The sequence below is a fragment of the Methyloceanibacter sp. genome (assembly GCF_050728395.1).
Lineage (GTDB): Bacteria > Pseudomonadota > Alphaproteobacteria > Rhizobiales > Methyloligellaceae > Methyloceanibacter.
Genome location: NZ_JBOHJB010000009.1, coordinates 1 through 53,035, shown reverse-complemented (window position 1 = coordinate 53,035; position 53,035 = coordinate 1). Strand labels below are relative to the sequence as shown.

General features: G+C 63.4%; 53 protein-coding genes, 2 tRNA genes and 1 pseudogene. 35 read left to right on the top strand and 21 right to left on the bottom strand.

The window, feature by feature from the left end; translation table 11 throughout:
• Nucleotides 1-1,462 (bottom strand): sodium:solute symporter family transporter (locus ACREC7_RS03175; RefSeq protein ID WP_431554242.1); only part of this gene is annotated, 1,462 nt, incomplete at its 3' end.
• A 7-nt stretch (nucleotides 1,463-1,469) separates the two neighbouring features.
• Nucleotides 1,470-1,730 carry a sodium/substrate symporter small subunit gene (locus tag ACREC7_RS03170; RefSeq protein ID WP_431554241.1) on the bottom strand — a complete coding sequence of 87 codons (261 nt, stop codon included), beginning with the start codon at nucleotides 1,728-1,730 and terminating at the stop codon, nucleotides 1,470-1,472.
• A gap of 172 nt (nucleotides 1,731-1,902) precedes the next feature.
• On the opposite strand from ACREC7_RS03170, the gene mscL reads away from it, so the two are divergent.
• From mscL to ACREC7_RS03120, 10 genes are all read left to right on the top strand, one after another.
• Complete coding sequence (gene mscL, locus ACREC7_RS03165) at nucleotides 1,903-2,322, top strand: large conductance mechanosensitive channel protein MscL (RefSeq protein WP_431554240.1); 420 nt, start codon at nucleotides 1,903-1,905, stop codon at nucleotides 2,320-2,322.
• A gap of 230 nt (nucleotides 2,323-2,552) precedes the next feature.
• Complete coding sequence (locus ACREC7_RS03160) at nucleotides 2,553-3,584, top strand: NAD(P)/FAD-dependent oxidoreductase (protein ID WP_431554239.1); 1,032 nt, start codon at nucleotides 2,553-2,555, stop codon at nucleotides 3,582-3,584.
• A 1-nt stretch (nucleotide 3,585) separates the two neighbouring features.
• The gene (locus ACREC7_RS03155) at nucleotides 3,586-3,936 is read left to right on the top strand and encodes a 2Fe-2S iron-sulfur cluster-binding protein (protein ID WP_431554238.1); all 351 of its coding nucleotides are present in this window, start codon (nucleotides 3,586-3,588) and stop codon (nucleotides 3,934-3,936) included.
• Between the two features lie 6 nt (nucleotides 3,937-3,942).
• Nucleotides 3,943-5,373: a siroheme synthase CysG gene (cysG, locus tag ACREC7_RS03150; RefSeq protein WP_431554237.1), complete on the top strand. Its 1,431-nt coding sequence runs from the start codon at nucleotides 3,943-3,945 to the stop codon at nucleotides 5,371-5,373.
• The gene (locus ACREC7_RS03145) at nucleotides 5,366-5,659 is read left to right on the top strand and encodes a DUF2849 domain-containing protein (RefSeq protein ID WP_431554236.1); all 294 of its coding nucleotides are present in this window, start codon (nucleotides 5,366-5,368) and stop codon (nucleotides 5,657-5,659) included. The genes cysG and ACREC7_RS03145 overlap by 8 nt, the downstream gene beginning before the upstream one ends.
• On the top strand, nucleotides 5,646-7,301 hold the full coding sequence (locus ACREC7_RS03140) for a nitrite/sulfite reductase (protein ID WP_431554235.1): 1,656 nt from the start codon (nucleotides 5,646-5,648) through the stop codon (nucleotides 7,299-7,301). The genes ACREC7_RS03145 and ACREC7_RS03140 overlap by 14 nt, the downstream gene beginning before the upstream one ends.
• On the top strand, nucleotides 7,288-8,400 hold the full coding sequence (locus ACREC7_RS03135; protein WP_431554234.1) for a phosphoadenylyl-sulfate reductase: 1,113 nt from the start codon (nucleotides 7,288-7,290) through the stop codon (nucleotides 8,398-8,400). Before ACREC7_RS03140 ends, ACREC7_RS03135 begins: the two co-directional genes overlap by 14 nt.
• Complete coding sequence (gene cysD / locus ACREC7_RS03130) at nucleotides 8,397-9,302, top strand: sulfate adenylyltransferase subunit CysD (protein ID WP_431554233.1); 906 nt, start codon at nucleotides 8,397-8,399, stop codon at nucleotides 9,300-9,302. Before ACREC7_RS03135 ends, cysD begins: the two co-directional genes overlap by 4 nt.
• Nucleotides 9,302-10,792 (top strand): GTP-binding protein, encoded by a 1,491-nt coding sequence (locus ACREC7_RS03125; protein ID WP_431554232.1) that lies wholly within the window; start codon nucleotides 9,302-9,304, stop codon nucleotides 10,790-10,792. Before cysD ends, ACREC7_RS03125 begins: the two co-directional genes overlap by 1 nt.
• Before the next feature lie 72 nt (nucleotides 10,793-10,864).
• Nucleotides 10,865-11,659, top strand: a complete 795-nt coding sequence (locus ACREC7_RS03120) for a sulfite exporter TauE/SafE family protein (RefSeq protein ID WP_431554231.1) — start codon at nucleotides 10,865-10,867, stop codon at nucleotides 11,657-11,659.
• On the opposite strand, the gene ACREC7_RS03115 is transcribed toward ACREC7_RS03120, so the two are convergent.
• From ACREC7_RS03115 to ACREC7_RS03105, 3 genes and pseudogenes are all read right to left on the bottom strand, one after another.
• Nucleotides 11,649-12,065: a thermonuclease family protein gene (locus ACREC7_RS03115; protein WP_431554230.1), complete on the bottom strand. Its 417-nt coding sequence runs from the start codon at nucleotides 12,063-12,065 to the stop codon at nucleotides 11,649-11,651. The genes ACREC7_RS03120 and ACREC7_RS03115 overlap by 11 nt on opposite strands.
• Nucleotides 12,066-12,180: 115 nt before the next feature.
• A pseudogene (locus tag ACREC7_RS03110) lies at nucleotides 12,181-13,231 on the bottom strand (AI-2E family transporter).
• Between the two features lie 159 nt (nucleotides 13,232-13,390).
• Entirely contained in the window at nucleotides 13,391-13,513 is a 123-nt protein-coding gene (locus ACREC7_RS03105; RefSeq protein WP_431554229.1) for a hypothetical protein, read from the bottom strand.
• A 262-nt stretch (nucleotides 13,514-13,775) separates the two neighbouring features.
• On the opposite strand from ACREC7_RS03105, the gene ACREC7_RS03100 reads away from it, so the two are divergent.
• The 4 genes from ACREC7_RS03100 to ACREC7_RS03085 all read left to right on the top strand — a co-directional run bounded on the left by ACREC7_RS03100 (nucleotide 13,776) and on the right by ACREC7_RS03085 (nucleotide 15,798).
• Nucleotides 13,776-14,258 carry a hypothetical protein gene (locus tag ACREC7_RS03100; RefSeq protein ID WP_431554228.1) on the top strand — a complete coding sequence of 161 codons (483 nt, stop codon included), beginning with the start codon at nucleotides 13,776-13,778 and terminating at the stop codon, nucleotides 14,256-14,258.
• Between the two features lie 212 nt (nucleotides 14,259-14,470).
• The gene (locus tag ACREC7_RS03095; RefSeq protein ID WP_431554227.1) at nucleotides 14,471-14,860 is read left to right on the top strand and encodes a hypothetical protein; all 390 of its coding nucleotides are present in this window, start codon (nucleotides 14,471-14,473) and stop codon (nucleotides 14,858-14,860) included.
• Nucleotides 14,861-15,373, top strand: coding sequence for a hypothetical protein (locus ACREC7_RS03090; protein WP_431554226.1), 513 nt, complete (start codon nucleotides 14,861-14,863; stop codon nucleotides 15,371-15,373).
• A gap of 23 nt (nucleotides 15,374-15,396) precedes the next feature.
• Nucleotides 15,397-15,798, top strand: coding sequence for a DUF6941 family protein (locus ACREC7_RS03085; protein ID WP_431554225.1), 402 nt, complete (start codon nucleotides 15,397-15,399; stop codon nucleotides 15,796-15,798).
• 124 nt (nucleotides 15,799-15,922) lie between these two features.
• On the opposite strand, the gene ACREC7_RS03080 is transcribed toward ACREC7_RS03085, so the two are convergent.
• Nucleotides 15,923-15,997: transfer RNA gene (locus ACREC7_RS03080), tRNA-Thr, on the bottom strand.
• Between the two features lie 138 nt (nucleotides 15,998-16,135).
• Between ACREC7_RS03080 and ACREC7_RS03075 the strand changes: the two genes are divergently transcribed.
• The 6 genes from ACREC7_RS03075 to ACREC7_RS03050 all read left to right on the top strand — a co-directional run bounded on the left by ACREC7_RS03075 (nucleotide 16,136) and on the right by ACREC7_RS03050 (nucleotide 20,657).
• Nucleotides 16,136-16,315, top strand: a complete 180-nt coding sequence (locus ACREC7_RS03075) for a hypothetical protein (protein WP_431554224.1) — start codon at nucleotides 16,136-16,138, stop codon at nucleotides 16,313-16,315.
• 178 nt (nucleotides 16,316-16,493) lie between these two features.
• Entirely contained in the window at nucleotides 16,494-17,783 is a 1,290-nt protein-coding gene (gene murA / locus ACREC7_RS03070) for a UDP-N-acetylglucosamine 1-carboxyvinyltransferase (RefSeq protein ID WP_431554223.1), read from the top strand.
• 127 nt (nucleotides 17,784-17,910) lie between these two features.
• The gene (locus ACREC7_RS03065) at nucleotides 17,911-18,372 is read left to right on the top strand and encodes a DUF2948 family protein (protein ID WP_431554222.1); all 462 of its coding nucleotides are present in this window, start codon (nucleotides 17,911-17,913) and stop codon (nucleotides 18,370-18,372) included.
• Nucleotides 18,373-18,393: 21 nt separating this feature from the next.
• Nucleotides 18,394-19,692 carry a histidinol dehydrogenase gene (hisD, locus tag ACREC7_RS03060; protein ID WP_431554221.1) on the top strand — a complete coding sequence of 433 codons (1,299 nt, stop codon included), beginning with the start codon at nucleotides 18,394-18,396 and terminating at the stop codon, nucleotides 19,690-19,692.
• Between the two features lie 4 nt (nucleotides 19,693-19,696).
• Entirely contained in the window at nucleotides 19,697-20,197 is a 501-nt protein-coding gene (locus ACREC7_RS03055) for a UPF0262 family protein (RefSeq protein ID WP_431554220.1), read from the top strand.
• 4 nt (nucleotides 20,198-20,201) lie between these two features.
• Nucleotides 20,202-20,657, top strand: coding sequence for a low molecular weight phosphatase family protein (locus ACREC7_RS03050; RefSeq protein WP_431554219.1), 456 nt, complete (start codon nucleotides 20,202-20,204; stop codon nucleotides 20,655-20,657).
• A 3-nt stretch (nucleotides 20,658-20,660) separates the two neighbouring features.
• Here the strand turns inward: ACREC7_RS03050 and ACREC7_RS03045 are convergent, their stop codons facing one another.
• Nucleotides 20,661-21,314, bottom strand: a complete 654-nt coding sequence (locus tag ACREC7_RS03045; protein WP_431554218.1) for an OmpA family protein — start codon at nucleotides 21,312-21,314, stop codon at nucleotides 20,661-20,663.
• A gap of 338 nt (nucleotides 21,315-21,652) precedes the next feature.
• Between ACREC7_RS03045 and ACREC7_RS03040 the strand changes: the two genes are divergently transcribed.
• Nucleotides 21,653-22,039, top strand: a complete 387-nt coding sequence (locus ACREC7_RS03040; protein ID WP_431554217.1) for a DUF4189 domain-containing protein — start codon at nucleotides 21,653-21,655, stop codon at nucleotides 22,037-22,039.
• A 154-nt stretch (nucleotides 22,040-22,193) separates the two neighbouring features.
• A complete protein-coding gene (locus ACREC7_RS03035) occupies nucleotides 22,194-23,909 on the top strand; it encodes a caspase family protein (RefSeq protein WP_431554216.1) in 1,716 nt (571 codons plus the stop codon).
• 21 nt (nucleotides 23,910-23,930) lie between these two features.
• Here the strand turns inward: ACREC7_RS03035 and ACREC7_RS03030 are convergent, their stop codons facing one another.
• The gene (locus tag ACREC7_RS03030; RefSeq protein WP_431554215.1) at nucleotides 23,931-25,592 is read right to left on the bottom strand and encodes a glycoside hydrolase family 3 protein; all 1,662 of its coding nucleotides are present in this window, start codon (nucleotides 25,590-25,592) and stop codon (nucleotides 23,931-23,933) included.
• A 254-nt stretch (nucleotides 25,593-25,846) separates the two neighbouring features.
• Here ACREC7_RS03030 and ACREC7_RS03025 point away from each other — a divergent pair, with 254 nt between their 5' ends.
• The 5 genes from ACREC7_RS03025 to ACREC7_RS03005 all read left to right on the top strand — a co-directional run bounded on the left by ACREC7_RS03025 (nucleotide 25,847) and on the right by ACREC7_RS03005 (nucleotide 29,055).
• Nucleotides 25,847-27,625 carry a sodium:solute symporter family protein gene (locus tag ACREC7_RS03025; RefSeq protein WP_431554214.1) on the top strand — a complete coding sequence of 593 codons (1,779 nt, stop codon included), beginning with the start codon at nucleotides 25,847-25,849 and terminating at the stop codon, nucleotides 27,623-27,625.
• Nucleotides 27,626-27,710: 85 nt separating this feature from the next.
• A complete protein-coding gene (gene infA, locus ACREC7_RS03020; RefSeq protein WP_045365920.1) occupies nucleotides 27,711-27,929 on the top strand; it encodes a translation initiation factor IF-1 in 219 nt (72 codons plus the stop codon).
• Between the two features lie 4 nt (nucleotides 27,930-27,933).
• A complete protein-coding gene (locus ACREC7_RS03015; RefSeq protein WP_431554213.1) occupies nucleotides 27,934-28,653 on the top strand; it encodes a Maf family nucleotide pyrophosphatase in 720 nt (239 codons plus the stop codon).
• A complete protein-coding gene (locus ACREC7_RS03010; protein WP_431554212.1) occupies nucleotides 28,650-28,868 on the top strand; it encodes a DNA gyrase inhibitor YacG in 219 nt (72 codons plus the stop codon). The genes ACREC7_RS03015 and ACREC7_RS03010 overlap by 4 nt, the downstream gene beginning before the upstream one ends.
• Nucleotides 28,869-28,979: 111 nt before the next feature.
• Nucleotides 28,980-29,055 (top strand) — tRNA-Phe (locus tag ACREC7_RS03005).
• 119 nt (nucleotides 29,056-29,174) lie between these two features.
• On the opposite strand, the gene ACREC7_RS03000 is transcribed toward ACREC7_RS03005, so the two are convergent.
• The gene (locus ACREC7_RS03000; RefSeq protein WP_431554211.1) at nucleotides 29,175-29,528 is read right to left on the bottom strand and encodes an Hpt domain-containing protein; all 354 of its coding nucleotides are present in this window, start codon (nucleotides 29,526-29,528) and stop codon (nucleotides 29,175-29,177) included.
• A gap of 9 nt (nucleotides 29,529-29,537) precedes the next feature.
• The gene (locus ACREC7_RS02995; RefSeq protein ID WP_431554210.1) at nucleotides 29,538-31,796 is read right to left on the bottom strand and encodes a response regulator; all 2,259 of its coding nucleotides are present in this window, start codon (nucleotides 31,794-31,796) and stop codon (nucleotides 29,538-29,540) included.
• Between the two features lie 583 nt (nucleotides 31,797-32,379).
• Here ACREC7_RS02995 and ACREC7_RS02990 point away from each other — a divergent pair.
• From ACREC7_RS02990 to xth, 5 genes are all read left to right on the top strand, one after another.
• Nucleotides 32,380-33,015 (top strand): hypothetical protein, encoded by a 636-nt coding sequence (locus ACREC7_RS02990; RefSeq protein WP_431554209.1) that lies wholly within the window; start codon nucleotides 32,380-32,382, stop codon nucleotides 33,013-33,015.
• 9 nt (nucleotides 33,016-33,024) lie between these two features.
• A complete protein-coding gene (locus ACREC7_RS02985) occupies nucleotides 33,025-35,697 on the top strand; it encodes an OmpA family protein (RefSeq protein ID WP_431554208.1) in 2,673 nt (890 codons plus the stop codon).
• Complete coding sequence (locus tag ACREC7_RS02980) at nucleotides 35,694-36,197, top strand: Rab family GTPase (RefSeq protein ID WP_431554207.1); 504 nt, start codon at nucleotides 35,694-35,696, stop codon at nucleotides 36,195-36,197. Before ACREC7_RS02985 ends, ACREC7_RS02980 begins: the two co-directional genes overlap by 4 nt.
• 3 nt (nucleotides 36,198-36,200) lie before the next feature.
• Complete coding sequence (locus ACREC7_RS02975) at nucleotides 36,201-37,535, top strand: adenylate/guanylate cyclase domain-containing protein (protein WP_431554206.1); 1,335 nt, start codon at nucleotides 36,201-36,203, stop codon at nucleotides 37,533-37,535.
• Between the two features lie 150 nt (nucleotides 37,536-37,685).
• Nucleotides 37,686-38,519 carry an exodeoxyribonuclease III gene (gene xth, locus ACREC7_RS02970; protein ID WP_431554205.1) on the top strand — a complete coding sequence of 278 codons (834 nt, stop codon included), beginning with the start codon at nucleotides 37,686-37,688 and terminating at the stop codon, nucleotides 38,517-38,519.
• Here the strand turns inward: xth and ACREC7_RS02965 are convergent.
• From ACREC7_RS02965 to hyfB, 6 genes are read right to left on the bottom strand one after another with little or no spacing between them, the layout of a single operon-like run.
• Nucleotides 38,503-39,015, bottom strand: coding sequence for an NADH-quinone oxidoreductase subunit B family protein (locus ACREC7_RS02965; RefSeq protein ID WP_431554204.1), 513 nt, complete (start codon nucleotides 39,013-39,015; stop codon nucleotides 38,503-38,505). The two genes, xth and ACREC7_RS02965, sit on opposite strands and share 17 nt — an antisense overlap.
• A gap of 9 nt (nucleotides 39,016-39,024) precedes the next feature.
• Complete coding sequence (locus ACREC7_RS02960; protein ID WP_431554203.1) at nucleotides 39,025-40,536, bottom strand: hydrogenase expression protein HypE; 1,512 nt, start codon at nucleotides 40,534-40,536, stop codon at nucleotides 39,025-39,027.
• Between the two features lie 9 nt (nucleotides 40,537-40,545).
• Nucleotides 40,546-41,988: a hydrogenase 4 subunit F gene (locus ACREC7_RS02955; RefSeq protein WP_431554202.1), complete on the bottom strand. Its 1,443-nt coding sequence runs from the start codon at nucleotides 41,986-41,988 to the stop codon at nucleotides 40,546-40,548.
• A complete protein-coding gene (locus tag ACREC7_RS02950) occupies nucleotides 41,985-42,647 on the bottom strand; it encodes a hydrogenase-4 component E (protein WP_431554201.1) in 663 nt (220 codons plus the stop codon). The genes ACREC7_RS02955 and ACREC7_RS02950 overlap by 4 nt, the downstream gene beginning before the upstream one ends.
• Nucleotides 42,648-43,604 carry a respiratory chain complex I subunit 1 family protein gene (locus ACREC7_RS02945; RefSeq protein WP_431554200.1) on the bottom strand — a complete coding sequence of 319 codons (957 nt, stop codon included), beginning with the start codon at nucleotides 43,602-43,604 and terminating at the stop codon, nucleotides 42,648-42,650.
• Nucleotides 43,595-45,604, bottom strand: coding sequence for a hydrogenase 4 subunit B (hyfB, locus tag ACREC7_RS02940; protein ID WP_431554199.1), 2,010 nt, complete (start codon nucleotides 45,602-45,604; stop codon nucleotides 43,595-43,597). Before hyfB ends, ACREC7_RS02945 begins: the two co-directional genes overlap by 10 nt.
• Before the next feature lie 533 nt (nucleotides 45,605-46,137).
• On the opposite strand from hyfB, the gene ACREC7_RS02935 reads away from it, so the two are divergent.
• The 3 genes from ACREC7_RS02935 (at nucleotide 46,138) to ACREC7_RS02925 (ending at nucleotide 47,649) form a co-directional block, all read left to right on the top strand.
• Nucleotides 46,138-46,617, top strand: coding sequence for a cupin domain-containing protein (locus ACREC7_RS02935; protein ID WP_431554198.1), 480 nt, complete (start codon nucleotides 46,138-46,140; stop codon nucleotides 46,615-46,617).
• A gap of 170 nt (nucleotides 46,618-46,787) precedes the next feature.
• Nucleotides 46,788-47,231, top strand: a complete 444-nt coding sequence (locus ACREC7_RS02930; protein WP_431554197.1) for a hypothetical protein — start codon at nucleotides 46,788-46,790, stop codon at nucleotides 47,229-47,231.
• 10 nt (nucleotides 47,232-47,241) lie between these two features.
• Entirely contained in the window at nucleotides 47,242-47,649 is a 408-nt protein-coding gene (locus ACREC7_RS02925) for a hypothetical protein (RefSeq protein WP_431554196.1), read from the top strand.
• Between the two features lie 114 nt (nucleotides 47,650-47,763).
• Here the strand turns inward: ACREC7_RS02925 and ACREC7_RS02920 are convergent, their stop codons facing one another.
• The 5 genes from ACREC7_RS02920 to ACREC7_RS02900 form a co-directional block, all read right to left on the bottom strand.
• Entirely contained in the window at nucleotides 47,764-48,786 is a 1,023-nt protein-coding gene (locus ACREC7_RS02920) for an HAD family hydrolase (RefSeq protein ID WP_431554195.1), read from the bottom strand.
• 26 nt (nucleotides 48,787-48,812) lie between these two features.
• Nucleotides 48,813-49,682: an alpha/beta fold hydrolase gene (locus ACREC7_RS02915; RefSeq protein ID WP_431554194.1), complete on the bottom strand. Its 870-nt coding sequence runs from the start codon at nucleotides 49,680-49,682 to the stop codon at nucleotides 48,813-48,815.
• A 123-nt stretch (nucleotides 49,683-49,805) separates the two neighbouring features.
• On the bottom strand, nucleotides 49,806-51,428 hold the full coding sequence (locus ACREC7_RS02910) for an arylsulfatase (protein WP_431554193.1): 1,623 nt from the start codon (nucleotides 51,426-51,428) through the stop codon (nucleotides 49,806-49,808).
• A gap of 143 nt (nucleotides 51,429-51,571) precedes the next feature.
• Nucleotides 51,572-52,285, bottom strand: a complete 714-nt coding sequence (locus ACREC7_RS02905) for an ion channel (protein WP_431554192.1) — start codon at nucleotides 52,283-52,285, stop codon at nucleotides 51,572-51,574.
• Nucleotides 52,286-52,309: 24 nt separating this feature from the next.
• A partial coding sequence (locus ACREC7_RS02900) for a hypothetical protein (RefSeq protein ID WP_431554191.1) occupies nucleotides 52,310-53,035 on the bottom strand: 726 nt, incomplete at its 5' end.

The following is a 53,035-nucleotide window of genomic DNA, read 5'->3' as shown; positions in this document are numbered from 1 at the left end:
CGGCAAGGGCGAGAAACACGCCGGCGGTGAGCGCCGTGGCGGCGATCGCCACCCACGCCACCATCAGGCGGGGGAGAACTTCACTGCGCGGGTCCACCAGCCTGATGACGTCGTCGGCGAGGCTGCCGGCGAGGGTGAAGAGGTGCGATGCGGCGGCGGCAAGCGCGATCGCCAAGCCCGCCGCTGCCATGAGCGCGGTGCAGACAAAGGGCAGCCGCGCCGCCATGGGCAGAGCGAGCACGATGCCGTCGCGCGCGACGAAGAGCTCCGACGCCTCAATGGCGCCGTCGGTGTTGGCGTCCTTGGCGAAGAGTAGCCGGTACGCGCTCAAGTCATTGAGCCAGGAGGGAAGCGCGCTTGCCGGAGCCTGGGCAATGTCCTGGAACATCAGCAGCCTGACGAAGGCGGCGAGAGCCGGCGCGCTGATGGCGAACAGTGCCACGAAGAACACGCCCCAGGCGACCGAGCGCCGCTGATCGGCGACCGAGCTCGTGACGCCGCTGCGGGCAAGCAGGCTCGGCAACGCCGCCGCGCCAAGGGTCAGGCACAGGAACAGCGTCAAGAAATCCGTTTTGCTGACGGCGCCGAAGGCCTGCAGGAAGGGCTTTGCGCCCTGCCTCGGTTGCTCGCGGGGAAGCGCCGTCGCGAGTTCGCCCGGCATGGAGGGTGAAACGCCGGCGATGGTCTCCGAGCGCGTCAGCGGCTCGAACATCTCGCCATAGGTGAGTTGCGGTGCCGGCAGATTGGTGAGCAGCACCGCGACGATGACCAAGGGGACGGCGAAGCCCACGGCGCTGACGATGAATTGCGCGCTCGCGCTCCAGGTGAGCGAGCGCATGCCGCCGACGATGGTGACGCAGGCGATGATGATGGCCACGCAGGCGACGGCGAGCTGATGGGAGAGCGCCAGGAACATGGCGAGGATCAGGGCCGCGACCTTGATCTCGGCGGCAAGCAGAAACGCCGTGGGCGGAAGCTGCAGCACGCTTGCCAGGGCACGCACGATGCGCGAGCGGAAGCGCTGGCCGAGAAAGGCGGGCATGGTGTAGGCGCCGGCCTTACGCAAATAGGGCACGAACAAGATGCCCGACACGATCAGCCCAGCGGTCCAGGCAAGCCCGATGGCGAGCGCGTCGAAGCCGAGAAAGAACAACGTGCCGGTATAGGCGAAAAATCCGGTGCCGCCGATCAGCACCGCGGCAAGCACGGCGCCGTTATAGACGGGAGGCACGCGGCGCCCCGAAGCAAAAAAATCCTCGACGTTGAGGGTGCGGGCGCCGAGCGCAAGGGCGAGATAGAGCGCGAGCGGCACGAGGATCATGGCCCTCGCCACCCACATCTCCCGCCAGCCGAGCTGCTCGAACATGGCAAGCAAGATGACGAGCGACACGAAGACGCTGGTGAGAATGCCGTAATAGGCGCCAAGATGGGGGTTCGCTTGACGGCGGCGCGAGGTGCTCATAGCGCGCTCACAGCTCCTCGCCTTCGCTGAAGCTCCGGTCGATGCGCTCCTGCACGCGGGTCGACCAGAAGGCAAGCGCCACCATGCCGATCAACAGGCCCTGCGCCAGCAGGTAGAAGCCGAGCGGAAAGCGCAAGAAGCCAATTTGATCGAGCCTCCCGGCAAAGGCCACGACGGTGACCACGGCGGCAAAGACGATGATCAGCGTGGCGATGGCAAGCAGAAGCGTCTTCCAGCGGTGACGATCGCGTCCGGGCTGTTCCGACACCGAAGCTCTCCCTCAAGAAGCGCGTGCCAGCCAACCAGTTACCAGCGAGGCGCCGGTTGCAAAAGGGGGCGCCGGAAATTCAAGCCTTGTGACCGGCCCGGGTTTGGCTTGGCGCCCAAACATGGCAAGCTGGAGGCTCGAGCCAACCGGAACTTTTCGAGGACACCTGGCGATGTTGAACGAATTCAAGGAATTTGCGCTTCGCGGCAACGTCATGGACATGGCGGTCGGCATCATCATCGGCGCGGCCTTCTCCACCATTGTAAGGTCGCTGGTCGACGACATCATCATGCCGCCGATCGGCGTCGTCACCGGGGGCGTCGATTTTTCCAGCATCTTCGTCGCGCTCAACGGCCAGCATTACGATTCGCTCGCGGCGGCGCGACAGGCCGGAGCGCCGACCATGAATATCGGGCTGTTCATCAACAATGTGATCAGCTTCCTGATCGTGGCTTTGGTCCTGTTCATGGCGATCAAGGCCATGAACCAGCTCCGCCGCAAGCAAGAGGAAGAGCCGGCAAGCGAGCCGCCGCCGTCGCGCGAGGTGCAGCTTCTCGAGGAAATCCGCGATGCCTTGGTAAAACGGGGCTAGCTCGCGCCTGACGCGGAAACCTTGGGTGGAAACGATTTTGCACGATTGCCGCCCTGAGCGGCATAGCCATTGCGCATCGGGCTCCTATTGAAAAATAATTCTATCATTTTCAGTTCATGAGAATGATTTTGCGTTCTTTTACGCTCGATCACTTCCTGGCGGAATGATTTTTCACTAAACTGCCCTACATAGCGCGTTAGGCAAACCTTTTTGGCGGGAACAAGCAGGCGATGGCGGCAACTGGCGCGTCTACCGATGTCATTATTATTGGGGCCGGTCCGGTCGGGCTGTTTGCTGTTTTCCAGCTCGGGCTTGCGCGGCTGAAAGCCCATGCGGTCGATATTCTTGACCGGCCTGGCGGCCAATGTGCCGAGCTTTATCCCGAAAAGCCGATCTACGACATTCCCGGCCTTCCGGTCTGCACCGGCCAGGAGCTGACCGACCGGCTGCTCGAGCAGATCAGACCTTTCGAGCCCGTATTTCATTTCGGCGAGATGGCCGCCGCCCTCGGCAAGACCAAGCAGGGACAGTGGCAGCTCACCACGGACACCGGGATCACCATCACTGCGCCGGTGCTGGTGATCGCCGCCGGCGGCGGCAGCTTCGTGCCGAAGCGCCCGCCGATTCCCGGCATCGAGGCCTATGAAGGCAGAAGCGTGTTCTACGCCGTGCGCCGCATCGAAGAGTTTCGCGGCCGTCACATCGTCATCGCCGGCGGCGGCGATTCCGCCCTCGACTGGACGGTCAATCTCGCCCCGATCGCAAGCTCGCTTACGCTGCTGCACCGCAGGCCAGAGTTCCGCGCCGCTCCAGACACGGTGCGCAAGATGCGCGAGCTCGAGTCCCAGGGGCTCGTGCGTTTCGAGCTCGGTCAGCCTGTCGGGCTGAAAGGCGCCAACGGCACGCTTGAGGCCGTCGCCATCAAGCGCATGGACGGCTCTGCCGGCGAGATTGCCGCCGACACGCTGCTCCCCTTCTTCGGCCTCACCATGAAGCTCGGGCCGATCGCGCATTTCGGCCTCAATCTCAACGAGAACCTGATCCCGGTCGACACCGAGAAGTTCGAGACGGGCACCGAGGGTATTTTCGCCATCGGCGACATCAACACCTATCCCGGCAAGCTGAAGCTCATCCTCTCCGGGTTTCATGAGGCTGCGCTCATGGCGCAAGCCGCGCATCGTTACGTGCATCCTGATAAGCCTTTGCGCTTCCAGTACACGACCTCCTCGTCCGAGCTGCAGCGTCTGTTGAAGGTGGCCTGACATGTTTGTCATCGTACGCATGCCGGACGGAAGCTCCCATCGCCTCGAGGCGCTGGAGGGTTGGCGGGTCATGGAGGTGATCCGCGACTGGGGCCTGCCCATCAAGGCCGAATGCGGCGGCGCCTGCGCCTGCGCCACCTGCCATGTGTGGGTGGACGCAAAGTGGCTGCCGACGCTCACCGCTCCCACCCATGAGGAACTCGAAATGCTCGACGGCGCGTTTCACGTCGATGAGCGCTCGCGCCTGTGCTGCCAGATCATCATGTCGCCTGAGCTTGACGGGCTTGAACTCGAGCTTGCGCCCGAAAGCCTTGCCGATGCGCCCGTGGCGCGCCTAGCGGTTGGAGGCTGAGGACCGATGCGGACTTTCCCGATCTTCGTCAGCGTCGACCGCAAGCCGCCTTTGGTAACGGGCGGCGGCGAGCTTGCCGCCATCAAGGCGCGGCTCTTGCTGAAGCGCGCCGAGATCGTCGATGTCGCCGCCGGAGAGCTCGGGTCCGAGCTTGCCGAGCTTGAGCGCGCCGGCCGTGTCGTGCTCATCGCGGCGCGTCCGGGCGTGGATCAGATCCGCGGCAGGCCACTGGTCATTGCCGCGACCGGCGACCATGCCGAAGACGCCCGTGTTGCGGCGATTGCGCGGGCGCTTGGCGTGCCGGTCAATGTTCCCGACAAGCCGGCGCTATGCAGCTTCGTCATGCCGGCCATCGTCGATCGCGGCGAGGTCACCGTCGCCATCGGCACTGAAGGCACATCCCCGGTGCTTGCCCAGCGCCTGCGCGCCTGGCTTGAGCGCGAGCTTCATCCGCGCCTCGATGCTCTCGCCCGTCTTGCCGGAGACTTCCGCTATGCGGTCGCCGAGAAGCTCCCGGCGGGGCGCGCGCGGCGCAAATTCTGGGAGGGCGTGTTCGACGGCGCCGCGAGCGAGGCAGCCCTGGCCGGCGAAGAAAGCGAAGCGCGCCGCCTGGTTGGCGAAGCGATCGAAGAAGCGGCAAAGGCGGAGACCGTGCAGGGCCGCGTGCTCCTGGTCGGCGCCGGTCCCGGCAATCCTGAGCTGCTGACGCTGAAAGCCGTGCGCGCGCTGAAGGAGGCCGACGTCATTCTCTACGACCGCCTCGCCGGCACCGGTGTGCTCGAGCACGCCCGCCGCGAAGTCGAGCTGATCCCGGTCGGCAAGACGAAGGGCGAGCACAGCGTCCCGCAAGACAAGATCCAGGCGCTGATGATCGAGCGGGCGCGCGCAGGCCAAACCGTGGTGCGGCTCAAAGGCGGCGATCCCCTGGTGTTCGGCCGCGCCGGCGAGGAGATCGCCGCCTTGGGCGCAGCCGGCATCGAGGTCGAGATCATCTCAGGCATCACCGCCGGGCTCGCCGCAGCCGCGTCCTTGCAGATCCCTCTCACCCATCGCGACATTTCGCACAGCGTGACCTTCGTCTCTGGCCACGAAGCCGGCGGCGACGAGCCGAGCTTCGAGCATCTCGACCTCGCTGCACTTGGCAACGGCGAGAGCACGCTGCTCGTCTATATGGGCGTCTCCACCGCAGGGCTGATCGCACGCAGACTGCTCGATGCCGGTTGGAAGCCCGCCTGCCCCGTCATCGCCGTTGAGAACGCGAGCCGCGACAATGAGCGCCGCGTTGCCACCACCGTTGCCGAACTTGCCGCAGCACCTGAGCGCCTGGAACTGAAGAGCCCTGCCGTCCTCATCTTCGGCGAGGTCGCCGGCCTTCCTGCCGCAGGCCTTGTCGAAGATGTTCTGTCGTCACCTGAGTTGAGCCGCGCCTATGCCTAACGTCGTCACCGCCAACCGCCTGATCGACGGCATCGTCGTCTACCTCGCCCCCAATGGCGGCTGGGTTGAGGGGCTTGCCCTCGCCAAGCTCGCCGACGGCGAGGAGGAGACCAAGGTACTGGAAAGCGAAGCCGCCAAGGCCGTCGCCGAACGCCGCGTCGTCGCCGTCTATCCCATGGAGGTCGCGCTCAACGACGGCGTGCCGGTCGCACTCTCGGTGCGTGAGCGCATCCGCGCCGCCCACCGAACCACTCTGACCAAGGATTGGTACGATGTACCGCTATGACGAGTTCGACCACGCCTTCGTGCGTGAGCGTGTGTCGCAGTTCCGCGAGCAGGTTGAACGCCGGCTCGCCGGCAAGCTCACCGAGGACGAGTTCCGCCCCTTGCGCTTGCGCAACGGTCTGTATCTCCAGCTGCACGCTTATATGCTGCGCATCGCCATTCCCTATGGCGTGCTCTCGCCCCGTCAGTTGCGCCAGCTCGCCACGATCGGCCGTCGCTTCGATCGCGGCTACGGCCACTTCACCACCCGGCAGAATCTGCAGTTCAACTGGGTGAAGCTGGTCGACGTGCCGGAGATCCTCTCCGCGCTCGCCGACGTCGAGATGCATTGCATTCAGACGAGCGGCAATTGCGTGCGCAACGTCACCGCCGATCCGTTCGCCGGCGCCGCCAATGACGAGCTGGAAGATCCGCGTCCCTGGTGCGAGGTGTTGCGCCAATGGTCGACGCTGCATCCCGAGTTCAGCTGGCTACCGCGCAAGTTCAAGATCGCGGTGTCGGGTGCCGCCGAGGATCGCGCCGCCACCGGCTTCCACGATATCGGCTTGCGTATCGTGCGCGGGCCTGAGGGCCGGAACGGCTTCCGAGTCCTGGTCGGCGGCGGCATGGGCCGTACGCCCTATGTCGGGCAGGAGATCAGGCCGTTCCTCGAGAAGCGGCATTTGCTCTCCTACATCGAGTCGATCCTGCGCGTGTACAATCTGCATGGCCGCCGCGACAACCTCAACAAGGCGCGCATCAAGATATTGGTCAACCAGCTCGGCATCGACAAATTCCGCGAGGACGTCGAGGCCGATTGGGAGGCGACCCGCAAGGACGCCATCGATCTGCCGGCCGCGGAATATGCGCGCATCAACTCCTATTTCGCCCCGCCCGATCTCGTGCCCGGCCCGATCAAGGACGAGGGCGTCGAGCAGCGCCGCATCACCGATCCGACCTTCGCCAACTGGCTCAAGCACAATGTCAGGCCGCACCGCGTGCCTGGCTATGTGAGCGTGGTCGTCTCTCTGAAAGAGCCCGGCCGCACGCCTGGCGATGCAAGCTCGGACCAGATGGATTTCGTCGCCGATCTCGCCGAGCGCTACAGCCGGAACGAGGCGCGGGTGAACTACACGCAGAATCTCATCCTACCGCACGTCGCGCGCTCAGACCTGCTCGCCGTCTACGACGAGCTCAGATCGAAGGGGCTCGCCACCGGCAATTACGATCTTCTGGGCGACATGATCTGCTGCCCCGGTCTCGATTATTGCAACCTTGCCAATGCCCGCTCGATCCCGATCGCCAAGGAAATCGCCAAGCGCTTCGAAGATCCCGCGCGCCAGGAGCTGATCGGGCCGCTTCGCCTCAATATGTCCGGCTGCATCAATGCCTGCGGACATCATCACTCAGGCAATATCGGCATTCTCGGCGTCGACAAGAAGGGCACCGAGCTCTACCAGATTTCGCTCGGCGGCAGCCCGAAGGACGACACCGCGGTCGGCACCATCATCGGCCCCGGCTTCAGGGCTGAAGCCGTGCCTGATGCGATCGACACCATCGTCTCCACCTATCTTGCCAAGCGCCACGACGGCGAAGACTTCCTCGCCACCTGGCGTAGGATCGGCGCGGTGCCATTCAAGGAGGCCCTCTATGGCAATGCTTGATCTTGTGTCCGGAGCCTTGCTGGCAGACAGGAGCGACCCGGCGGTGGTGCTCGAGCCTACCGCCGACAGCGCCGCGCTTTCTGCCGCATCCGGTGATGGCAGGGTGGTGGCCATTCGCTTTCCCGCCTTCGGCGACGGCCGCGGCCATTCGCTCGCCGTGCTGCTGCGCGGCCGTCACGGCTTCAAGGGCGAGATCAGGGCCGTCGGCTATCTGATCCCGGACCTCGCCCCCTTCCTGCTGCGCTCTGGCTTCGATACCGCCGAGATCACCGATGCCAACGACGTGGAGACCTGGAAGGGGGCTCTCACCCGCATCCGCCATCTCTATCAGCCAGGCTTGCGCAACCCGCAGCCGCTCCGCCGCGATGCCTCAAGGCGCGCCGCCGAGGAGCTGAATGCACGGCTCGCCGGAATTGAGAGTCTTTCTGAGCGCATCGCCGAAGTGAGGCGGTCGGTTGAAGGACGCATCGTCTTCTCCACGAGCCTCGGTCTCGACGACCAGGCCATCCTCAATGCCGTCGCCGAGTCTGGCGCCGACATCGACATCTCCACTCTCGATACCGGCCGCCTGTTTCAGGAGGTGCTTGAGACCGTCGAGCTCTCCGAAATTCGCTATGGCCTGCGTATCCGCCTGGTGACCCCGGAAGCCTCGGAGGTCGAGGCGCTCGTCGCGCGTGACGGCGTGTTCGGTTTCCGCCATTCGGTCGACAACCGCAAGGGCTGCTGCGAGGTGCGCAAGGTCCGGCCGCTGAACCGGGAGCTTGCCGGCGCGCAAGGCTGGATCACCGGCATCCGCCGCGAGCATTCCGAGGCGCGCGCCGACGTCGCGCTTGCCGCCTGGGACGAGGAGCGCGGGCTCTTGAAGGTCAACCCCATCGCCGACTGGTCGACGCGAGCGCTCACCGCCTATATCGCCGAGAACAACGTGCCGGTGAATCCGCTGCACGCGCGCGGGTTCATCTCCATCGGCTGCCAGCCTTGCACCCGCGCGGTGCAGCCAGGCGAGCATCCGCGCGCCGGCCGCTGGTGGTGGGAGCATGAGGAGAAGAAGGAGTGCGGGCTGCACATGAACCCGCGCCGTGAGGGGAAGGCCGCATGACCGCGCTCGTTTCGCATCTGAAGCTGCTCGAGGCCGAGAGCGTCCAAATCTTCCGCGAGGCCGCGGCGCAGTTCCGCGCGCCTGTGCTGCTCTATTCCATCGGCAAGGACTCGACGGTGCTCTTGCATCTCGCGCGCAAGGCCTTCTGGCCGGCGAAGCCGCCGTTTCCGCTTCTGCACATCGACACCACCTGGAAATTCCGCGACATGATCGCCTTTCGCGACAAGACGGCGAAAGAGTTCGGGCTCGATCTGATCGTGCATACCAACCATGACGGCTTGGCGCGCGGCATCAATCCCTTCGACCATCCGCCCTCGGTCTATACCGACATCATGAAGACGCAAGCCTTGCGCGCGGCGCTCGACGCCGCCGGCTTCGATGCCGCCTTTGGCGGCGCCCGGCGCGACGAGGAAGCCTCGCGCGCCAAAGAGCGGGTGTTTTCCTTCCGCGCCGCCGGCCATCGCTGGGAGCCGCGCCGCCAGCGCCCTGAGATGTGGACGCTGCTCAACGGCCGGCTCGGCAAGGGCGAGACGGTACGCGTCTTTCCGCTGTCGAATTGGACCGAAGGCGATGTGTGGCGCTACATCGCGCTCGAGAAGCTCGACGTGGTTCCCCTCTATTACGCCGCGCCGCGGCCCGTGGTGACCCGCAACGGCCAGCTCATCATGGTCGACGACGAGCGCATGCGGCTCGAACCTGGCGAGGAGCCTGAGCTGCGCAACATCCGCTTCCGCACGCTTGGCTGCTGGCCGCTCACCGCGGCGGTCGAGTCGGAGGCAAGCGACATCGATGCGGTGGTGGATGAGGTGTTGCGCGCCAAATATTCCGAGCGGGCAGGGCGGCTGATCGACCACGATCAGGCAGGCGCCATGGAAATGAAAAAGCGTGAGGGTTATTTCTGATGCATGTGGCTGCGCTGAGAGAACAGGTCGTCGTCGAGTCAACGGTCGCGCCCGCGCTCATGCCTGTGGCCGAGACCTCAGGCATGGTTCGGCTGCTCACCTGCGGCTCGGTCGATGACGGCAAGTCGACGTTGATCGGCAGGATGTTGTGGGATTCAGCCGCGGTTGCCGAGGACCAGCGCGCGGCCATTACCCACGCCTCGCAGAATCGCGCGCTCAACGGCGAGAAGGTCGATTTCAGCCTGCTGCTCGACGGCCTCCAGGCCGAACGCGAGCAGGGCATCACCATCGACATCGCCTGGCGCTATTTCGAGACCGCCCACCGCCGCTTCGTCATCATCGATGCGCCTGGGCATGAGCAATATACCCGCAACATGGCGACCGGCGCTTCGCATGCCGATGTGGCGATCCTGCTGGTCGATGCGCGCCATGGGGTGAAACGCCAGACGCGCCGGCACGCCGCCATCTGCGATCTCGTCGGCATCAAGAATGTCGTGCTCGCGGTCAACAAGATGGATTTGATCGGTTGGTCGGAGGCGACCTTCCGCGCCATCGAGGCCGAGTTCCGCGCGCTCGCGAAGGGTTTCGGCTTCGTTCAGATCCTGGCCATCCCGGTGGCGGCGCTCCCCGGCGACAATGTGGTGCGCCGGTCGGCCGCCATGCCGTGGTACGGCGGCCCGACGCTGCTCGATCATCTGGAAGCGCTCGACGTCAGCACCGCGCGGCGCGACGCTCCCTTCCGCTTCCCCGTCCAGCTCGTGCTCCGCCACGGCGATTTCCGCGGCTATGCCGGCACCGTGGTCTCGGGCCGCATCAGGCCCGGCGATCGCCTGGTGGATGCGAGAACCGGGCTTGGCGCCTCGGTCCGCAGCATCACCACCATGGATGGCGACCTCGCTTTCGCCGCCAAGGGCGATGCGGTGGCCATCGAGCTCGATAGCGACCTCGATATTTCGCGCGGTGCGGTGCTGTCGGAGGTCGGGCGGCGCCCGATCAACGCCGATGTGCTTGAGGCCCGCCTGGTTTGGCTCGCCGAAGCGCCCTTCGATCCCGAGGCCGGTTATCTCTTGCGCACCGCCACCGACCTCACGCCGGTCACGAGCATGAGCATCTCTGCGCTCGTCGATTTCGAGACGCTCGCGTCGGCGCCGGCCCATGCTTGCGCCGTCAACGATATTGCCGATTGCCGTATCCTGCTCGGCCGCCCGACCTCGCTCGACCTCTTTTCCGAGCTGCCGGCCACCGGGAATTTCGTCCTAGTCAGCGCCGTGGACGGCACCACCGTCGCCGGCGGGGTCATCACCTGGGCGCAATCGGGCGCCTCTGCCGTGGGCGACAATGTCTTCGTGCTCGACCGGGAATTGCTGGCCCGCGGCCTTTGCTCCGATCTCGGCAATTCTCCCGCCGACCTCGCCGAATTTCATCGGCGCGCGCAAGAGGCCGCAATTCTGCTGCGTTCCGTGGGGATTCCCGTCCTCATTGAAATCTGAACAAGAAAATTTCCCAAAGCCGGCTGACACGGGGAGTAGTCCCGGCAAGCCAGGGGGGGAGACTTCAGGGCAATGATTGACCTGAACTGGGCGGTAAATTTCCTGCCGCTGACCGGGGCTGGTTTCGGCGTGGGCTTCCTAGTCGGATTGACCGGCGTCGGAGGCGGCGCGCTGATGACGCCGCTGCTGATCTCGAGTTTCGGCGTGTCTCCACAGATCGCGGTCGGCACCGACCTGCTTTATGCGTCCATCACCAAGGCCGCCGGAAGCTGGCGCCATCATGTGTCCGACCACGTTGAATGGCCGATCGTGCTTCGGCTTGCCGCGGGCAGCGTTCCGGCGTCGATCGTCCTCCTCGTGGCCATGGCCCTCATGCCGCTCAACACGGTGGCGCTCGCCCATTGGATTCGCTTGGGCCTTGTCGTCGCGCTGCCGTTGAGCGGGCTCGCCATCGTCTTGTACCCGTTGCTCGCGCAAACGCCCGAGCGGACCGCCGACGGCAAGACGCCTCCGCGCACGCTTGCCACGGTGCTGTTCGGCGTTGCCTTGGGACTACTCGTGACCTTGACCTCGGTCGGCGCCGGCGCCATCGGCGTATCGGTGCTCGCAGCACTTTATCCGCACCTGCCTGCCAAGCGCATCGTCGGCAGCGACGTCGCTCATGCCGTGCCGCTGACGCTTATCGGCGGCCTGGGCCATTTGGGGCTCGGCCATGTCGATATGGGGCTGCTTGTCGCTCTCTTGACCGGATCGATCCCCGGCATCCTGCTCGGCGCCCGTCTCGCCGGTGTCGCGCCGGAATGGATCCTGCGGCCCGTCCTCGGCATCATGCTCTGCTACGCGGCCTGGATCCTGTTCAATAAGTGACGGCGCAGGAAAGCGTCGCGTCCGAGGGCTTGCGTTCATCCAGCGATGTGCACCAATCCTCGCGACGCCCGGTCCACGGCCGCGCATAGCCTTCCTTGATCAGGACGCAGCTCACGTCCTCGCCGTCGACCAGCACCCGCGCCAGGGTGCGGCCATAGCGGTCTGGGGGATCTGGGTGCGCATTCCTCCTGATATCGACGGCGCCGGAGCCGAGCAGCTGTTCCAGCCTGTGCTTGGCGAGGGCGCCCAAGCGCCGCTCGGCTTCGCATTTTGCATGCCCGATCTCCGCTGCGTCGATGCCCTCGAGCCGGATGCGTTCTTCGTCGAAACGGATGGTGTCGCCGTCGATCACGATCAGAGCCGCACAGATGGCGGCAAGGGTTGTGACCAGCGGATTTACCCTCATAACGAGTAATCTAGCAGAATACCCGTGTTAGTTGAATAGACCTCGAAGGGGGTTTGTCCGGTTGTCCCGCGAGGATTGGCGGCGGGTGCTGATGGGCCCCAACGGGGGGGAGGCGCTATTGCGCGCTCTGCCTCGATGCAGAAAAAATGTCCCACACGGCGATGAACATCGCCGCGATCGTGGGCCCGATGACAAAAGCCGTTGAGACCGAAGATGGCAATGCCCCCGAGCGTGGAGATCAGCACCACAAAATCGGGGAGCTCGGTATCCTTGCCGACCAGGAACGGGCGCAAGAGATTGTCGACGAGGCCGATGACGAATGCCCCGAAGGCGATCAGCACCACGCCTTCCCAGATTGCACCCGTCGCCAGGAAGTAAATTGCGGTCGGCAGCCAGACCACGGCGGCGCCGACCGCCGGCAGCAGCGAGAACAACCCCATCACCACGCCCCATAGCACCGCAGCATGGATGCCGAGGACCCAGAAGATGAATCCGCCGAGAGCGCCTTGCACGACGGCCACAAGCAGGGTGCCCTTGAACATGGCGCGGGTGACGATGGTGAACTTGGTGAAGAGCTCCCGCTTCTGCTCAGGCGGAAGCGGGATCGCATCCTTGATGCGTGCGGAAAGCGTGGCGCCGTCGCGCAGGAAAAAGAACAAGAGATAGAGCATGATGAACAGGCTGATGATGAAGTTTGCCGTGCCCTTGCCGACACTGAGCGCCTGCCCGGCAATGATCTTGCTGCCCTGAACCAGGGCTGACGAAAGCCGCGATTGTATTTCGCTGAGATGGGTCAAACCGAGACGGTCCAAGATATCGGTCGCCCAGGTTGGCAGGGCATTGATCACCTGCTGAATGAATTGGCCGAAATCCGTCTGGCCGGCCTCGATCGTCTCATAAAAATTTGTTGCTTCCTGGAGCAGCGACGCGGCCGTCAGCGTCAAGGGCAGGATTACCAAGGTGACGATGATCAGCAAGCTCGCGAAGGCGGCGAGGTTGCGATGCTGCCCCATGGAGATCGACAGCCGGCGGCAGAGCGGCGCGAACACGATGGCCAAGACGGTTGCCCACAGGATTGCGCCGTAGAACGGCCAGAGGATCAAACCGAACGCCACCGAAACCGCAATGAGCAGCACGATGAGGGTGTGGTCTTCGAGATCGCGCACGCTGGCGTTCCCCTGGGGCTTGTCTGAGTTCAGCAGGGAACACAACGGCGGCCAACTGAAAAGGCCTTAGGCGAAGGCGCTGGAGGTTGGGAGCCGCAATGCGAAGCCCTGGCAAACGCCAAATGGCGGACTTCGTGCGACGGACGCGCTCTAGTAGCGCTAGGCTCCCGGCCTGTTCTTGCCGCCGAAGTCCTGGCGCGCCGCCAGGAACAGCGCGGTTGCGATGCTGGCCAAGATCGCCCCGAGCAGCGCGCTGCCGAGGCAAGCGGCGAGACAGATCATGGCATTCACCTCTTATCGGTCCCCGGCCCGATCGAGGTTACTCCGGCGCCAACCTCCGGTCGACACACGCAGAACGCGAAAAGGTGCGCCACAAGGCGCGGGCGCGGACCCACAAGACTGGATGGGTGGTGCCGCCGAGTAGGATTGAACTACTGACCCCGCCGAAGGCTCTGGAATAAAGTCGGAGCGTCTAAGCGCGAGCTCGGAACAACCTATCCCCACACCGGGTTGAATCAGTGCCGGTTTTTGGGGCTGCAGGGGCGTGGACAAAGACGATCAAAAATTTATCGCCGTTGAGGGCCTGCACGCGTGGGCCTCTGCGATACTCACTCAAATGGAACGGCTTGACCTGGCGAGAGGGCAGTTGGCTAAGGGTGGCCGCTATCGACGGGCATACCTATGCGAAAGACATTTCGTTCTGATCGCCGCAAAAAAATTGATCGATTACATTGATTGGGCCAGAGACCTCGGCTTTCTGGACGACACCATTTTCAAGGAGATGTTACGGCTCCGGGATGACATCGTCGATCTCAAGGGCACAAACGAGCATGTGATCGAGTATTACCGAGGGACCGGGTCCCATGCGGAGCATTGGGTTTTTGCGGACGAGATAATTGTCGCTGATACCAATCCAATGACCGGCAAGCAAATAGGCGGCAGATTGAACGGGGATGAGTTGGCAAAGGCTGCGACGAGCCTCTTGAACGCTCTGACCAGGCACTATTTTCCCGGGCGATCGTTTTGAGCGGGTCACGCCCGCTAGCACGCAGGCTGGCGTGGCGGCTCTTTGCTGCCTTTGACGCACCTCTTCGGGCAGAGGCTTGGAGAGTCCGCTAAGGCGCGTCATAGACGAAAGACGGGGGCGGTATTTGGTTGGGCTGTCACTCAAAAGTTGTACCTTCCAACAAGGCTCGCATTTAGGGTATCCTCAGGCGGCATCTTGAACTTAGGCGGTCGATGCTCACATCTTTGATCGTTGCCGTTGGATTTCCGATTGCTGCGGTGGCCGCCAATACCGTGGTGAGATGGGCATTTGGGCTTCCTCAAAGCGCGGCGGCTGATCTCATCTTAGTGTTGATCGTTTTCGACCTCACTTTATTGATTGTTCCGGGAGACATCCTGTCCGCGTTGCCTGACTACGTTCGGCCGCTTTATGGGATCATCGCTCTGGGGTGTATTACTTTATGGGTTGTGTCTTTGTACAGAATTGAAGTGCCTCTACGTGAGAGAATGACGGCGGATGGTCGGACTTTTCTAAACTATCCTTATCTCCTCAACCTTTCAGCGTATGGTCTGAGTGTCACCGCAATGATTATGAATTTAGCTCCCCTGATGGTACGGCCGTAAATGAACTTATTCGTCTTCACGTTGATCGCGGTCGCGCTGGCATGGCTGGTGCTGGTTCCTGTCACTTATCTGCTCGGTCGCTTGCTCGTTCGAGAGTCTCCTTGGGCAAAAAGAACTCAGCACCTCGTTTTGGGACCGGGAGCCGCGCTCGCAAGGTTCGCGACGCCCGCTAATTTCGCCGTGAGCTACTACAAGATCACGCCCCATATCTACAGCGTAAGCCCGGACCATTTCGGGTCGGGGACTTTGTTGATGCACGGTAAGTACCCTGTCCATGCTAATACGGTCTTTGACCGTGCGGTCGGGCAGTTATCACCTACAATGGTCTGGATCACTGATCCGCACGAGAGAAACCTGCTTCGCGAAGCGGTTGCCCGCTATCTCGATCGGTCGTCCATCCAATCCCCGTCGAAACAGGATTTAGCCACGTTAGTAAACAGTGGAGGACCTGTTGCCCCCGCAGTGTTCTCGATTACGCATGCTAGGGAAAAAAGCACCGTTAGCGTCCTATGAATAAGCGCCCTCCAAGCGACGAAATGGTCGTGTTTCTTTTGTGTGAGACGGTGCGCGAGGAACTTGGAAACAAGCTTTCATTGCTCGGGCTATTTACCAGCAATCGAATCTTGGCTCCGGCCGACACGACGACCGTCCTTTTGCCGTCCCTTACGCTCTTGTTCATTGTAAACGGCGGCGAAGGATCATTTCGAACGTCACTGACTTTGTTTGCTCCAAGCGGCAAGGCGCTAGCCGAACCGACCCCTAGGGACGTTCCTCTGGTTCCGGGGACTGGCCGCAATCTGATATTCAATTTCGTTCCTTTCTCGACTGACGAGTTTGGTGAATATCACGCAATACTCCGTATGGATGGCACTGAATACAGTCGCAGGTTTTCCCTCGTCAAAGACGAGGCAAGGGCAGGCGAGGCGCCAAGCGGTTGACATTATACGCTTCGTTTTATTCGACGCCGCCCTCGCGCCGTTTGATTAGAAGTTGAACCGGTAATAAACGGGTAAATTAGGGCTGCACCCCCGTGCCAGATCCGGTAGAAATCGTTGGAAATTGTGGTGCCGCCGGACTGGATTGAACAGTCGACCCCGTCATTACCAATGACGTGCTCTACCACTGAGCTACGGCGGCGAAATCGCCCGTACGCAAGGCCCGTCTGAGGTTAGGCTCAAGCCTCTGCATCTAGCGCGCGGACCCTGCCATAGCGGGAAAATCCATGCAAGCTTGGCCCCCATTTCACGCCGCCCGCGCGTCGGTATAGGCTTGGCCATGAGCGGACGGCAGCGAGATGACGCGAAGACCGCAAGCGAGGGCAAAACCCGCCGCCATCGCTTGAGCGAGGCGCTCCGCGCCAATCTCGCCAAGCGGAAAGCGCAAGCCAAAACCCGCCGCGAGGCTGCCACATCTAGCGGCAATGATCGGCGGAAGCCCGAACGTGACGGGGACTAGGCCTTAAGAATTGGCCCCCTCCGGCGGCAAGACCAGGGGAAAAAACCGAATCTTTGCCCTCCAAACAGGAACTTGGAGAGTTTTGAGACTTTTCGGGTAAGATGAGGGGTTCAAGCGAAAACTGCGGTCATCCGGCGGTTTCGCGCGAGGGGGGCTCAAGGCGAGGATGGGGGACGCCATGGACCGCATTCGCATTATTGGCGGCGAGCGCTTGACGGGCACGATTCCCATCAGCGGAGCGAAGAACGCCGCATTGCCCTTGATGATCGCGAGCCTGCTCACCCGCGAGACTCTGGTCTTGCGCAACGTGCCGCGGCTCGCAGACGTGACGCTGCTCGGCCGCATTCTCGGCAATCACGGGGTGGACATCACCGTGGTCGGCAAGAAGGTGGGCCAGGCCACCACCGACGGCCAGACCTTCAAGCTCAAATCGGCCGAGATCGTCGACACCACCGCGCCCTACGAGATGGTTTCGCGCATGCGCGCGAGCTTCTGGGTGCTTGCACCTCTCCTTGCCCGCTGCGGCGAGGCCAAGGTCTCTCTCCCCGGCGGCTGCGCCATCGGCACGCGGCCCGTTGATTTGCACCTCACCACGCTTGAAGCGCTCGGCGCCTCGATCGAGCTTGAAGGTGGTTATGTCATCGCCAAGGCGCGGAAGGGCTTGACCGGCGCCGAGGTCACGCTGTCGAAGGTCTCCGTCGGTGCCACCCACAATGCGCTGATGGCCGCCGTGCTGGCCCGCGGCGAGACGGTGATCGAGAACGCCGCGCGCGAGCCTGAGGTCGCCGACGTCGCAAACTGCCTCAAGAAGATGGGCGCCAAGATCGGCGGCATCGGCAGCTCGACCCTGGAGGTTGAGGGCGTGGGTCAACTTCACGGCGCCGAGCATACCGTGCTTCCCGACCGCATCGAGACCGGCACCTACGCCATGGCCGCGGCCATGACCGGCGGCGACGTGCTTCTGCAAAATACCCGCGCCGACCTTCTGGAGAGCGCGCTCGACCTGTTGCGCTCGAGTGGCGTCGAGATCGAGGAGACGCCCTCGGGGCTCAGAGTGGCGAGGAACGGCGCCGGTCTTCGCCCTGTCGCCGTCGACACCGAGCCTTTCCCGGGTTTTCCCACCGATCTGCAGGCCCAGCTCATTGCGCTCATGTGCATGGCGCAAGGCACCTCTACGGTGCGCGAGACGATCTTCGAGAACCGCTTCATGCATGTGCAGGAGTTGGCACGGCTTGGGGCCCGCATCGACCTCAAGGGCGACACCGCCATGGTCACCGGCGTTACGGGCCTCGCCGGTGCGCAAGTGATGGCCACGGATCTGCGCGCCTCGGTCTCACTGATCATCGCCGGCCTCGCCGCAAAGGGCGAGACCATGATCGGCCGCGTCTATCACCTCGACCGCGGCTTCGAGCGCATCGAGGAAAAGCTGCGGCAGTGCGGCGCCCATATCGAACGGCTGTCCGGCTAGGCCCGCTTTCCGCACTTTGCCGGTTTCGCCTGCTCCGCTAGCATGCTAGGCCCTAGCGCCGACGAATGACGAAGAGACCGCATTTCCGCCTCGCCGGAGGCGGTACGGTCTGAGCCCGGATGCCCCCATGGCCGACAACCAACTCAAGCTGATTGCGCTCGATGAACAGGATCTCGAGATCGTGTCGTCGCACCTGCAGGATGCCGTGGTGCGGGTCGGGGACTTGGCCTATGTCCCATCGCAAAAGCGCTTCGCCGCCATTCTCAACCGCTTCAACTGGGAGAAGGCCACAACGGCCGCCGCCAACGAAAACGAGCGCCGGCGGACGGCGCTGCGCTTCGACCGCGTGCTCGGCGCGCAGATCAGGTCGCTGAGGCCCTCCGCCTCAGACCGGGTGCTGTCGCTGCTTGCCGTCCGCTTCGAAGCGAGCGAGCACCCGAGCGGCTATGTCACGCTCACCTTTTCCGGCGATGCCTCGATCCGCCTCCACGTCGAATGCATCGAGGCCGAGCTCACCGATCTTGGGCCTGCCTGGCGCGCCCGCTCCAAACCGCAGCACCCGGGCGCAGAGCCCGGGGCCGACTCCTGATCTTCAGGCCTCCCCCACACCATGGCCTTGTGGCTCGAGCAAAGGGCGGCGGACTTCGAGACCCGCTTCGGCGCGCTTCTCGCCGCCAAGCGGGAATCGTCCGCCGACGTCAATGAAGCGGTCGCCGCGATCATCGAGCGCGTGCGCCGCGACAAGGACGCGGGGCTGATCGATCTGACCTTGCGCTACGACCGTGTGGACTTGCGCGAGATCGGCATGCGCGTGGCGCCGGCCGAGATCGCCGAGGCGCAGGCCGGCGCCGACTCAAAGACTCTTGCCGCCCTCGAGTTTGCCCGCGACCGCATCCTCGACCACCACCGCCGCCAGGTGCCGGCGAGCGACTGTTATGTCGACGATCAGGGCGTGGCGCTCGGCTTCCGCTGGACGCCGGTCCAGTCCGTGGGGCTTTATGTGCCGGGGGGCACGGCGAGCTATCCGAGTTCGGTGTTGATGAACGCACTTCCCGCCAAGGTCGCCGAGGTCGAGCGCATCGTCATGGTGGTCCCGGCGCCTGAGGGCAAGCTCAATCCTCTGGTGCTCGTGGCGGCGGCGCTTGCCGGCGTCGATGAGATTTATCGCATTGGCGGGGCCCAGGCGATCGCCGCCCTCGCCTATGGCACCGAGACGATTGCCCCGGTGGTGAAGATCGTCGGGCCCGGCAACGCCTATGTGGCGGCCGCCAAGCGCCAGGTGTTCGGCCAGGTCGGCATCGACATGATCGCAGGCCCCTCCGAGGTGGTGGTCATTGCCGATAAGGACAACGATCCCGCCTGGATCGCCGCCGACCTTCTCGCCCAGGCAGAGCACGACAGCGCCGCGCAATCGATCCTGATCACCGACGACGCGGGTTTCGGGCGCGCCGTGGCCGCCGCCGTCGAGAGCCAGCTTGCCACGCTCCCGCGCGCGAGCGTGGCTGGGGCGAGCTGGGAGAGTTTCGGCGCCGTCATCGTGGTGGAGAGCCTCGACCAGGCGCCGGACCTCGCCGATCGCCTCGCGCCTGAGCACCTTGAGATCGCCACCGCCGATCCTGAGTCCCTGTCGGCCGCGATCCGCAACGCCGGCGCGATCTTTCTCGGCCGCTACACCCCTGAGGTCATCGGCGACTATGTGGCGGGGCCGAACCACGTTCTCCCCACGGCGCGGAGCGCCCGCTTCGCCTCAGGGCTAGGCGTGCTCGACTTCATGAAGCGCACCTCGATCCTCAAGCTTGACGCCGCGAGCCTCGGCGCGCTCGGGCCTGCCGCCATGACCTTGGCGCGCGCCGAAGGGCTCGAAGCTCACCGCCGATCCGTCGCCATCAGGCTGAACCTGCGGGATTAGGGCAATGACGGAGGAGCAGCAGCAGGAGCTTGCGCCCGAACAGGCGCGGCTCGTCGAGGTGACGCTGGATTCCGGATCGATCGGCCGCAACTCGGCGGACGTCGAGCACGAGCGCGAGGTCGCCATCTTCGATCTGCTCGAGCGCAACTCCTTTGCGCTCGAGAACCATGATGGCGGCCCCTACACGCTGCATCTGTCGCTCGCCGACAATCGCCTGGTGTTCACCGTCGGCGACGAGAACCGCGCTTCCATCATGCATGTGATGCTCTCGCTCTCGCCCTTTCGCCGCCTGGTGAAGGACTACTTCCTGATGTGCGAGAGCTATTACCAGGCGATCAAGACCCAGCCGCCCTCGCGCATCGAGGCGATCGACATGGGACGGCGCGGCCTGCACGACGAAGGAAGCCGGCTCCTCATGGAGCGGCTCAAGGGCAAGGTCCTGATCGACATCGCCACGGCAAGACGCCTGTTCACCCTGATCTGCGCGTTGCATTGGAAGGGATGATGCCTTGGCGCCGGGGGAAGCCGACCTGCCGGGCGCGGTCCTCTTCGCCTGCAGCCGCAACTCCATACGCTCGCCGATGGCGGCAGCGATCCTCAAGCATCTCGCCGGCAGGCGCATCTATGTCGACTCGGCCGGCGTGCGCGCCGGCGAACCGGACCCCTTCGCCATTGCCGTCATGGAGGAGCTCGGCATCGATCTTTCGGGCCACCGTCCGGCCGCGCTTGGCGACCTGCACGACACCTCCTTCGACCTGATCGTGACGCTGTCGCCGGAAGCGCATCACAAGGCGCTTGCGCTCGCCGGCACCTTCGCCATCGACGTGGAATATTGGCCGACCCCTGATCCCACCATGACGAGCGGCAATCGCGAGCAGATCTTGTCGGCCTACCGTGCCGTGCGTGACGGACTGTTCCGCCGCATCAAGCAACGCTTCCCCGTCGCCGCTGCCCCGGGCGTGTGAGGCTCACTGTGGGGGAGGCGCTGCGTCGGCCGGAGGGGCTGCGTCAGCCGGCGGAGCTGCTTCGGGCGCCGGGGCCGCTGCGGGCTCCGAGGCGGGCGCGGGCTTGCCTTCCGCCACGGTGGCGCTTCCCGTGTTGACGATCTGCACGCGCCGGTTCTCGTCGGCGAGCGGATTCTCCTTGTTCGCGAGCTGCTCCTCGCCGAAGCCGATCGCAGTGAGGCGGCCGGCGTCGACATGATAGGTCGTCACCAGAAAGGCCTTCACCGAGTCCGCGCGCCGCTGCGACAAGGCGAGATTGTAGGCGTCGCTGCCCTTCGCGTCGGTATGTCCCCCGATCAGGAAGGTGCCGCTTGCCAGCCTGGCATCGCTCAAGGCCTTGCCGATCTCATCGAGCGCCGGGCGCGCTTCGGCAAGAATCTCGGCGGAGTCGAAGGCGAAGAAGACCGGCTGATCGGTCTTGGGCACCTTCGCCTTCTCGATGAGCACGGCCACTTCGTTGCGCTCCTCGCGCGGTACAATCTCGAGCCGCCGCGTTTTGAGATTCTCCAGCTTGGCGTTCAGCTGCTGTTTGGCAGCTTCCCGGTCCGACGCCTGCGGATCGAAGCCGCGGGTCTTGGGCGGGGTGAGCGCCCTCACGATCACGTCCGAGCTTTTCATGTCCTGTGCCTTCGCCACGGGCGAAAAGACAAGACTGGAAATCCCGAATGCGGCCGCTGCCGCTATCGCTAAAATCGACCTTGAGAAGCGCATGGCTAGACCTCCCGCAATGGCCAGCTTGGCCGCAATGACAAGACTAGACCCTAAACATGGCCAGCTGAACCTCCGATGAACGGAAAGGTGCGACGCAGACTGTTCGAAATAAGACCAATTCGCCGCTTCGGCGCTCGGCGTCCTGGCTTAAGCCACGGTGAACTCTCTGTTCAGCACGCATTCAGTTGGGCTTTGCCAGTGTTGCGCACGATGCTGTTCGATTTGGCTTGGTCAAGGAGGACACGATGCGCCATTCGATCCAATCGGTAGTCTGTCTCGGGGCACTGTTCGCGGTCGCGCTGGCGATTTCAACTGGCAGCGCCAGGGCATGGGACCACTATGGGGCAATCGCCTATTCTTCCGACACCAAGGGGTGGGGCACGTCTTATGACGACGCCTCGCGCGGCTTGGCCGAAGCCTGGGCGATGTCACGGTGTTCAGCCTCCGGCGATCAAGGCTGTCGCGTCGTTCTTTGGTTCAAGAACGCCTGCGGGGCCTTGGTTGTTGGCCCAGGTGGATCTGGCTGGGGATGGGCCTATGCCCGCGGCACCGCCGAGCGAATCGCGCTGAACCAATGCAACGCCAATGGAAGCGGGTGTCAGATCCAAGCCTGGGCCTGTACCACGCGTTGATGCCTTGGCTAGAACGGGATTTCGCGCCATAGTTGTCGATAGGCGTGTTACCTCAGAGGAAAGATCGATGCGCCGCGCTGTCGTCCTGCTTGTTTCACTAATTCTGGCGGTCTTGACCACGGCCCCCCCGGCCTTCGCCGCTGAGGGCAAGCGGGTGGCGCTGGTGATCGGTATCGACAAGTACGGCAACTTGCCGGAAGACAAGCAGCTACGGAACGCGGTCAACGACGCTGAGAAGCTTGACCAGACGCTCAAAGGACTCGGCTTTAAAGTCGATCTCGTGCGCAATCCGACTCTCGATGAGATGATCAATAGCGTTGGCAGGTTGGCCGAGGAGACCGAACTGGGAGACACGGTACTGTTCTTCTTTTCCGGCCACGGCATGAGGCCGGACGGCGCCAATCTACTCCTGCCGAGCGATTTTCCGCAGATTTCTGGCGACAGTCCAGCCGTGAGGGAGCGTGTCCGGCGGAGCGCCTTTGCCGAAGACGACATCGTCGAAAAACTCCGCGCCAAGCTTGTCGATTCGCAGACCGGTCAACAACAGGGCTTGGTCCTATTCGTCTCCGACGCCTGCCGGGACAATCCGTTCGCCAAGGCCGTCGACAATGGGACGAGATCACTGGTGCGGATTTCGCACGGCGTGGAAGCGAAGCCCGCGCAGGGCGTGTTCTCGATCTATTCGGCCGGGGTCGGACAGACTGCCCTTGATGGGCTGGGGGGTTCGGACAAGAACTCCGTGTTCATGACCGAGTTCGCCAAATACCTGCCCACGCCGAACCGGCATCTCGGCGACCTCATGTCGGAAGTGAAGGAGGAAGTCGCCATCAAGGCGCAGAGCGTGATCGATTCGGACACCGGCAAACCCCATGTGCAGGTCCCGGCCATCTACGACGAGACAGTAAGCGGACGCATTTTCCTCGCCGGCCGTTCCATTACGGTCGAACCGACGGCGCCCTCGCCGAACGCGGCGCCGGCACCAATGCCCTTGCCTCCCGTGGCGAAGGCCCCCGAGCCGGACAACGGAGAGCAAGCCGGCGAACTCGCATATCTGGACTGCGTCGGGAAAGATGATGTCGATTGCTTCAAGCGATTTATGCGCGACTTTCCCCATCACCCCAAGCTTCCACAAGCCGAAACCCTGATCCGCGCCAAGACCGAGCTTCCGCGCTATCAGGCGTGTGTCGATGGCAAATCGCCCAGCGAGCGGCTGCGTCTGTGCGAGCTTTATATCGACGCGTTTCCTAGCGGCAAATACAAGGACGAGGCCAAGACGCTCCGCGATCAGGCGATGCTAGATATGCGGCCGGCGCAGCCATCGGTGCCGCCGCCGCCACCGCCACAAGCGGCATTGCCGCCGGAGCAACAGCCGGAGCAATTCCAGCCAGCGCCGCAGAGCATGAGCCGCTTGACGGATACCGATCTCTTCGGCGGCGATATCGGAGCGAACGGCATCCGGTGGATTTCGGTCGATCAATGCGAGGCCCGTTGCTTGGCCGACGACAACTGCAAGGCTTACACCTATGTCCAGGCCAAGCAGTGGTGCTGGCCGAAATACACCATCGTCCGGACCGAGACGAAATACGGTATGGTCAGCGGCCTGAAGCCGGGCTACTCCGCTCCGACTTCAGCCAACGCGCCGTCCTCGTTCGCCAGGATAGAGCGATTCGACGATACCGATTTCGAGGAGGGCGATATTCCCGGCGCGTCGCAACGGCCGATAACGCGCGAGGAGTGCGAGACGATTTGCCGGAATGACAGCAGCTGCCGCGCTTATACCTGGGTCCGTGACAAGCAGTGGTGCTGGCCGAAATCGGAGCTTGTAACATCGCGCTACAAGCGCGGAATGTTCAGCGGGCAAAAACGCTAGCGCGGCATTGGAACGACAGGATCAATTGGCCGCGCTGTGCATCTCAACGAGTTTGCGCTTCATCCGCATGATGCGCGCGTAGGACTGTTCGATCTGCTCGCGGGAGATCTTGCGGGAGTTGACGGCGTTCAGGATCACCGCGTTGATTTTGGCGCCGAGTTCGAGTTGGGGCGCCGGAAGGCGGTTGGCGAAGATTAGCATGTCGGTGCCGGCGGCGACGGCGCGCACGATTCGGTCCTCGAAGGAAAAATTCTGGCGCAACGCGCCCATCTCCATATCGTCGCTGACGATGACGCCGGTAAATCCCATCTCATTGCGCACATAGTCCATGGTCTTCTTCGACAGAGAGGTCGGGATGCCAGGCCCGTCGCTAAACTCCGGAAGATAGAGATGGCCGATCATCAGCATGTTGACGCCGCCTTCGCCGAGCATTTGCTTGAATGGCTCAAGCTCGATTGGCTTCCACGTCTTGGTGATATCGGTGAACGCGATGTGGCTGTCGGTACTGCTGCTCCCGTGACCGGGGAAGTGTTTGGCCGCCGTCAGGATATCGGCTTGCCTGTGAGCGCTGTTGAAGATCGAGGCAAACTTGCGCACTTGCTTCGGATCGACGCCGTAGCTTCGCCCCTTTGCGCCGATGATCGGATTGCTTGGATTGATGTTGAGATCGACATCGGGACCGAAATTGACGTTGAATCCGTCCGCCCTGAGCTCGGCGGCCATGTCTCGATAGATCGACATGGCGTGCCCGCCGGAATCGGGACCTGAGTAACCGGCGACTGCTGCCGGAGAGGGATAGGCTCTGTGGCCGTTGCCCGGCGTCAGTCTCTGCACCTCGCCGCCCTCCTGATCGACCGAGATCAGCGGCACGACGCTGCCGCCGGCGCGGCGCAGACTGTCGTTGAGCGCGCGCACCTGCGGCGGAGACGTGACGTTGCGCTGAAGCAGCATCACACCGCCGACCAGGCCGTTCTTGATCTCTTCCTGCACGGCGGCAACGCCGGGGTCGCTGCTCTTGGTGCCGACGAAGCCGACGATAATCATCTGCCCGATCATGCGCTCGAGGTTGGCACTTGGGATTGGCGTGGCGGCTATATCGGTGTTGTTCTCGTCTGGCTCCGGCTCCGCGCGAGGCCTGCTGCCATCGAGGCTCTGGGTGGTCATGGGGGCAGCGGGCTCGGCAGCAGGTACCGCCGGCTCAGCCGCCGGTATCGCAGCCGGCATCTGCTCGGCTGGTGCCGCGGGCTCGGCCGCCGGTATTGCAGCCGGCCCCCGCTCGGCAGGCACCGCAGGCTTGGCCGCGGGTATCGCAGCTGGCACCTGCCCGCCGGGTACCGGGGGAGCAGAAGAGGCCTTGCCGGCGTCACCAGGCTTCGATTGCGGCGAAACCGCTTCTGCCGGCGAGCCCTTTTCGCCCTCGCTCGCTCGTCCGGCCTGAGGCGCGGCCTCTGCCGCCACGAGTTCGACCGCGCCTTCGGATGGGCCGTCTTTCACTTGGCGTGCCGCTGGCACGTCTCTGGGCGCAACGGTCTTGGCGACGTCGTCGGACCCGACCTGGTTTGCCGGGACGGTAGCCTCGGCCGTCTCAACCGCAGGCGGGGTCGCCTCCGGCCGATAGAAGCCGAATCCGATCGAGCCGATCAGAAGAAGGCCGGCCAAAGCCCCGAGAGCAATACGTCTCATTCAGGCCTCGAAGGTTTGTTGCGTGCCTCGAAGGTTCGTGCTTCGGATGGTACGGTCCAGTCCTTAGCTTTTCACTAACCATAGACCCCGCCGAGGCGCCAGAATCTGAGCTTCGTTTCGGGCAGAAATGAGCCGCTTTTTTGCCTGAACAGCCTTGCCGATTGCGGCCGCCGGCCCGGAATTCTAGCCTTGGCGGTGTGCCGGGCAAATCACGCGCATAGGGACGAGAGGTCAAGCTTGCACAGTCAGCAGCCATGAAGCTTGAGCTGATCGACTGGATCGTGGTGGGCGCCTATGGGCTCATCACGCTTGCCATCGGCTTGCGCTTCGCCCGCCGCGCCGGCCGCAGCCTCGAGCAATATTTCCTTTCGGGGCGCACCGCGCCGTGGTGGCTGCTCGGCACCTCGATGGTGGCCACCACCTTCTCCGCCGACACGCCCAATCTCGTCGCCGACTTGGTGCGCACGGGCGGCGTCAGCATGAACTGGCTGTGGTGGTCGTTCCTCATCACCGGCATGCTGACCGTGTTCTTCTACGCCAAGCTGTGGCGGCGGTCGGGCGCGCTGACCGACATCAATTTCTACGAGCTGCGTTACTCCGGCGCGCCTGCAGCGTTCCTGCGCTGCTTCCGCGCGCTCTATCTCGGCGTCCTGTTCAACATCATGATCATGGCGACGGTCACGCTCGCGGCCATCAAGATCGCCAGCGTGCTGCTCGGGCTCGACCCCTATACCACAGTGACGCTCGCCGCAGCCCTGACCATGGTCTACGCCACGACCTCAGGCTTGTGGGGCGTGCTGGTGACCGATCTGTTCCAGTTCGCGCTCGCCATGGCCGGCGCGGTGCTCGCCGCCTATTACGCCGTGTCGCTGCCCGAAGTCGGCGGACTCTCAGGGCTGATCGCCAACCCGCTGGTGAGCGGCAAGCTGTCCTTGCTACCGGACTTCGCCGATCCCGCGCAGGTGCTCATCGTGCTGATCATCCCGCTCAGCCTGCAGTGGTGGAGCACCTGGTATCCGGGCTCGGAGCCCGGCGGCGGCGGCTATATCGCGCAGCGCATGCTGGCGGCGCGAACCGAGAAGGACGCCATGGCAGCGACGCTGTGGTTCAACATCGCCCATTATGCCTTGCGGCCGTGGCCCTGGATCCTGGTCGCGCTCGCCTCGCTCATCGTCTATCCGGAGTTGAGCGATCTGCGCGCGCGCTTTCCCGATGTCGACCCATCGATTCTACGCCACGACCTCGCCTATCCGGCGATGCTCGTGTTCCTGCCGCATGGTGTGCTCGGCCTGGTCGTGGCCTCGCTCGCCGCCGCCTACATGTCGACCATCTCGACGCATCTCAATTGGGGCGCGTCCTACGTGGCCGACGACGTCTATCGCCGCTTCCTGGTGCCGCACGCGAGCGACGCGCACTACGTGGCGGTCGGCCGCGCCGTCACCGTGGCGCTGATGCTGGCGGCCTGCGTTGTGGCGCTCCTGCTGCACAACGCCATGCAGGCCTTCCAGATCCTGCTGCAGATCGGCGCCGGGACCGGCCTCATCTTCCTGCTGCGCTGGTATTGGTGGCGGATCAATGCCTGGAGCGAGATTGCCGCCATGGTCATCTCGTTTCTCGTCGCCCTCTATTTCCAGTTCGTGCATGTGCGCCTGCTCGGCTTCCCGCCGCTGCATCCGTCGCTGGCGCTGGTGGCGGGCGTCGCCATCACCACCGTGGGATGGCTGCTCGTCACCTTCCTCACGCCGCCGACCGACCGCGCCACGCTGCAAGCCTTCTACGACAGGATCAGGCCGGCGCCGGGCGGCTGGCGGAGCGCCGTCGATATCGGCGAGGTTCCGGCCCCTCCGGGCAGCGTCGCCGCCGGGCTGCTCGCGTGGTTCCTCGGCTGCCTCACCATCTATGCCGCGCTGTTCGGCACCGGCTATCTGATTTACGGCAAGACCGCGCTCGGGCTCGCCTGTGCGCTGGTCGCACTGTTTGCCGCCGCAGCCCTCTGGCGCACGATTCCAAAGCTCGGCTTCTGGACCGGGTGAAGGCGCAACCCAGCATTCCTCCTTGATTTTGCCGCGTCCGCCGACCATTCTCCCGCCCAATCTGCGGAACGCCGAAAGAGGCCTTATGGCGAAGGAAGAAATGCTGGAATTTCCGGGGGTAGTGACCGAGCTGCTCCCCAACGCCACCTTCAGGGTGAAGCTCGAGAACGAACACGAGATCATCGCCCATACGGCGGGACGGATGCGCAAGAACCGGATCAGGGTGCTTGCCGGCGACAAGGTTCTGGTCGAGATGACGCCCTATGATCTCACTAAGGGACGGATTACGTACCGCTTCAAATAGGCTCGTGGGCGCAAGCCCCGAGCCTGCCGCAAGCGCCGGCCCCGCCAAGAGCAGGGTCACGCCGAGCCCGCGCGCCTCGAAGGCGGGCGGCCACCGCCCTAAGCTCGTTCTTGCCTCGGCCTCGCCGCGCAGGCTCGCTCTGCTCGAGCAGGTTGGCATCATCCCCGATGCGCTCCGGCCCGCCACCATCGACGAGACGCCGACCCGGGGAGAGGTGCCGCGCCATTTGGTGCAGCGGCTCGCCCGCGCCAAGGCGGAAGCCGCCAAGCTCCTGGTGCGCGCCGAGCCGGACTATGCCAAGTCCTTCATTCTTGCCGCCGATACCGCGGTCGCCGTGGGGCGGCGCATTCTCGGCAAGCCTGACGAAGGCAACCGGGCGACCGAGACGCTGGAGCGCCTGCGCGGCCGCAACCATCGCGTCTATAGCGCGATCTGCCTGATCACGCCCGACGATCGCAAGCGCGAGCGCGTGGTCGAGACCCGCATCCGCTTCCGCAATTTCTCCGACGCCGAGATCCGCGACTATATCGCGAGCGGCGAATGGAAGGGGAAGGCTGGAGGCTACGCCATTCAGGGCATCGCCGGAGGTTTCGTGGTGAAGCTCGTCGGCTCCTACACGAGCGTCGTCGGCCTCCCCCTCACCGAGGTGGTGACGCTTCTGCACGGCGAGGGCTATCCGGTGAGCTATTTCTGGCCGAACCTCGCCGAGGTCGAGACCGAGTGACGCCGAAGGCCCGATCCGACGGGACGGTGCCGAAGCGGGCGAGAAGCGCGAAAGCCCCGAAATGCCCGATCTGCGCCAAGCCCGCCGCGCCGGACTATCGCCCGTTCTGCAGCAAAGCTTGTGCCGATGAGGACCTCGGTCGCTGGCTCTCCGGCCGCTACGTCGTGCCCGGCGAGCCCGTGGGACGTGAGGGCGACGACGAGGCTAAGGATTGAGCATTTGGCGGCCGCCGGCCCTCGACAGGGCAGAGCCGATTTCCTATAAGCCAAGGCCTTCACCAGCGCAGGCCCTCGTTTGGCCCGCGGCGCCGGGGAATGCCCCTAAAGGCCCAGGTAGCTCAGTTGGTAGAGCAGCGGACTGAAAATCCGCGTGTCGGTGGTTCAAATCCGCCCCTGGGCACCACCAATTCCTTATTTTTCAATGTTCTTTTTTTGATGGTTCGAGCCCGGTCGCCAGTGCGTTGATATCAGGCATCGCTGCCATGGAGCGGCGGACTTTTTGTCCGCTGCACCGGATGCCCATCAATCCGGTAGTGTAGAGCGTATCGCCGCAACGCTGGCTGCGAGAGACTTCTCGAGCGTCTTGAGCGAAGATTCCACGTCACCGCCCTCCCTGAGAGCGTGTTCGCATTCGCCCGCCGTTTCGGCGATGGCGATTACTCCAAGCGACCCGGCCGCACCTCTTAACGAATGGAGTTCGCGCTCGGCGGTCGCGCGATCGCCGGCCGCGAGCGCGGTCCGAACGGTTACCACGCTTCCCGATTGCTTCTCGGCAAACTTACGCAACAATGCCTCGTAGCGCTCGCGCTTGTTGCCAAGCCGCTTCAGCGCCCCTGCCGTGTCGATGCCCTCTATTGTCAGCGCGTCATGCGTCACGTGAGGCCTCTAGGTCGCAGCGGTGTTACGTGCACGGGTCCATTGCGACAGGACCCGGAACAGTTCCTGCGCGTCGATAGGCTTCGGTATGTGGTCGTTCATGCCAGCTTCGAGGCATTTGTCCCGGTCTGCGGCCATGGCGTTGGCCGTCATGGCGATGATCGGCAAGCCGTCGAAACGCGGGTCCGATCTTATGGCTCGTGTCGCCTCGATACCGTCCATGACTGGCATCTGCATATCCATGAGAACAAGGTCATAGGCTTTGGCTAGCACCATGCGGACGGCCATCTCGCCGTTCTCGGCAACATCGACTTCCACCTTCGCGTCCTCGAGCTGGCCAAGTGCCACCTCTTGATTGATCTCATTATCTTCTACCAGCAGGACGCGGGCCCCGCGCGTTAGGTTGACGTCGAAGAGGACCGCGCCTGGGACCATGTTGGGCGCAATGTCGGAAGTTTGGAGTATTGCAAGAGTGGTGTCGAAAAGAGTCGACGAGGTCACCGGTTTGACCAGCACACTCTCAATGCCGTTCTCCTCGGCTTGCTTCAGCACCTCTTCGCGGCCATAGGCTGTCACCATGACGAGGTGAGGCGGATTAGGCAAGTCGAGCATCCCAATGATCCGCTTGGAGGTCTCGATTCCATCGAGCTTCGGCATTTGCCAATCGACAAAGGCGATTTCGTAAGGCTGCCCGGCCTCGGCAGCTTGACGAACCATAGCGATTCCTTCCTCGCCTGAGGCTGCTTCATCCACAACGAAGCCCATTCCCGCCAGGAGGCTGGATATGACGGCGCGCGCTGGCGGATTGTCGTCGATTATCAATACGCGCCGTCCCTGGAGGTCCGAGCGGAGGACGCGCTGACGCCCCGGCGCCACGCTCTTTTCTAGGTAGGCGGTAAACCAGAAAGTACTTCCCTTGCCTGGCTCGCTCGTAACCCCGACTTTCCCGCCCATCAATTCCGCCAGGCGCTTCGAGATAGTCAGCCCAAGTCCGGTGCCGCCATATTGGCGAGTCGTCGATGCATCGGCCTGCTCGAAGGCTTGGAACAGACGACCAATTTGCTCTTCAGTCATGCCAATCCCCGTGTCGCTGACCGAAAATTTGACCAATAATCGGTCACCATTCGCCTCAAGCACTCTCGCCCTGACAACGACCTCTCCCTTCTCCGTGAACTTAATGGCGTTGTTGCAGTAATTGATCAGTATCTGCCCGAGCCGAAGTGGATCGCCTCTGAGACAGTCGGCAGCAACCGACGGCTCGACGTCGAAAATCACTTCCAATCCCTTCGCCGACGCTCTCTCCGAAACTGCGTTGCTGACATTTTCCAGGACTTTATCCAGGTCGAATTCGATGGTTTCGACCGATAACTTGCCTGCTTCCACCTTTGAGAAATCGAGGATGTCATTGATGATGCCGAGAAGGTGCTGGCCCGAATTCTTGATCTTCAGCAGATAGTCCCGCTGACGCGGCGAGAGCTCCGTCTTCAGAATGAGTTGCGACAGTCCGATGATTGCGTTCATCGGCGTTCGGATCTCGTGACTCATATTCGCAAGGAACGTGCTTTTGGCTTCGTTTGCTCCCTGTGCCACGCGGGTAGCTTCCGCCAGCTTCGTTTGTGCCGTCCCAAGTTCTTGAAACGAGCGTTGCAGCTGATTGTGGGTTTTTAGCTGGTCTGCGAATATGAATCCCAAGCCGGCCACCAGCAAGGCAAGCACGGCCCCTACAGCACCGATCAGGACCTTAGAACGGTCACGCTCAATTGCTGTCTGCTTGGCGATGTCGCCGACATACTGGCTCAGCGCACCCATCCCATCGGCATAAATTTTCTTTTGCTCTTCGTATACCTGACCGAAGACGATCGCCCTCGCCTCGGTGAGATCGCCGTTCTTGACCAGCCCAAACGCCCGCGTCTCCATTTCGACCAGTTTGTCATTGGCCACGCTGGTCTTTTGTCGGACGGCTTCGCGTAGGGCCAGGGGTGCAAGGTTCATCGCCTCGGCAATTGCATCATCCAATGTCTGCAGCAGTTCATTATACCGATCCACATATCTGTAATCGCCGGTCTGTGCCGCGGCACGTACCAGCCAAGTTAGCATTTCATCCAGACGGGTAATTTCGCCCCGCAAAACCATCATGCGAGAGTCGCGGTCGATTACCCTATTGGCGAGTTGGTAAGTCGAATAGACCTGCCAGCCCAGCCAACCAATGCCGCCTAGTATCAGCAGAAAGAGGATGACGACGAATGCGGTCGTCTTACCTTTTTCCATGACTCTACTCCCAGATTCCTTCGCGGATTGGTGAGATTGATTCAGGTCAACGATGCGATTCAGTTAGGAGGGGTTCGCGCGGAAGTGGGGCGCACCGCGCGAACTATAACAGAACAACCAGGAGCGAAAGTCATTGAAGCCCCCACGCACCGCATACGCTTCCCCTGACTTCATGCAAGACGCACCGGCCCGCCTGCACGCGTTTAGATTGCCTCAGGCTCGGTATGTCTAGCCGGACAGCCAGCTCCGATGCTAATGAAGGCGGATTATGGCGCATTTTGGCTTTTCAGTGTTATGCGCCAGACAAAAACGTCGGCATTTCCCAGTATGAAGATAGGTCAAGAAGGTCTGCGTTAAAGGAGCGCAGTAATGAATAGACCGTTGTTTGCGCTGACACTGGGCTTGCTCGTGGGGGCGGCGCTGTCGCCGGTGGCCGGTGCGCAATTCAGGGCCCGCTGCCATCGGCAAGTTTAGGGACTAGCAATCGAGCCGCACGTACCGAATTCCCGAAGGCTTGCAAGTTCGCGACAGACGATGTCATAACTCCAAATTACTTTCATCACATAATCAGTGGAGGTGTAGCGTGGCGGGGAAATCATCGAAACCCGAAGCCGAGTTGGTTGACCCCGTTGCCGCCGCGCAACTGGGCAACGGTCCGCTTCCTGTCGGCGAAGTCGTGGGCGTGGACAAGATCCGCGATCTACTGTTTGGCAACCAGATGCAAGACTACGATCGCCGCTTCTCCAAGCTGGAGGAACGGTTTCTCCAGCGCTTCAAGGACATCGAGTCCGAGACGGCGCGCAATCTCAGCGCCTTCGAATCGAACGCGAAGAAGCAGGTCGAGTCGCTCGCGGGCCAGCTCCGCGAAGAGAAGGACTTGCGCGCCGATGCCGACAAGGAGATCGAGCGGACGCTGCGCGAGCATAATCAGTCGCTGGAAAAACGGCTTCGCGCGACGTCGGACCAATTGAGCCAGCTCGAGCGCGACATGGCCGACCGCCTGACCCAGGAAGCGCAGTCGTTGCGCGAGGAGATCAAGCGCAAGAACGAGGATCTTCAGCACGCAATCGAGAAAATGTTCGCCGAGCTCAGCAACGTCAAGACCGATCGCAACCTGCTGGCCGGGCTGTTCGTCGAGGTCGCCAAGTGCCTGAACCAGGACGCGGCGAGCGTCGCCAAGGGCGGGATCGAACCATCGCGTGGCCGGGCGGCCAGCTAGCGCCGTGAGTTGAGCACCTCCCCCGATATCCTTGAGGGGCTGCTTCGCCCGCACTCGGGCGATGACGCTATCGATCGGAAAGCGCTTGCGGGCCTGCTCATCGAAATCGCGCAGAGCCTGAAGCCGGAGCTGCGCTCACAGCAAAACGGCGTGCGCCCGGGCGATCTGCAACTCGAGCAGCTGCGGACCTTGCTGGTCGGCCGCGAGATTGAGACGTTGTCGCGGCTCACCGGCGTGGTGGACGATCCCGAGCGCTTGGCTGCGGTGATCGGGCGGGTCTTGCCGACCGCGATCGCCCAGGCGACGAGCGATACGCGGATGGGGCATGTATTGGCGCCCGTCATGGAGAAGGCGGCGGAGAGCTCGATCCGGACCAATCCCGGAACGCTGGTCAACATCCTTTATCCGACGATCGTGCCGGCGATCCGCAAATCGATCGGCGAGACCATCGACGAGACGTTCCAGCGGCTCAATCAGACCCTGAAATACAGCCTCACCTGGCGAGGGCTCAAATGGCGCTGGGAAGCCTGGCGCACTGGATCGTCCTTCGCCGAGGTCGTGCTCAAGCATACCCTGGTCTATCAGGTGGAACACGTATTCCTGGTCCACCGTCATACCGGGTTGCTGATCGCCCATGTGGCAGCCGCGAATGCGGTGAGCCAAGACCCGCAGCTCGTCTCTTCGATGCTGATCGCGATCCAGGATTTTGTCCGCGATTCCTTCACCGGCGCCGAGCACCAGGGGCTCGACTCGGTGCGTCTGGGGGAGCTGCGGCTATGGTCCGAGCCTGGACCGTTTGCCGCGCTGGTCGCGGTTATTCGCGGCGATCCGCCGGAGGGGCTGCACGATACGATGCGCGACACCCTGTCGCGCATTCACGCCGAGCGGCATCATGCGCTCGAGAGCTTCGACGGCGACAGCGCCGGCCTCGGCGATGTCGAGGCGCGGCTGCGCGAACTGGTGGTGCTTGGCGAGCATGAGCCGCCGCGCGCCAGGCTGGCACGTTTGGTCATTTTGACCTTGGTATTGCTCCTGCTGGCAATCGCCGGGGCATGGGCCGCGCGGTGGTGGCACAACCAACAGCTTTGGGAAGGCTATCTGGAACGGCTACGGGCAGAGCCCGGAATTGTGATCACCGAAGCGGGCAAGCGCGACGGTAAATTCGTGGTTTCAGGCTTGCGTGATCCGTTGGCGGCCGACCCGCAGGCAGTGCTGCGCGAGGCGGCAGTTAATCCCGATTGGGTCGTCGCCAGCTGGCTCCCCTATCAGTCGCTTGATCCGCAATCGGTGCTGAGACGGCTCAAGGCGTCGCTCGATCCGCCGCCGAGCGTAACCCTGGCGATCGCAGGTAACCGCATCGTGGCGCAAGGGTCGGCGCCGCGGCAATGGCTCGACCGCGCGAACGATGCTGCGCAGACGCTGCCGGCCGGGGCGCCCGGCTTCGACCTCGCCGGGGTACGCAATGAAGATGAGGCGGACGAGCAGCAATGGCGAGCCTATGTGGCGCGGCTGCGGGCCGAGCCTGGCATCGTCATTACCAAGGCGGAAGCGCACGACGGCAAGTTCCTCCTGTCCGGCTTGCGCGATCCACTGGCCATCGACCCGCTCGTGCTCATGGTCGCGGTGGGGATCGATCCGGAGCGAGTCACGGCGCATTTCGAGCCCTATGAGGCGCTCGACTCGCAATCGGTGTTGAAGCGGCTCAAAGCATCGCTCCATCCGCCGCCGAGCGTGACGCTCGCGATCGATGGCAACCGCATCGTGGCGCAAGGGTCGGCGCCGCGGCAATGGCTTGACCGCGCGCACGCTGTTGCGCAGATGCTGCCGGCCGGGGCACCCGGCTTCGACCTCGCCGGGGTACGCAATGAAGATGAGGCGGACGAGCAGCAATGGCGAGCCTATGTGGCGCGGCTGCGGGCCGAGCCCGGCATCGTGGTCACCCGGTCGGAAGCGCGTGACGGCAAGTTCCTGCTGTCGGGCTTGCGCGACCCGCTCGCCATCGACCCGCTTAAGCTCCTGGGCGAGGCGGGAATCGATCCGGCGCGGGTCGAGGCCCATTTCGAGCCCTATCAGGGGCTCGACCCGCAATTCGTGCTCAAGCGGCTGCAGGCTTCCCTCAATCCGCCACCTGGCGTGACGTTCGCAGTCGACGGCGACCGCATCGTGGCGCGAGGAGAGGCCCCCTCGCCGTGGATCTCGCGCGCCCGCAAGGTCGGCAGCTCGCTGCCGGCAGGGGCGCCGGTTTTGGACGTGTCGGCCGTGCGCGACATCAGCGAGGGCGCACTCGGCAAATTGCGTGATGCCATCCAGGCACGCAGCATTAATTTTGACAGCGGCAAGTCGCTGCCGGCCGCCGGCCAGGAGCAGGTTCTCGATGAGATCGCGAACGAGCTGAATGAGCTCGTGAAGTTGTCTTCCACCTTGCACGCCATCACCAGGATGACGCTGACCGGGCATGCGGACAGCCAAGGCCAGGGCACCTCCAACCTGTCGCTAAGCGTGGCGCGCGCCGAGACGGTACGCGCGCTTCTGAAGAAGCGCGGCGTCGATCCCGATCTGCTTCAAGTGCGCGGCGCGGGTCAGCTCGAGCCGATTGCCGACGACAGTTCCGCGGCCGCAGCGGCCGCCCGCTTGGCCAACCGCCGCGTTTCGTTCTCGATCGGGTTCGAGGAGCAGCCATGACGGCGGCGCTGCAGAAGAAGATCTGCATGATCGGCGGCTTCTCGGTGGGCAAGACCAGCCTGGTCAAGCGCTACGTCCAGAGCGTGTTCTCCGAAACCTATCTCACCACTGTCGGAGTGAAGATCGACAAGAAGACCGTGGAACTTCCCGATCGTACCGTGAACCTCATCCTTTGGGACCTCGCGGGAGAGGACGACATCAACTCATTCCGCATGACCAATATGCGCGGGGCCGCCGGATACGTGCTGGTCGCCGACGGGACGCGCCCTACGACCCTCGACGTCGCACTTTCGCTGCGCCAGCGCGTGGAAGCCGATCACGGTCCGCTGCCGTTCGTGCTGCTCCTGAACAAGAGCGACCTCAAGGAACAATGGGCGATCGGCGATGCTGAAATGGCGGGGCTACGCCAGAACGGCTTGTGGGTGCAGCCGAGCAGTGCGCGAACCGGCGAAGGCGTCGAGGATGCCTTCAAGGACCTCGCGGTCCGCGCCTCGAGCTGATCCATGGACGGCGTGCCCGCGAACCTGGCGGAGCGGCTGCAAGAGCTGACCTATGACGAGCGGGCCGTCGCCTATCTGCAGGTCGACGATGCGACTCTCAATCTCGTGGGCGCCGGTGGCCATCTTGACAATTATGGGCTAGCGGCCGTCCGCCTCGGCGAACCGGCAGCCGAGCAGGCCTTCTTTCTCGAGGGGCTTCTGCCGCTCATGGAGTCGCCCTTTTTCGTTCCTTCGATTGAGTTCGACTGCGGCCGCGCCGCCGACCTTCATTTTCATGAAGACGCCGGCAACGTGTGGGTATTGCTGATCGACGTCACCGATCAGCGCGATGCGACCCGCCGCCTCCAGCAGAAGGCTTATGACATGACGCTCCTGCAGGAGAAGGAGGCGGAGCTCAATCGACGCCTGGAGGACATGAACCGCGAGCTCGAGGCCGCCAATGACTTTCTCGTCAGGATCTCGACGAAGATCTCGCACTATCTCGCGCCCCAAATCTACAAGAGCATTTTCAGCGGTCAGAAGGATGTCACCATTCACACCGAGCGCAAGGAGCTCACCATCTTCTTCTCCGATATCAAGGATTTCACCGCTACCACAGAGCACCTGCAGCCAGAGGCGATCACGCTCCTCCTTAACGAGTATTTCACGGAGATGTCGGTGATCGCGCTGAAGCATGGCGGTACCGTCGATAAATTCATCGGTGACGCCCTGGTGATCTTCTTCGGCGACCCCGAGACCAAGGGCACTGTGGAGGACGCCAGGGCCTGCCTCGGCATGGCGACGGAGATGCAGAGTCGGCTAGCCGAACTGAACGTCAAATGGCGTAGCGCGGGTACGGAGCAGCCGTTCCGCGTGCGCATGGGTGTCAACACCGGCTTCTGCAACGTTGGCAATTTCGGCAGCGTCAACCGCATGGACTATACTGCCATTGGTGCCGAGGTTAATCTCGCGGCGCGTCTCCAATCGATCGCCGAGCCTGGACATATCGTCATCAGCTACGAGACCTACGTTCTCGTGCGCGACGTCGTGGCGGCGCGCGCGTTGCCACAGATCTCGGTAAAGGGCATTGGCCGCATGGTGGTTCCCTATGTCGTGGAGGGTGTGCTGGACGAAGCGGGGCAGAAGATTGAAATCTTCAGCGAACACATGACCGGCCTCGACTTCTATCTCGATCCCAGGGCCGTCGACGCCACCGCGCTTGAGCGCATTCGGGCGACGCTTAAGAATGCCATTGCCGCCCTGGAGGGGCGCGGCGGGGAGGACGCTCCAGCTGGGATCGTGCGACCGGACCAAATGGACCCGGGTTGTAGTCCTCCCCCTAACGATAAAGCTCGATGAAGGTATAGCGTCAACGCGCGGGTAAACCCCTTCTTCGAGCGAGATTCTCACCCGCTCCATGAATGTCGTGCCGCATGCACTGCTTCGTGCTACGGGCCCTGTTCCGCCGGAGAGGGCGGCAGGGCGAGCCCGCGCCCATCGAGCCTCCACATGAAGATCGCGACCTTCAACATCAACAACGTCAACAAACGCCTCTCCAATCTTCTTGAGTGGCTCGAAGCGGCTAAGCCCGACGTCGTCTGCCTTCAGGAGTTGAAGGCGGCGGACGACGATTTTCCGAAAGAGGCGATCGAGAAAGCCGGCTACGGCGCGGTCTGGAGCGGCGAAAAATCGTGGAACGGCGTCGCCATCCTTGCGCGCGACAGCGAGCCGATCGTGACGCGCAACCGGCTCCCCGGCGACCCTGACGACAGGCAGAGCCGCTATATCGAGGCCGCGGTCAACGGCGTGCTGGTCACCTCGCTCTATGCGCCGAACGGTAACCCTCAGCCAGGCGCCAAATTCTCTTACAAGCTCGCCTGGATGGAGCGCTTGCTGGCGCATGCGGCGGAACTCTACGCCGAGGACGTTCCCGTGGTGCTTGCCGGCGATTTCAATGTCGTGCCGACCGATCGCGACATCTATCCCTCCACCTCCTATGCCAAGAATGCGCTGGTGCAGCCCGAGCCTCGGGCCTTGTTCCGAGAGCTCCTCGATCAGGGCTGGGTCGACGCGATCCGCAAGCTTCATCCCGGCGAGCCCATGTACACCTTTTGGGACTATTTGCGGAATCGCTGGCCGCGCGACGCAGGTCTTCGCCTCGATCATCTGTTGTTGAGCAAGAAGGCCGCGAAACGGCTGGTCGATGCGGGAGTGGATCGCGAGGTGCGGGGAATTTCCGGCGCCAGCGATCATGCTCCGGCCTGGATCGTTTTGCGCGATGAGACGAAGCCGAAACGCGCCTCGGCGCGCCGGGACGCGCGGCAGCTCAAGCGCCGGAGATGAGAGCGAGCAAACCCTTGAGCAGGGCTTCCGGCGTCGGTGGGCAGCCCCTGATGTGCAGATCGACGGGAACGACCTTCGACACACCGCCTTCCACCGCATAGCTACCGGCGAAGATGCCGCCGTCGGCGGCGCAATTGCCGACGGCCACCACCCATTTCGGGTCCGGCGTCGCCGCGTAAGTCCGCTCCAGCGCCTCGCGCATGTTCTTGGTGACGGGGCCGGTCACCAGCAGCACATCGGCATGGCGGGGAGAGGCGACGAAACGCAAGCCGAAGCGCTCGAGATCGTAGAAGGCGTTGTTCAGCGCATGGATCTCGAGCTCGCAGGCATTGCACGAGCCGGCATCGACTTCGCGAATGGCAAGGCTCCGGCCGAGCTTCCGCCGCGCGACGCGATCGAGACTTGCCGCAAGCTCGGCGAGCGCAGCCTCGTCTGGCGCCGGCGCCGGCTCGGTCAGACGCCCGCGCGCCACATTCTTGAAGATGAGTCGGCGCATGCGGTGTCCCTAGAGGTCGTGGCCCGAATAGGAGCAGTTGAAGGATTTGTTGCACAGCGGGAAGTCGGCGACGATGTTGCCCTCGATGGCGACTTCCAAGAGCGGCCATTGGAACCAGGACGCATCGCGCATGTGGCAGCGCTCGATCAGCCCGTCCTCGCCGATGCGAACATAGATGAGCACGTCGCCGCGAAAGGCCTCGACCAGTGCAAGACCCTCCCTCACGCCGCCGGACTTGGCGCGCTCGGTGTGCAGCTTGCCCTCGGGGAGACGCTCTATGATCTGCTCGATCAGCTTCAGGCTCTGCTCGACCTCGCGGATGCGGATCCACACCCGCGCATTGACGTCGCCATCATCGCGCACCGGCGCCTCGAATTCGAGCTCGTCATAGGGCGCATAGGCCACGGCCTTGCGCGCATCGAAGGCGCGGCCTGAGGCGCGTCCGACATAGCCGCCGGCGCCGAAACTGCGCGCCAGGGTCGGTGAGAGATAGCCTGTGGTCACGGTCCGGTCTTGCAGCGACGCGGTGTTGTCGTAGATATCGACCACGCCAGGGAAGCTCGAGCGCACCGTTTCGAGCAGCGCGCGGAGAGCCTCGATGCCGGCCTCGCTGAGATCGTCGGTGACACCGCCAGGCACGATGCGGTCCATCATCAGCCTGTGGCCGAAACAGGCCTGCGCCGCGCGGAGCGTGCGCTCGCGCAGGATGCCGCATTCGGCGAAGGCCAGCGAGAAGGAGGCGTCGTTGCAGATAGCGCCGATGTCGCCGAAATGATTGGCGAGGCGCTCAAGCTCGGCCATCAGCGCGCGGAGCCATACGGCGCGCGCCGGAACATCGATCTGCAGCGCGGATTCGATCGCTTGCGCGAAGGCGAGGGCGTAGGCCACGGTGCTGTCGCCTGAGGCGCGGCCGGCAAGCTTGGCGCCCTTGTCGAGGGTGGCGCCGGTCATCAGCGACTCGGTGCCCTTGTGCACATAGCCGAGCCTCTGCTCCAGCCGAACCACGGTCTCGCCGTTGGCTGTGAAGCGGAAATGCCCCGGCTCGATGATGCCGGCATGGACGGGGCCGACCGGGATCTGATGCAGATCCTCCCCCTCAACCGGCAGGAAGGCATACGGATAGGCTTCGATCGCGCGCTTTCGGCGCTTGCCGAGCGGGCGGGTCACGCCCCAGAAACCGAGATCGAGCCAATGCCTGGTATCTGAGGCGCTGGTCGGTTTCAGGCCGTAGAGGTCGGCGATGGTGCGCTCGAGCCTGATCGCCGCCGGATGGTGGGCGCCGACCGAGGGAAACTTGCCGTCGGGGCAGGGAAGGGTGAACACCGCGATCGCGCCCGACAGCTCCTCGAGCAGGGCAAGATGAACTGCGTCCTTATCGCCCCACAGCCCAAGCAGCGTGGCGGTCGCCTCGACCAGCTCCCGCACGGCACGCTGCCAGCCGTCGGCGCCGACGATGGCGCGCGGGAAAGGACGGTGGCCTTCCGCTTTGCGGCCGGTCTTGGCGATGGCGGTGAGCGGCATGGTCCTCACCTATCCGAGAAGCTTGGCCACGGCCTGGAACCAGGCGACCAGCGAGGCAGGCAGATAAATGCCCGCGATGAGGATGAGCCCGAGATGAAGGATCATCGGGACGTACGAGCATTTCACCTTGTGGTTCGCGCCTTTGGGCTCGCCGAAGGCGATGCGGTTCAATTGCATGAACAGCGCGCCGATGGCAATCAGCAGCCCCAGCACGAGCGGAATGGCGAGCAGCGGTTGTTTCGCCAAGGTGGCATTCACCATCAGGAACTCGCTGGTAAAGATGCCGAGCGGCGGCAGCCCGGCGATGGCCGCGACCCCGGCCACCAATCCCCAGCCGATCAAGGGATTGGTCGAAGTGAGCCCGCCCATGTCGGCGATCTTCTGCGTGCCCTTGACTTGCGAGATGTCGCCGACGGCGAAGAAGATGGCCGACTTGGTCAGCGAGTGCAGCGCCATGTGCAGCAGCCCGGCGAAATTCGCGATCGGTCCGCCGAGGCCGAAGGCAAAAGTGATGAGGCCCATGTGCTCGATGGAGGAATAGGCGAACAGGCGTTTGATGTCGCGCCGGCGGTAAAGCATGAAGGCGCCGAACAGGAGAGAGACGAGGCCCATGCCGATCATCAGCGGCCCAGGAGCAAGCGCCTCGGGATTGCCGGCGAGCAGCATCTTGCAGCGAAGCAGCGCGTAGAGCGCCACGTTCAGCAGCAGGCCTGAAAGCACAGCGGTGATCGGCGTCGGCCCTTCGGCATGGGCATCGGGCAGCCAGGCATGCAGCGGAAAGAGGCCGATCTTGGTGCCGTAGCCGAGCAGCAGGAACACGAAGGCGAGGTTGAGCATCGCGGGCTCAAGCTTTGCCGCATGGGTTACGAGGTCGGTCCACACCATGGCATTGAGGCCGGCGCCCATCACCGGCTCGGCCGCCATATAGACGAGGATGGTGCCGAACAAAGCGAGCGCGATGCCGACGCTCGCCAGAATGAAATATTTCCAGGCGGCCTCGATCGCCGCGTGGGTGCGGTAGATGCCGACCATGACCACGGTGGTCAGCGTGGCAAGCTCGATCGCCACCCACATCACGCCGATATTGTTGCTGAGGAGCGCGAGAACAAAGGCGAGCGTCAGCGCCTGATAGAGGGCGTGGTAGAGCTTGAGGAAGGAAGGCGTCACCCGCCCGGTCTCGAGCTCATACTCGACATAGGTCGCGCTGAACACGCTGGTGGTGAAGCTGACGAAGGCGATGAGCACCACGAAGATGGTGTTGAACTCATCGACCAGCACATAGGCGCCGGGAGCGGGGCGCTCGGCCCACAGCAACGACAGTGCGGCAATGAAGGTGAGGAAGGATGCGCCGGCATTGACATAGGCGCTCATCTTGGAGCCAGGCATCAAGGCGATTAGCACCGCTGCGAGCGCCGGGATGAGAAAGAGCAAGGTGACGGAATCGAAGCTCATCCGTGCTCACCCCGATAGCGGTCGAGTGCCGCGATATCGACTGTGTCGAAACGCTCGCGGATGCGGAACAGGAAGATGCCGATGACGATGAAGGCAATGAGGATGGAGAAGGCGACGCTGATCTCGACCACAAGCGGCATGCCCTTGGCGCCGGTGGCGGCAAGCACCAACCCGTTCTCCAGCGACATGAATCCCACCACCTGACTGACGGCGTTGCGCCGCGTCACCATCATCAACAGGCCGAGCAGCACCACCGACAGCGCGAAGGCGAGGTCCTCTCGGGCGAGCAGTCCGGCGCCTTCGGTCGCGCGCAGCGTCACCACCATGGCGAGCGCCACGAGCCCCATGCCGAGCAGCATAGTGAGGCCGATGCCCCCCACGGTCTCAATCTCGCGCTGGATGCCGAGCTTGACGATCATGCGGTGCAGCGCCACCGGGATGATGATCGCCTTGAACGTGAGCGCGATCGCCGCGGTGATGTAGAGATGCGGGGCGTCCTGAATGTAAGCCTGCCAGGCAACCGACAGCGCAAGCACAACCGCATGCAGGGCGTAGACGTTGAGCAAGGCGTAGAGCCGGTCCTGGTAGAGCAGCATGAAGCTCACCAGAACGAGCGAGCCGGCAAGGAGATGCGCGATGTCGAAATTGAGGCCCTGCATCTAAAGGCTCCGCGACACGAAGAGAAGCAAGGTGGCAAGGAGAGCGAGCATCAGCGCTGCGCCGAGAAATTCGGGCACGCGAAACACGCGCATCTTGGCGATGGAAGTCTCGAACACCGCGAGCAGGAAGCCGCCGCCAGCGAGCTTGGCGAAATAGGCGGCGACGCCGATCAGCATTGCCGTTAGACCTGCATCAGGCGCGGCAATGCCCCAAGGCATGAACAGGCAGGCGATCAGCGACACGTAGAGCAGAAGCTTGAGCTCCGCCGACAAATCGATGAGCGCCAAGTGCCGGCCCGAATATTCCAGCACCATGGCCTCATGCACCATGGTCAGCTCGAGATGCGTCGCCGGATTGTCGACCGGGATGCGCGCATTCTCGGCGATCGCCACGATGATCAACGCGATCAGCGCGAGCCCGAGCGAGAAGCGCAAGCCGGCTTGGCCGGAGGCAAGGAATTCCGCCATGGTGGAGAGCTGCGTCGAGCCCGCGACCAGTGCCAGCGTGAACACGATCATCAGCATGGCCGGCTCGGCGAGCGAGGCGATCATCACCTCGCGGCTCGAGCCGATGCCGCCGAAGCTCGTGCCGACGTCGAGTCCGGCGAGCGCAAGGAAGAAGCGTGCAAGCCCGAGCAGGGCGATGATGACGATGAGGTCCGCCGACCAGGAGAACATCAGGCCGGTGGCGAAGGTCGGCACTAGCGCCGCAGCCACCCAGGTTGCAGCGAAGATGAGATAGGGGATGGCGCGGAACAGCCACGACGCGCTGTTCGCCAGCACCACATCCTTGCGCATCAGGCGGATGAGATCGCGGTAAGGCTGGATGAGCGGCGGCCCTTGGCGGCGCAGCAGCCGCGCCTTGACTTTGCGCACGAAGCCGACAAGCAGCGGCGCGAGCGCCAGCACCAGCAGCATCTGTGCGGCCTGCACCGCGAGTGTGGCGATCATGGCCATATCGCGAGCACCAGCAGCAGGCCGACGAGCGAGACGAAGACGAAGCCGAGATAATGGCGGATGCTGAGATATTGCAGCTTGTTCAGCCGGTCGGCGACATAGGCGACGGCGACCGCGATCGGCTCATAGAGGGCGTCCCAGATCGTGTCGGTGAGGCGCACCACGAGGCGTGCAGGCCGTCCATCGCCGGGCGGCGGCATATCGACGGTTTCGCTCGCCCGAAACACGAGCGTCCCGAACACGCGGCGGATCGGCTGGGCGAAGCTCGAGGCGGTGTATTGCGTCTGCGTGCTCGGGTCGGGATAGCCGCAATCCCAGGCCGGACCTCGGCGCATCCGGTTCGATGCGAATTGGTGGATGACGACCGCAGCAGAGACGCCGGAGAACACCATGAACAGAAACACGAGGAGGCCGTTATAGGAGCTGCGGCCCTCGGCGATGGGCACGATGGAGAGGAAGGGCACGCCGCTTTGCAGCGGCATGCTGGCGCCGACCATGGATTTGGCCACGGGGGCGAGCGCATCGATGAAATAGCCGGGCAGGATACCGGCGAGCAGGCAGAGCGCGGCAAGCACGAACATCGACGTGAGCGAAAACGCATCGGTCTCGTGCGCGCGGCGCGCGGATTCGCTGCGCGGCCGGCCGAGAAAGCTGATGCCGAAGGCCTTGACGAAGCAGGCCGCGGCGAGCGCCGCCGACAGCGCCAGCAGCGCGCCGACCGCCGGGATGAGGAATTTCAGGCCCCAGGCAGGGATCTGCGGGCTCTGCAAAATGGCTTGGAAGGTCAGCCATTCGGAGACGAAGCCGTTGAGCGGCGGCAGCGCCGAGATGGCGACGCAGCCGACCAGGAAGGTGAAGGCGGTGAGCGGCATGCGGTGAATGAGACCGCCGAGATGCTCCATGTTGCGCTCGCCGGTCGCGGTCAGCACCGCGCCCGAGCCGAGGAACAGCAGGTTCTTGAACAGCGAATGGTTGAGCACATGCAGAATGGCCGCGGTGAAGGCGAGCGCTGCCGCCCAGCCGAGGCCGTAGGCCTGAAATCCAAGCGCGAGCCCAAGGCCGATGAAGATGATGCCGATATTCTCCACCGTGTGATAGGCGAGCAGCCGCTTCAGATCGTGCTGCATCAGCGCGTAGAGCACGCCCATGACGCAGGTGACGCCGGCAAGCGCAAGCACCACCATGCTCCACCACCAGGCTGGATCGCCCAACAGGTCGAACACGATGCGCACGAAGGCGTAGACCGCGACCTTGGTCATCACGCCGCTGAGCAGGCCGGACACGTGGCTCGGGGCGGCCGGGTGGGCGAGCGGCAGCCAGGCATGCAGCGGCACGAGACCAGCCTTGGAGCCGGTACCGATCAACACAAGGACGAGCACGATCGCGACCAGGGTGGAACCTGGATGGGTGGCGCGGATCGCGTCGAAGGCGTAGGCGCCGTCAGGTCCGGCAAGAAGGCCGAAGGCCAGCAGAAGCGCGAGCGTGCCGAAGCTCGCCATGACCAGGTAGATATAGCCCGCGCGCAAATTCTCGCGCACATGGTCGTGCGCCATCACCAATGCCCACGACGACAGCGACATGAACTCCCAGGAGAAGAGGAAAGTGAAGGCGTCGTCGGCGATGACGACGAGAATCATGGCGGCGAGGAACAGCGGGTAGAAGGGCAGCACGCGCTGCGGCGCCGTCTCGTGGCGGCCGAAGCCGATCCCATAGAGGCTCGCGGCGGCGCCGCCGAGGTTGATCACCACGAGAAAGAACGCCGACAGCGCGTCCAAGCGGAAATGGGCGCCGAGCCAGGGAAGCCCGATCGGCAGGATCGAAGTCTCGGCCGGGGCTTGCCCAAGCAGAGCGGCGAGCCCGGCCACGAGACCGATGCCGCAAAGGGCGAGCGACCCTCCGTAGATGAGGGGGCGGTCGAGCGAACTTCCTCTAACGAGAAGGGACAAGACCGAGAGGGCGATGAGAGCCGCAACGGTGGCGAGGATGACGGTGAGTACCATCCCGGAGCTCACAAAGCGGGCCGCGCGCCGCGGCTCCCGGTCCGGCCTCCGGGAGCCTCAGCGCCAGCTTGGCTGCCGGCAGGATCAAGAGCCTCGTTCGATTTCATGCGCGTAACGACATTCCCCCGGCGGACCACCTCTCGCTCGCCTTCATCCGCTGCCCGGGCTAGGAGAAAAATCCAGCCATTTCAGCGTGTTCGCTGGTCAATTGCCAGGAAGGCCCCGCGGAGTTCCGCATTTGCGCAGCAGTCTATGACGGCTCCTTCTAGCAAGATCGAAAAATGATGTCATGGAGTTCGCGCAAGACAAAATCTCGCTTTTCAAGCCTGGCTTGGAGGTGCAAGACGAAAGCCCTGGCGCCTGCAACCAAAAATGGAGCAGGCGAAGGCTCGTGCCCCGCGTTCGAAGGCTCGCGACTGGAGGCGAGGGCTGATGGCCGGCGTCACCATCTTGCTCGCTTCAACGCGTTACGCCCTGATCGTTGAGGATCGCCATTCAAAGACTCCGACGGCTGCATGAAAAAGGAGACGGAGATGCGCCAAGTCCTGCTGCCACTGACTCTCTTCGCCCTTCTGCTCGTCCCCGCTGGCGCCGGGCCGACGATCATCGGCGAGCGTGACGGAAAGGATGTCGTCACCGTCCGCCCGGGAGATGCGACCCAGTCGAAACAGGGCCTGCCCAACTTTGTGGGCATCTCGGGCGCGACCGCCGGAGCCAAGCATCTCAGCCTGCTGAAGGTCGTCATTCCGCCGGGCGGTTCGGCCGAGGCGCATGTGCACAAGGGCTATGAGTCGGCAATCTATCTGATGCAGGGGCGGGTCGAGACCCGCTATGGCGAAGGGCTGAAGAAAAGCGTGGTGAATGTCGCCGGAGACTTCCTGTTCATCCCGCCTGACGTGCCTCACCAACCGTTCAACCTCAGCGACACCGAGCCCGCCATTGCCATCGTGACGCGCAACGATCCGAACGAGCAGGAGCACGTGGTGGTCTATCCAAAGGACGCAAAGCAATAGTTCCGCCCGACATTTGCGAGCTGTGTCACTCCGTCCGCTGAGCCGGTTACCAAGCTGAAGAATCGCAGCTTCTTTACCGGGGTCATCTGTGTAGACTAGGGTATTCCACAAGGCCGCCAAGCTTTCTTGGCGCGGGGTGAGTTATTCGCATCGTTTGGGGAGGGGTGGACATGAAACGAGTTGGTTATCTTCTCTTCGGCCTGGCCGCTATGGCCATGGTCATTGGCCTCGCGCCGGAGGTCCTGGCCCGCGCGCTCATCGCCATTCCCTTACAGGGTCAAAGCGCACAGCAGCAGGAGAACGATCGCGGCGACTGCGGCGACTATGCCGCCCAGGTAACTGGCTATAGCCCCTCCGGGCTTCCGATCCTCGTGCGCCGGGGACCGCCCGGTGCGATCTCAGGTCCGGTTGCCACGCCGCCGGTTTTGGTGCAGACCGCACAGGGTCCCGTGGTGACATCGTCGGCGCCGCCGGCGGGCCTGATCGGCGGCATCATCAACAATCGGCAGCTTGCCGCGCTGGACGTCCTCTACGCCAATTATCTCGCCGCCGGGGCCGCCTGCCTCACCGCGCGTGGCTATCAAGTCCAGATACCAGCAGTCCAGACGCAATAAGGAGAGCGCAATGCGAAATTCGATGCTGAGGGCCTCGGCCCTGGTTGCCGCCCTTTGCGCCCTGCCGGTCGCCGCGTCCGCCGCTGCGAGCGGCTCCTACATCTGCGCCATCGGCGAGGTCTATGAATGCCTCGGTGTGACCGGCTGCAAGCGCGTGTCCACCGACACCATCAACCTCTCCGAGTTCATCGTGGTCGACGTCGACAAGAAGATGTTGACGGGGGCTTCCATGAACGAGACCCCTCAGACGGAGGACATCGAGGGCGTCAGCTCCAACGACAAGAACATCTTCCTCTACGGCACGCAGGACCAGGAAACCTGGAACGCGACCATATCGCTCGAGAATGGTGCGCTCACCGGCGGCATCTCGAGCGGCCCGTCTTCCTTTGCGCTGTTCGGCAACTGCACTCAGAAGTAGCTCCCGCGAAGTGGCGTCACCCCGGCGAAAGCCGGGGTCCAGTCTTTTTTGGCGCGTCCCGCGCCACTGGATTCCGGCTTACGCCGGAATGACGATGACAAGGAATGCTTCGGCTCACGGATTGGCCTTGGCCGGCGGAAAGATCGTCTTCCAGTCGCCTTTCATGTCGACCACGGTCCAGCCCTTGGCATTCGCCTCATCGAGCGCCTTGTCGAGCTTGCCGACGGTCGAGTTCCGGTCGTAGGCGTATTCGCGGACCGCATCGGTGTGATGCACGAGCCCCATGTAGCGCAAGCCGTCTCCCGCCGCGGTCCATTCCAGCATCTCCTTGTCGCCGTCGGAATTGCCGAAGGCGAAGATCGGGCGCCGGCCGATGAAATGATTGATGCCTGCTGGCTTGCCTGGCCCGTCATCGACGAACAGTACCTTCGGCATCTTGATCAGCACCGGGCTTGCGTCCCACATCTGATATTGGGTGACGCCGGCCGAGCCGATGACCTGCTCCGGCGGGATGCCGTAGGTCTTGTCGGCGAAGTTGCGCATGAATTCGACGCCGCCTCCCGACACGATGAAGGTCTTGAAGCCGTTGGCGCGGAGATAATCGAGCAACTCGATCATCGGCTGGTAGACGAGGTCGGTGTAAGGCACCTTGAAGCGAGGATGCTTGGCCGTGGCCAGCCATTCCTTCACCTCTTTGTCGAAATCCGTGGTGCTCATGCCTGAATGGGTGGCCTCCACGATCTCGACCATGCCCTTCTCGCCCATCGCCGCGACCGCGCTCATGTTGCCGACGAGGATCGACTTGAACGGCTCTTGCGTCGCCCACTCCGGGTGCTTGCCGGCCGTGGCCTTGACGCGGTCGATGGCGAAAGCGAACTGGGTGTAGATCGGCTGCTCCACCCACAGCGTGCCGTCATTGTCGATAGTGGCAATGCGCTCTGCCGGCTTCACATAGTCGGGGCTGCCTTCCTTGGTCACCGCCGTCACGAAGTCGACAATGGATTGCTTGGTGTGTCCGTCGTTCCAGGAGGGCAGGGGATCCGGCACCGCGGCCCGCGCTTGGATCGAAGTGAAACCAAAGAGTCCGAGAGTGAGCAAGGCCGCAAGAAACGTCCTGCGGCTAAACCTGTTCAACATCGAGACCTCCCTTGTGATGTTGCGAGCTATGAGCGTCCGAGGAAGCTCTTGATCAGCTCGAGCGTCTTGGCCGGCGCCTCGACCATGGGAGAATGCCCCGGCCCATCGATGATTTCCACCCTCGCCCCCGCCACCTTTTCGAACAGCTTGGCGCTCGAGGGCGAGATGAGCTGATCGCGCGAGCCGAAGATGACGAGAAGCGGCGGCGGTGGATTGAGCGCGGCAAGCCGCTCGAACACCGGCTTCGCCGTCTCGTACGCCATGCTGTCGTCATGCGCGGTGCGGAAGGCGGTGTAGGTGAGCTGCTTCACATCGGCGACGAACTCGTCCGGCACCGGGAAGCCCGGCGCAAAGCCCTGAGCCAGCATCTCGCGAATAGTCGCATCGGTCATGAATCGCGACATGAGCTCGCCGAGCACCGGCATCAGCGCGAGCCGCGTCCCGAGCTTGAACGTGGTCTCTGGCTTCGGCGGCGAGTCGATCAGCACCATGCGCTCGACCCTTTGCGGATTGGCCTCGGCGAAAGCCGTCGCCACCTCGCCGCCCATGGAGTGGCCGATGACGGTGACGCGGCCGGCGCCAAGCTTGTCGAGCACGCTGGCGACAAGCGACGCCTGCCGTTCGATCGAATAGCCCGACCGAGGTGCCTCGGTGCCGCCATGGCCGATCAGGTCGATGCGGATCACCCGGTGGTCGGCGGCAAGTGCCGGCGCGATCTCGTCCCACCAATCGAGCGCAGCGCCGAAGCCGTGGATCAGGACGATCGGCGGGCCTACGCCCTCGACCTTCACATTGGCCGGCACAATACCGGTTTCGACAATCTCGCCGCCGTCGCGCGCCTCGGCCGGCCGCGTTCGCGAATCAACGACCACGGTGTTGACGGCCAGCAGCGCCACGACCGCCAGCAGAGAAAGAATAAGTCCAAGCGACCAACCCCTGCTCCTTGGAGAAAAGCGTTGGCCTTTGGACTTTGTCTTTGCCGCACCAGTCATGACGCCGGGGCGATTGGCTTGCGTCGTTTATTTTCCCTGGCGTGCCTGAATGGCTTTCAAGATCTGATCCTTGACAGCCTCGAGGTTGAACGAGGCGGCCTGTTGCATTGGCGGGAAGTCGATGAAGCTCTGGGCGAACTTCGCCACCTCCTGCTGCACGAAAACGAACCGCCAGAATTCATAAGTGTACCATTGCGCCTGATACATCGATTGCTCAGGCGTGCTGGTCCGCTCGAAGGGGTCGAGCTTGAGGTTGGTCAGGATCGGCCAATCGAGGTGGACGGTATTGCCGAGCCAGCCGCCGGGCTGATCGGTGAAGCGGTATTTGTAGTCGCCGATGCGCACCGCGCCGAGCGTCGTCTCTGTGAAGTAGAAGAGCTCATTGCGCGCAGACGGGCTCTTGCCGGCAAGGAAATCGATCTGGTTGTAACCATCGAGATGCACCTTGTAGGTCTGACCGCCGATTTCCTTCCCGGTCAGCAATTCTGCGACGATGTTCGGATTGCCCGCCGCCGCGACAAAGGTCGGGAACCAGTCGAGCCCCGAGATCACCCCATTTTCGATCGTTCCCGGGGCAACCTTCCCCGGCCAGCGCATGATGGCGGGCACGCGGAAGCCGCCTTCGAGCGCCGTTCCCTTGCCGCCGGCAAACGGCGTCTGGCCGCCATCAGGCCAGGTGAAGTTCTCGGTGCCGTTGTCGGTGGTGAACACGATGATGGTGTTGCCGTCGAGCCCCGCATCCTTGAGATGCTGCAATACGGCGCCGATCACGTCGTCCATCTGCGCCATGCCGGCTTCCTCGATCGACCAGCCGTTCTCGGCGGTGCGCATGCCCTCGTATTTGGGCGAGAGGTGAGTGACAACATGCATGCGCGAGGGATTCATCCACACGAAGAAGGGCTTGCCGTCGCTCTTCGCCTTGTCGATGAAGGCAATGGTCTTATCGCGAATGACCTCGTCGACCGTCTCCATGTTGTATTTGATGCCGTCCATGGGGTGCGGCGGAAGCGGGCCCTCATCCTCGATCTTCTGCTTGCCGACCTTGCCCCAGCGCGGATCGACGGTCGGATCGTCGGTGTCGGTGGCGAGCGTGTGCAGCAAATTGCGCGGGCCGACCTTGTCCTTGAGGTTCTGCGGATAGTTCGGGTGGAACGGATCCTCCATGGCGTCGAGGTGGTAGAGGTATCCCCAGAACTCATCGAAACCGTGGACGGTGGGAAGATATTCGTTGCGGTCGCCGAGATGGTTCTTACCGAACTGACCGGTGGCGTAGCCCATGGACTTGAGCACGGTGGCAATCGTCGGCGCCTTGTCCGGCATGCCGACGGTGGCGCCTGCCTGGCCGACAGTGGTCAGCCCGGTGCGCATGGGAAGCTCTCCGGTGATGAAATTGGCGCGGCCCGCGGTGCAGCTCGCCTCGGCATAATAGGCATTGAACAGCATGCCTTCGGAGGCAAGTTTGTCGAGGTTCGGCGTCTTGCCCGCCATCATGCCGCGGTGATAGGCGCCGATGTTGAACCAGCCGATGTCGTCGCCCATGATGACGATGATGTTGGGCTTGGTGTCGGCTTGCGCCAGCGCCGGTCTCGCGCCGAGCAGCGCGACGACCAGAGACGCGAGCAACAAAACTCCAGTCCTGACGAAACTCATGGCGTTTACTCCTCCTCGTTCAGGTCTTGTATTTTGCATCTTAAGCGGCGGGAAAGCCGATGTAACCGGCGAAGATGCCGAATGCCTAAGGATGAGGGGAATTTGGATGAATTCCTTGGCGAATTGGTGACGGCGAAATGCCGTTAGTCGGGCTTGGTTTCGTCCTCGATTTCCAGCGTCACCAGCCTTGCCAGCAAGGTTGCTGGATAAAGCTGCCCGACCATCGATTCCACATTGACGAGGCTGCGGGCGAAGGGGTGGATCGGCGAGATATCGCCCGATCCCCCCGTGGTCAGCGTGCCGAAGCTGAAATAAATCATGGTGCTCGACAGCGTCGGGCTGTCCTTCACCGCCATCGCGGAAAAGGCATCGGCAGAGAATAAGCCCACAAGGGCGTAAAGCGCCGCGAAAGTAAGCCCGATGGCGAGATAGAGCAGGATCGCGCCCATGATGCGGTGATAGGTGATGCGTCCCGGCGCGAACACCGCGCGGCCCACCACCCAGATCAGCACGAACCCGATGATGATCCAGGCGGCGGCGTTCAATAAGATGTCGAACGGCGAGGGGCCGCGCAATCGAAACCACGCCGCGGCGGCTGACAGGCTGACCCCGAACAGCATCAGCACTGCGGAGACTGCCTTGCCGGAAAGCACGAGAAGCGCTCCGGCGACCGCCAAGGCGAGCAGGAAGCCGACAATGTTGGTGTCGCGGGCTGCGCTTTCATGCAGCGGGGCGAGCACGAACATCCACACCGCAAGCACAATCGTCAGCGCTGTGAGCAGCGGATCTCGCCACCGCTCCCGCAGGCGACTGAGGTCTTCTCTAGCGGCGTCACGCTTGGCCGTTTGCCGAACCATGGCGGGCTCGTAAATTGTGGATGGCTACCAGCGGAAGGCCGCGCCCAAAATTGGGCCGTGCTGGACCCAGTCGAGGCCGCTGCGGCCATGCGCGCCGATTTGGCTGTAATCGACCGACAGCGCGCGATAGCCGACGATACTGCGCATCGTGGTGCCGAAGGCGTTCACATCGAAGCCGTAAGTGGCGACCGCCTGCCAGGAGAAGTCGCTCCCCGCCCCGAATCCGCCGACGTCGCCTTCAAGGTTGAGCTCGGACCCGGAGGCCATCACGTGCCGCATGCGTCCGCCGACCACCGGATCGACCCATTCAAGATCGTCGGCGCGGGCGACGGCAACGGCTCTCGAGCCTTTCACGTTCCGCCGCAGGTCCAGACCGACGCGCCTGAAATCGGCCTGGACGTCAGCCGTCAGCGTGCCCTGAACTTTGAGCGAGAGATCGACGTCCTGGCTCCAATACCGCGCGCTGCCCATCACATCGAGCGCCGTGTACGACGTCGAATCTCCCCATTTGGCGACTTCATAGAAAACGCCGGATTGGACGATGGCCTCCTGGTAATCGAGTTGAGCCCTGGCGTTGATATTCAGCTTGCCTTTGATCGTTCCTTTGAAGTCGCGGAGTCTGGCGAAGGGATTGCCCGACACGCTTCGGCTGACGTCGTAATTCAGATGGCCCGGGAAGCCGAGATCGGCCCACACCGCGTCGGTGAAGAATCCGAACCGGCCCTTGCGCGCTTCGAAATAGCCCATGAG

Excerpts from the sequence above, each read along its gene's own strand:
- ACREC7_RS02910 (WP_431554193.1), bottom strand. The coding sequence starts at position 51,428 with ATGAGTTTCGTCAGGACTGGAGTTTTGTTGCTCGCGTCTCTGGTCGTC.
- ACREC7_RS02920 (WP_431554195.1), bottom strand. The coding sequence starts at position 48,786 with ATGTTGAACAGGTTTAGCCGCAGGACGTTTCTTGCGGCCTTGCTCACT.
- ACREC7_RS02965 (WP_431554204.1), bottom strand. The coding sequence starts at position 39,015 with ATGCGCCGACTCATCTTCAAGAATGTGGCGCGCGGGCGTCTGACCGAG.
- ACREC7_RS02975 (WP_431554206.1), top strand. The coding sequence starts at position 36,201 with ATGGACGGCGTGCCCGCGAACCTGGCGGAGCGGCTGCAAGAGCTGACC.
- ACREC7_RS03025 (WP_431554214.1), top strand. The coding sequence starts at position 25,847 with ATGAAGCTTGAGCTGATCGACTGGATCGTGGTGGGCGCCTATGGGCTC.
- mscL (WP_431554240.1), top strand. The coding sequence starts at position 1,903 with ATGTTGAACGAATTCAAGGAATTTGCGCTTCGCGGCAACGTCATGGAC.
- cysG (WP_431554237.1), top strand. The coding sequence starts at position 3,943 with ATGCGGACTTTCCCGATCTTCGTCAGCGTCGACCGCAAGCCGCCTTTG.
- ACREC7_RS03160 (WP_431554239.1), top strand. The coding sequence starts at position 2,553 with ATGGCGGCAACTGGCGCGTCTACCGATGTCATTATTATTGGGGCCGGT.
- ACREC7_RS03145 (WP_431554236.1), top strand. The coding sequence starts at position 5,366 with ATGCCTAACGTCGTCACCGCCAACCGCCTGATCGACGGCATCGTCGTC.
- xth (WP_431554205.1), top strand. The coding sequence starts at position 37,686 with ATGAAGATCGCGACCTTCAACATCAACAACGTCAACAAACGCCTCTCC.
- ACREC7_RS02995 (WP_431554210.1), bottom strand. The coding sequence starts at position 31,796 with ATGGAAAAAGGTAAGACGACCGCATTCGTCGTCATCCTCTTTCTGCTG.
- murA (WP_431554223.1), top strand. The coding sequence starts at position 16,494 with ATGGACCGCATTCGCATTATTGGCGGCGAGCGCTTGACGGGCACGATT.
- ACREC7_RS03125 (WP_431554232.1), top strand. The coding sequence starts at position 9,302 with ATGCATGTGGCTGCGCTGAGAGAACAGGTCGTCGTCGAGTCAACGGTC.
- ACREC7_RS03140 (WP_431554235.1), top strand. The coding sequence starts at position 5,646 with ATGTACCGCTATGACGAGTTCGACCACGCCTTCGTGCGTGAGCGTGTG.
- ACREC7_RS02935 (WP_431554198.1), top strand. The coding sequence starts at position 46,138 with ATGCGCCAAGTCCTGCTGCCACTGACTCTCTTCGCCCTTCTGCTCGTC.
- ACREC7_RS03065 (WP_431554222.1), top strand. The coding sequence starts at position 17,911 with ATGGCCGACAACCAACTCAAGCTGATTGCGCTCGATGAACAGGATCTC.
- ACREC7_RS02905 (WP_431554192.1), bottom strand. The coding sequence starts at position 52,285 with ATGGTTCGGCAAACGGCCAAGCGTGACGCCGCTAGAGAAGACCTCAGT.
- hyfB (WP_431554199.1), bottom strand. The coding sequence starts at position 45,604 with ATGGTACTCACCGTCATCCTCGCCACCGTTGCGGCTCTCATCGCCCTC.
- ACREC7_RS02930 (WP_431554197.1), top strand. The coding sequence starts at position 46,788 with ATGAAACGAGTTGGTTATCTTCTCTTCGGCCTGGCCGCTATGGCCATG.
- ACREC7_RS02960 (WP_431554203.1), bottom strand. The coding sequence starts at position 40,536 with ATGCCGCTCACCGCCATCGCCAAGACCGGCCGCAAAGCGGAAGGCCAC.
- infA (WP_045365920.1), top strand. The coding sequence starts at position 27,711 with ATGGCGAAGGAAGAAATGCTGGAATTTCCGGGGGTAGTGACCGAGCTG.
- ACREC7_RS03030 (WP_431554215.1), bottom strand. The coding sequence starts at position 25,592 with ATGAGACGTATTGCTCTCGGGGCTTTGGCCGGCCTTCTTCTGATCGGC.
- ACREC7_RS02925 (WP_431554196.1), top strand. The coding sequence starts at position 47,242 with ATGCGAAATTCGATGCTGAGGGCCTCGGCCCTGGTTGCCGCCCTTTGC.
- ACREC7_RS02980 (WP_431554207.1), top strand. The coding sequence starts at position 35,694 with ATGACGGCGGCGCTGCAGAAGAAGATCTGCATGATCGGCGGCTTCTCG.
- ACREC7_RS03120 (WP_431554231.1), top strand. The coding sequence starts at position 10,865 with ATGATTGACCTGAACTGGGCGGTAAATTTCCTGCCGCTGACCGGGGCT.
- ACREC7_RS03085 (WP_431554225.1), top strand. The coding sequence starts at position 15,397 with ATGGTCGTGTTTCTTTTGTGTGAGACGGTGCGCGAGGAACTTGGAAAC.
- ACREC7_RS03040 (WP_431554217.1), top strand. The coding sequence starts at position 21,653 with ATGCGCCATTCGATCCAATCGGTAGTCTGTCTCGGGGCACTGTTCGCG.
- ACREC7_RS03090 (WP_431554226.1), top strand. The coding sequence starts at position 14,861 with ATGAACTTATTCGTCTTCACGTTGATCGCGGTCGCGCTGGCATGGCTG.
- hisD (WP_431554221.1), top strand. The coding sequence starts at position 18,394 with ATGGCCTTGTGGCTCGAGCAAAGGGCGGCGGACTTCGAGACCCGCTTC.
- ACREC7_RS02955 (WP_431554202.1), bottom strand. The coding sequence starts at position 41,988 with ATGAGCTTCGATTCCGTCACCTTGCTCTTTCTCATCCCGGCGCTCGCA.
- ACREC7_RS03105 (WP_431554229.1), bottom strand. The coding sequence starts at position 13,513 with ATGATCTGTCTCGCCGCTTGCCTCGGCAGCGCGCTGCTCGGGGCGATC.
- ACREC7_RS03055 (WP_431554220.1), top strand. The coding sequence starts at position 19,697 with ATGACGGAGGAGCAGCAGCAGGAGCTTGCGCCCGAACAGGCGCGGCTC.
- ACREC7_RS02945 (WP_431554200.1), bottom strand. The coding sequence starts at position 43,604 with ATGGCCATGATCGCCACACTCGCGGTGCAGGCCGCACAGATGCTGCTG.
- ACREC7_RS02950 (WP_431554201.1), bottom strand. The coding sequence starts at position 42,647 with ATGCAGGGCCTCAATTTCGACATCGCGCATCTCCTTGCCGGCTCGCTC.
- ACREC7_RS03075 (WP_431554224.1), top strand. The coding sequence starts at position 16,136 with ATGAGCGGACGGCAGCGAGATGACGCGAAGACCGCAAGCGAGGGCAAA.
- ACREC7_RS03155 (WP_431554238.1), top strand. The coding sequence starts at position 3,586 with ATGTTTGTCATCGTACGCATGCCGGACGGAAGCTCCCATCGCCTCGAG.
- ACREC7_RS03135 (WP_431554234.1), top strand. The coding sequence starts at position 7,288 with ATGGCAATGCTTGATCTTGTGTCCGGAGCCTTGCTGGCAGACAGGAGC.
- cysD (WP_431554233.1), top strand. The coding sequence starts at position 8,397 with ATGACCGCGCTCGTTTCGCATCTGAAGCTGCTCGAGGCCGAGAGCGTC.
- ACREC7_RS03045 (WP_431554218.1), bottom strand. The coding sequence starts at position 21,314 with ATGAAAAGCTCGGACGTGATCGTGAGGGCGCTCACCCCGCCCAAGACC.
- ACREC7_RS03095 (WP_431554227.1), top strand. The coding sequence starts at position 14,471 with ATGCTCACATCTTTGATCGTTGCCGTTGGATTTCCGATTGCTGCGGTG.
- ACREC7_RS03115 (WP_431554230.1), bottom strand. The coding sequence starts at position 12,065 with ATGAGGGTAAATCCGCTGGTCACAACCCTTGCCGCCATCTGTGCGGCT.